This is a genomic window from Spirosoma sp. SC4-14, from assembly GCF_037201965.1.
Classification (GTDB): Bacteria; Bacteroidota; Bacteroidia; order Cytophagales; family Spirosomataceae; genus Spirosoma.
Genome location: NZ_CP147518.1, coordinates 6,189,674 through 6,247,344, shown reverse-complemented (window position 1 = coordinate 6,247,344; position 57,671 = coordinate 6,189,674). Strand labels below are relative to the sequence as shown.

The 57,671-nt window shown below is 47.9% G+C and carries 51 protein-coding genes and 1 tRNA gene (2 of these 52 running past the window's edge); 19 read left to right on the top strand and 33 right to left on the bottom strand.

What is annotated here, in order from left to right; genetic code table 11:
- Window positions 1-1,049 carry the 5' portion of an Mrp/NBP35 family ATP-binding protein gene (locus WBJ53_RS25655; protein WP_338871538.1) on the bottom strand. 55 nt of this gene lie to the left of the window's left edge, so only the first 1,049 of its 1,104 coding nucleotides appear in the window; it begins with the start codon at window positions 1,047-1,049; its stop codon lies beyond the left edge, outside the window.
- Window positions 1,050-1,097: 48 nt separating this feature from the next.
- A complete protein-coding gene (locus tag WBJ53_RS25650) occupies window positions 1,098-2,117 on the bottom strand; it encodes a GSCFA domain-containing protein (RefSeq protein WP_338871535.1) in 1,020 nt (339 codons plus the stop codon).
- Window positions 2,118-2,391: 274 nt separating this feature from the next.
- On the opposite strand from WBJ53_RS25650, the gene WBJ53_RS25645 reads away from it, so the two are divergent.
- A complete protein-coding gene (locus WBJ53_RS25645; protein ID WP_338871532.1) occupies window positions 2,392-2,763 on the top strand; it encodes a hypothetical protein in 372 nt (123 codons plus the stop codon).
- Window positions 2,764-2,818: 55 nt separating this feature from the next.
- Here the strand turns inward: WBJ53_RS25645 and WBJ53_RS25640 are convergent, their stop codons facing one another.
- The 7 genes from WBJ53_RS25640 to WBJ53_RS25610 form a co-directional block, all read right to left on the bottom strand.
- Window positions 2,819-3,109, bottom strand: a complete 291-nt coding sequence (locus WBJ53_RS25640) for a Uma2 family endonuclease (protein ID WP_338877235.1) — start codon at window positions 3,107-3,109, stop codon at window positions 2,819-2,821.
- Complete coding sequence (locus tag WBJ53_RS25635; protein WP_338877234.1) at window positions 3,099-3,311, bottom strand: hypothetical protein; 213 nt, start codon at window positions 3,309-3,311, stop codon at window positions 3,099-3,101. The genes WBJ53_RS25640 and WBJ53_RS25635 overlap by 11 nt, the downstream gene beginning before the upstream one ends.
- Complete coding sequence (locus WBJ53_RS25630) at window positions 3,239-3,451, bottom strand: hypothetical protein (RefSeq protein ID WP_338871530.1); 213 nt, start codon at window positions 3,449-3,451, stop codon at window positions 3,239-3,241. The genes WBJ53_RS25635 and WBJ53_RS25630 overlap by 73 nt, the downstream gene beginning before the upstream one ends.
- A 90-nt stretch (window positions 3,452-3,541) precedes the next feature.
- On the bottom strand, window positions 3,542-3,985 hold the full coding sequence (rplI, locus tag WBJ53_RS25625) for a 50S ribosomal protein L9 (protein ID WP_338871528.1): 444 nt from the start codon (window positions 3,983-3,985) through the stop codon (window positions 3,542-3,544).
- A 77-nt stretch (window positions 3,986-4,062) separates the two neighbouring features.
- The gene (gene rpsR, locus WBJ53_RS25620; RefSeq protein WP_012925715.1) at window positions 4,063-4,314 is read right to left on the bottom strand and encodes a 30S ribosomal protein S18; all 252 of its coding nucleotides are present in this window, start codon (window positions 4,312-4,314) and stop codon (window positions 4,063-4,065) included.
- Window positions 4,315-4,316: 2 nt separating this feature from the next.
- Window positions 4,317-4,691 (bottom strand): 30S ribosomal protein S6, encoded by a 375-nt coding sequence (rpsF, locus tag WBJ53_RS25615; RefSeq protein ID WP_338871520.1) that lies wholly within the window; start codon window positions 4,689-4,691, stop codon window positions 4,317-4,319.
- 116 nt (window positions 4,692-4,807) lie between these two features.
- The gene (locus WBJ53_RS25610) at window positions 4,808-5,749 is read right to left on the bottom strand and encodes a hypothetical protein (protein ID WP_338871518.1); all 942 of its coding nucleotides are present in this window, start codon (window positions 5,747-5,749) and stop codon (window positions 4,808-4,810) included.
- Window positions 5,750-5,927: 178 nt separating this feature from the next.
- On the opposite strand from WBJ53_RS25610, the gene WBJ53_RS25605 reads away from it, so the two are divergent.
- The 6 genes from WBJ53_RS25605 (at window position 5,928) to WBJ53_RS25580 (ending at window position 11,669) form a co-directional block, all read left to right on the top strand.
- On the top strand, window positions 5,928-6,590 hold the full coding sequence (locus WBJ53_RS25605) for a YggS family pyridoxal phosphate-dependent enzyme (RefSeq protein ID WP_338871516.1): 663 nt from the start codon (window positions 5,928-5,930) through the stop codon (window positions 6,588-6,590).
- Between the two features lie 98 nt (window positions 6,591-6,688).
- Window positions 6,689-7,066, top strand: coding sequence for a DUF423 domain-containing protein (locus tag WBJ53_RS25600; protein WP_338871514.1), 378 nt, complete (start codon window positions 6,689-6,691; stop codon window positions 7,064-7,066).
- Between the two features lie 121 nt (window positions 7,067-7,187).
- Window positions 7,188-8,783, top strand: coding sequence for a peptide chain release factor 3 (locus WBJ53_RS25595; RefSeq protein ID WP_338871512.1), 1,596 nt, complete (start codon window positions 7,188-7,190; stop codon window positions 8,781-8,783).
- Window positions 8,784-8,871: 88 nt separating this feature from the next.
- On the top strand, window positions 8,872-9,204 hold the full coding sequence (locus WBJ53_RS25590) for a hypothetical protein (protein ID WP_338871510.1): 333 nt from the start codon (window positions 8,872-8,874) through the stop codon (window positions 9,202-9,204).
- Between the two features lie 90 nt (window positions 9,205-9,294).
- On the top strand, window positions 9,295-9,510 hold the full coding sequence (locus tag WBJ53_RS25585; RefSeq protein WP_338871508.1) for a hypothetical protein: 216 nt from the start codon (window positions 9,295-9,297) through the stop codon (window positions 9,508-9,510).
- Between the two features lie 137 nt (window positions 9,511-9,647).
- Entirely contained in the window at window positions 9,648-11,669 is a 2,022-nt protein-coding gene (locus tag WBJ53_RS25580; protein ID WP_338871506.1) for a PAS domain-containing protein, read from the top strand.
- A gap of 22 nt (window positions 11,670-11,691) precedes the next feature.
- Here the strand turns inward: WBJ53_RS25580 and WBJ53_RS25575 are convergent, their stop codons facing one another.
- The 3 genes from WBJ53_RS25575 to WBJ53_RS25565 are packed head-to-tail and all read right to left on the bottom strand — an operon-like array spanning window position 11,692 to window position 14,950.
- The gene (locus WBJ53_RS25575) at window positions 11,692-12,282 is read right to left on the bottom strand and encodes a biliverdin-producing heme oxygenase (protein WP_338871504.1); all 591 of its coding nucleotides are present in this window, start codon (window positions 12,280-12,282) and stop codon (window positions 11,692-11,694) included.
- Window positions 12,279-12,710: a response regulator gene (locus WBJ53_RS25570; protein ID WP_338871502.1), complete on the bottom strand. Its 432-nt coding sequence runs from the start codon at window positions 12,708-12,710 to the stop codon at window positions 12,279-12,281. The genes WBJ53_RS25575 and WBJ53_RS25570 overlap by 4 nt, the downstream gene beginning before the upstream one ends.
- Before the next feature lie 2 nt (window positions 12,711-12,712).
- Window positions 12,713-14,950, bottom strand: coding sequence for an ATP-binding protein (locus WBJ53_RS25565; protein WP_338871500.1), 2,238 nt, complete (start codon window positions 14,948-14,950; stop codon window positions 12,713-12,715).
- Window positions 14,951-15,239: 289 nt separating this feature from the next.
- Between WBJ53_RS25565 and WBJ53_RS25560 the strand changes: the two genes are divergently transcribed.
- On the top strand, window positions 15,240-16,163 hold the full coding sequence (locus WBJ53_RS25560; protein ID WP_338871498.1) for an SMP-30/gluconolactonase/LRE family protein: 924 nt from the start codon (window positions 15,240-15,242) through the stop codon (window positions 16,161-16,163).
- A gap of 465 nt (window positions 16,164-16,628) precedes the next feature.
- A complete protein-coding gene (locus WBJ53_RS25555; RefSeq protein WP_338871496.1) occupies window positions 16,629-17,186 on the top strand; it encodes a hypothetical protein in 558 nt (185 codons plus the stop codon).
- Between the two features lie 429 nt (window positions 17,187-17,615).
- Here WBJ53_RS25555 and WBJ53_RS25550 read toward each other — a convergent pair whose 3' ends face one another.
- The 12 genes from WBJ53_RS25550 to WBJ53_RS25495 form a co-directional block, all read right to left on the bottom strand.
- Window positions 17,616-18,563: a sugar ABC transporter substrate-binding protein gene (locus tag WBJ53_RS25550; protein ID WP_338871494.1), complete on the bottom strand. Its 948-nt coding sequence runs from the start codon at window positions 18,561-18,563 to the stop codon at window positions 17,616-17,618.
- 22 nt (window positions 18,564-18,585) lie between these two features.
- The gene (locus WBJ53_RS25545) at window positions 18,586-19,572 is read right to left on the bottom strand and encodes an ABC transporter permease (protein WP_338871492.1); all 987 of its coding nucleotides are present in this window, start codon (window positions 19,570-19,572) and stop codon (window positions 18,586-18,588) included.
- Between the two features lie 18 nt (window positions 19,573-19,590).
- Window positions 19,591-21,081: a sugar ABC transporter ATP-binding protein gene (locus WBJ53_RS25540; protein ID WP_338871490.1), complete on the bottom strand. Its 1,491-nt coding sequence runs from the start codon at window positions 21,079-21,081 to the stop codon at window positions 19,591-19,593.
- A 125-nt stretch (window positions 21,082-21,206) separates the two neighbouring features.
- Entirely contained in the window at window positions 21,207-22,364 is a 1,158-nt protein-coding gene (locus tag WBJ53_RS25535; protein WP_338871488.1) for a Gfo/Idh/MocA family oxidoreductase, read from the bottom strand.
- A 43-nt stretch (window positions 22,365-22,407) separates the two neighbouring features.
- The gene (locus tag WBJ53_RS25530) at window positions 22,408-23,442 is read right to left on the bottom strand and encodes a TIM barrel protein (RefSeq protein ID WP_338871486.1); all 1,035 of its coding nucleotides are present in this window, start codon (window positions 23,440-23,442) and stop codon (window positions 22,408-22,410) included.
- A 113-nt stretch (window positions 23,443-23,555) separates the two neighbouring features.
- Window positions 23,556-24,791 carry a hypothetical protein gene (locus WBJ53_RS25525; protein WP_338871484.1) on the bottom strand — a complete coding sequence of 412 codons (1,236 nt, stop codon included), beginning with the start codon at window positions 24,789-24,791 and terminating at the stop codon, window positions 23,556-23,558.
- Window positions 24,792-24,811: 20 nt separating this feature from the next.
- Window positions 24,812-25,873, bottom strand: coding sequence for an aldose 1-epimerase family protein (locus tag WBJ53_RS25520; protein ID WP_338871482.1), 1,062 nt, complete (start codon window positions 25,871-25,873; stop codon window positions 24,812-24,814).
- 108 nt (window positions 25,874-25,981) lie between these two features.
- Window positions 25,982-26,773: a DUF1080 domain-containing protein gene (locus WBJ53_RS25515; RefSeq protein WP_338871480.1), complete on the bottom strand. Its 792-nt coding sequence runs from the start codon at window positions 26,771-26,773 to the stop codon at window positions 25,982-25,984.
- Window positions 26,774-26,850: 77 nt separating this feature from the next.
- Window positions 26,851-29,526, bottom strand: coding sequence for a heme-binding protein (locus tag WBJ53_RS25510; protein WP_338871478.1), 2,676 nt, complete (start codon window positions 29,524-29,526; stop codon window positions 26,851-26,853).
- Between the two features lie 121 nt (window positions 29,527-29,647).
- Window positions 29,648-29,917: a hypothetical protein gene (locus WBJ53_RS25505; protein ID WP_338871477.1), complete on the bottom strand. Its 270-nt coding sequence runs from the start codon at window positions 29,915-29,917 to the stop codon at window positions 29,648-29,650.
- Window positions 29,918-30,034: 117 nt separating this feature from the next.
- Complete coding sequence (locus tag WBJ53_RS25500; protein ID WP_338871475.1) at window positions 30,035-31,552, bottom strand: RagB/SusD family nutrient uptake outer membrane protein; 1,518 nt, start codon at window positions 31,550-31,552, stop codon at window positions 30,035-30,037.
- A 69-nt stretch (window positions 31,553-31,621) separates the two neighbouring features.
- Window positions 31,622-34,852 carry a TonB-dependent receptor gene (locus WBJ53_RS25495; RefSeq protein ID WP_338871473.1) on the bottom strand — a complete coding sequence of 1,077 codons (3,231 nt, stop codon included), beginning with the start codon at window positions 34,850-34,852 and terminating at the stop codon, window positions 31,622-31,624.
- 596 nt (window positions 34,853-35,448) lie between these two features.
- On the opposite strand from WBJ53_RS25495, the gene WBJ53_RS25490 reads away from it, so the two are divergent.
- Window positions 35,449-36,465, top strand: coding sequence for a GntR family transcriptional regulator (locus WBJ53_RS25490; protein ID WP_338871471.1), 1,017 nt, complete (start codon window positions 35,449-35,451; stop codon window positions 36,463-36,465).
- A 6-nt stretch (window positions 36,466-36,471) separates the two neighbouring features.
- Here WBJ53_RS25490 and WBJ53_RS25485 read toward each other — a convergent pair whose 3' ends face one another.
- Together WBJ53_RS25485 and WBJ53_RS25480 are read right to left on the bottom strand one after the other, a co-directional pair.
- The gene (locus tag WBJ53_RS25485; protein WP_338871469.1) at window positions 36,472-37,386 is read right to left on the bottom strand and encodes a pirin family protein; all 915 of its coding nucleotides are present in this window, start codon (window positions 37,384-37,386) and stop codon (window positions 36,472-36,474) included.
- 72 nt (window positions 37,387-37,458) lie between these two features.
- Window positions 37,459-39,849 carry a PAS domain S-box protein gene (locus WBJ53_RS25480; RefSeq protein ID WP_338871468.1) on the bottom strand — a complete coding sequence of 797 codons (2,391 nt, stop codon included), beginning with the start codon at window positions 39,847-39,849 and terminating at the stop codon, window positions 37,459-37,461.
- Window positions 39,850-40,183: 334 nt separating this feature from the next.
- On the opposite strand from WBJ53_RS25480, the gene WBJ53_RS25475 reads away from it, so the two are divergent.
- On the top strand, window positions 40,184-40,588 hold the full coding sequence (locus tag WBJ53_RS25475) for a hypothetical protein (RefSeq protein WP_338871466.1): 405 nt from the start codon (window positions 40,184-40,186) through the stop codon (window positions 40,586-40,588).
- Window positions 40,589-40,732: 144 nt separating this feature from the next.
- On the opposite strand, the gene WBJ53_RS25470 is transcribed toward WBJ53_RS25475, so the two are convergent.
- Both WBJ53_RS25470 and WBJ53_RS25465 read right to left on the bottom strand, forming a co-directional pair.
- Complete coding sequence (locus WBJ53_RS25470) at window positions 40,733-41,938, bottom strand: PQQ-dependent sugar dehydrogenase (protein WP_338871464.1); 1,206 nt, start codon at window positions 41,936-41,938, stop codon at window positions 40,733-40,735.
- A gap of 257 nt (window positions 41,939-42,195) precedes the next feature.
- Window positions 42,196-42,272, bottom strand: a tRNA-Asp gene (locus WBJ53_RS25465).
- A 264-nt stretch (window positions 42,273-42,536) separates the two neighbouring features.
- Here WBJ53_RS25465 and WBJ53_RS25460 point away from each other — a divergent pair.
- Window positions 42,537-43,076: a PAS domain-containing protein gene (locus tag WBJ53_RS25460; protein WP_338871462.1), complete on the top strand. Its 540-nt coding sequence runs from the start codon at window positions 42,537-42,539 to the stop codon at window positions 43,074-43,076.
- A gap of 28 nt (window positions 43,077-43,104) precedes the next feature.
- On the opposite strand, the gene WBJ53_RS25455 is transcribed toward WBJ53_RS25460, so the two are convergent.
- On the bottom strand, window positions 43,105-43,272 hold the full coding sequence (locus tag WBJ53_RS25455; protein ID WP_338871460.1) for a hypothetical protein: 168 nt from the start codon (window positions 43,270-43,272) through the stop codon (window positions 43,105-43,107).
- Window positions 43,273-43,402: 130 nt separating this feature from the next.
- Here WBJ53_RS25455 and WBJ53_RS25450 point away from each other — a divergent pair, with 130 nt between their 5' ends.
- Window positions 43,403-44,386 (top strand): alpha/beta hydrolase, encoded by a 984-nt coding sequence (locus WBJ53_RS25450; RefSeq protein ID WP_338871458.1) that lies wholly within the window; start codon window positions 43,403-43,405, stop codon window positions 44,384-44,386.
- Here WBJ53_RS25450 and WBJ53_RS25445 read toward each other — a convergent pair.
- The 4 genes from WBJ53_RS25445 to tsaD all read right to left on the bottom strand — a co-directional run bounded on the left by WBJ53_RS25445 (window position 44,383) and on the right by tsaD (window position 47,772).
- Window positions 44,383-44,775: a VOC family protein gene (locus WBJ53_RS25445; protein WP_338871456.1), complete on the bottom strand. Its 393-nt coding sequence runs from the start codon at window positions 44,773-44,775 to the stop codon at window positions 44,383-44,385. The genes WBJ53_RS25450 and WBJ53_RS25445 overlap by 4 nt on opposite strands.
- A gap of 83 nt (window positions 44,776-44,858) precedes the next feature.
- Entirely contained in the window at window positions 44,859-45,686 is an 828-nt protein-coding gene (locus WBJ53_RS25440; RefSeq protein ID WP_338871454.1) for a hypothetical protein, read from the bottom strand.
- Between the two features lie 73 nt (window positions 45,687-45,759).
- A complete protein-coding gene (locus WBJ53_RS25435; RefSeq protein ID WP_338871452.1) occupies window positions 45,760-46,650 on the bottom strand; it encodes an MOSC N-terminal beta barrel domain-containing protein in 891 nt (296 codons plus the stop codon).
- Window positions 46,651-46,752: 102 nt separating this feature from the next.
- On the bottom strand, window positions 46,753-47,772 hold the full coding sequence (tsaD, locus tag WBJ53_RS25430; protein ID WP_338871450.1) for a tRNA (adenosine(37)-N6)-threonylcarbamoyltransferase complex transferase subunit TsaD: 1,020 nt from the start codon (window positions 47,770-47,772) through the stop codon (window positions 46,753-46,755).
- A gap of 218 nt (window positions 47,773-47,990) precedes the next feature.
- Between tsaD and WBJ53_RS25425 the strand changes: the two genes are divergently transcribed.
- The 6 genes from WBJ53_RS25425 to WBJ53_RS25400 form a co-directional block, all read left to right on the top strand.
- Window positions 47,991-52,625, top strand: a complete 4,635-nt coding sequence (locus WBJ53_RS25425) for a translocation/assembly module TamB domain-containing protein (protein ID WP_338871448.1) — start codon at window positions 47,991-47,993, stop codon at window positions 52,623-52,625.
- 185 nt (window positions 52,626-52,810) lie between these two features.
- Complete coding sequence (locus WBJ53_RS25420) at window positions 52,811-53,440, top strand: DUF664 domain-containing protein (RefSeq protein ID WP_338871446.1); 630 nt, start codon at window positions 52,811-52,813, stop codon at window positions 53,438-53,440.
- A gap of 278 nt (window positions 53,441-53,718) precedes the next feature.
- Complete coding sequence (locus WBJ53_RS25415; protein WP_338871444.1) at window positions 53,719-54,198, top strand: transcriptional repressor; 480 nt, start codon at window positions 53,719-53,721, stop codon at window positions 54,196-54,198.
- Between the two features lie 365 nt (window positions 54,199-54,563).
- Entirely contained in the window at window positions 54,564-55,670 is a 1,107-nt protein-coding gene (locus tag WBJ53_RS25410; protein WP_338871442.1) for a glycoside hydrolase family 43 protein, read from the top strand.
- A gap of 104 nt (window positions 55,671-55,774) precedes the next feature.
- Window positions 55,775-56,968, top strand: coding sequence for an aldose epimerase family protein (locus WBJ53_RS25405; RefSeq protein ID WP_338871440.1), 1,194 nt, complete (start codon window positions 55,775-55,777; stop codon window positions 56,966-56,968).
- A gap of 148 nt (window positions 56,969-57,116) precedes the next feature.
- Window positions 57,117-57,671: the beginning of a cellulase family glycosylhydrolase gene (locus WBJ53_RS25400; protein WP_338871438.1), read on the top strand. 579 nt of this gene lie beyond the right edge of the window; only the first 555 of its 1,134 coding nucleotides appear in the window; it begins with the start codon at window positions 57,117-57,119; its stop codon lies beyond the right edge, outside the window.

Here is a 57,671-nt window from a genome sequence, read left to right as displayed (position 1 = left end):
TGTTGCGCCAGGGCTTCGGCCGTTGCCCGGAAGGCGTCGCTGGCAACTGGCTCGCCCGAGCTAATGGCTGGCCGACCTTCGTCGCCCGCTTCACGGATGCTTTGCACAAGCGGAATCTGACCTAACAGCGGAACATCAAATTCGTCGGCCAGTTGTTTGCCTCCTCCTTTTCCAAAAATATAATACTGATGGTCAGGTAGCTCGGCTGGTGTGAAATAAGACATATTCTCAATGACTCCCAGCACCGGTACATTAATCTGCGGTTGCCGAAACATGGCCAACCCTTTAGTGGCATCGGCCAGCGCCACTTTTTGAGGAGTTGTTACAATAATTGCTCCCGTAACGGGTACCGTCTGAACCAGTGTTAAGTGAATGTCGCCTGTTCCGGGAGGCAAATCGATCAGTAAATAATCCAGATCGCCCCAGTCGGCATCAGAAAAGAACTGTTGCAAAGCTCGGCCAGCCATTGTGCCGCGCCAGATAATAGCCTGGCCGGGGGCTACCAGAAATCCCATCGATAGCATTTTTATGCCAAATTGCTGGATGGGTTCCATTTTGGTTTGACCGTCGACCTGAAAAATGCGTGGCTGAATGTTTTCGGCACCAAACATGGTAGGCATCGATGGACCGTAAATGTCAGCATCGATAATCCCTACTTTAGCCCCCGATTTGTGGAGTGCAATGGCCAGATTGGCCGTTACGGTCGATTTGCCAACTCCGCCCTTACCCGATGACACCGCAATGATATTTTTTACACCTGGAAGCGTTGGCGCATTGGCACGGGTTGAGGTAACATCGGAGGTCATATTTATTTTCACCTCAATGTCGGCACCAATGTAGGTATGAATAGCATCTTCGCACCGTTTCCGAATAACTTCTTTTAAAGGGCAGGCTGGCGTTGTTAAAACGACCGTAAACTGAACCTGACCAATTCCGAGCACGATATCTTTCACCATATTTAGCGAAACAATATCGCGTTTGAGGTCGGGTTCTTCAACGTTGCTCAGTGCTTGTAGAACAGATTCTTTAGCTAATCGATAATCAGACATACATGAAAGAAGGAAAGGAGCAGAGATGAACTGTCAGACCAAATTAGATTAAACCAATTCGGTTTCGGTGGCGGGTTCCTCTTTTTCTCCTTGTTCTAAACGACTTCGCACCGCTGCCAGTTCCGCCGAAACGTCGACTCGGTTCGATAAAGCTTCCAATTGTGCTACTAGTCTGGTTAAAAAGCGTCGATGAGCAATCGTTCTATGGCCATACAGAGGGCGATGAGCGAGTGATTTACGAATTTGTGTCCAGTCCGTAACAAAGCGCTGTAAGTCGGCTGTAAAGGCGCTTTCGGCAAGTTTGGCAAAAACATAATCATGAGCCTGCGCATTGGGATGAATAAGATCGGCCTCGTAGAACCGATAATCGCGCAGATCATCGACGACCAGTTCATAGGCCGGAAAATACATAACCCAATCGTTCCAGATCGTTAGTTCGTGGGCTATGACGCGCAGAATCGATTTGCTTACCTGATTGAGCGGAAGCGTATCGCGGGTATGCCGAACCGGACTAACTGTTAAGAGGACTTTAAGTGTGGAATTTGCCTTATGTATTGTTTTTAGAAGACGGGTCATATCGTCGCGAAGGTGGTTGATCTGATAGAGGTACTTTTCGAACAATTGACCCGGCATTTTGTGGCAGTTGGCTACAACTTTTCCTGTTTCAATATGTCGGTAAACGACCGAGGTCCCCAGCGTTATAATCAGGAAATCTGCTTTTCGTATAGCATCAGCCGTTTCTGACAGGCACTGAATAAGTTTGGCCCGTAATTCGTCCCGACTATAGGCCCAAAGCGACGAATGGAAGTCGTAGTGAAACCATACACCATCGCGTTCAACATACCGGTTTTCGTCGGGTGTTGCGCCCTGGAGAGCCATGGTTAGTAGTTTGGCAATTGAAACCGGATTGAAGATCGTTCCGAAAGGGTTAGTTAAGACGGCCAGTTTATAATCCAGCAGCCGTTGCCCCATAACATCAGCAAAACAAGACCCAACCGTTATCACACGGCTATTGAGACCGATGCGGTAGGGCAGTGATTCAGGCGAGAATTCGGTATGGTATTGCATACTAAATTAACACAAAAGAGACCTGATTAGCTCCTTTTTTAGAAAGATATTTTGAGCTTTAGAGTGCTGATTTTTAGGGAGTTAATTAATTGTTTGTTTGCAAGGACCAAATGCCCATTAAGACCACAAATTATGTATATAAAGGTTGCGTTAAATAAAAAATAAAGTAATATGGATTTATTTATTACTACATCTATATGCAGTTGAGGAGATATATTCGTTTATTTTTTTACTTTGCACGGAGAAATTATTCTTTTCGACTTACCTAATTGCAATGTCCCTCCAGAAACGCATTAAAACGCTCAGCTTTGAATCACTACATGAACTAATCGACCAGGCCCATGACGAAATTAACCGGCGGCAGAAATACATAGAAGGAATCCCGCCTTTAACACTACAGGAAATTGCTTTCTCAATCCGTGCCCGCGATCTGCTTTATCGCACAATTGCCGAAAAGAAAAAGCTCGTATATTGGCAGGATGCCCAAAAGTTAACGCTAAGTGAAACACTGAAATTGCTGGAACCCACCGATTGGCGGCAAATCAAGTATAAAAACGCAAAAGCTTTTGACGAGATTCATACCATATTTCAGAATTACAAAGCTCCGCTTGAATGGTATTACACCGAAATTGAAGCCAAAGTCTGATAATGCAAAGGTCGGCCAGGAAGCCGACCTTTTGCGTAAATGGTGCTTTTAGCGATTAACACGTGAGCAGCAGTTCTGTCAGCGTCTCGTTGCTGATGGCTTCATCGAATCCGGCGCTTACGGGAGTCAGAAAACCCGCAACAACTTTAGACGCAATATCATGCTGGAGACGGGCTGTAATATCTAGTGCGAAGGCTTGTAGATCAGTATCCAGTATGTACTGTTCAATGAGTTGCTTCGTGGGATCTATAATCCAGTATTCCTGAATGCCATGCGCTGCATAATCCTCAAACTTAATACCCCGGTTAACTTTTTCAGTGCTTTTTGAGAGGACTTCAACAACTATCGCTATCGAAATCCTGAGCGTGAGCAGTCGTCCAGAAACAGATGTCGGGTTCGTAGTCGTTGCGCGTTAGCGAAATCATAGCTTTTTCGGAGGCTACCCGGCCCAAGCGATGTTTGATGAGATAGGCTTTTAGTAAGCTATACAAATTACCAACCGCAGCCCCGTGTTGCTCTTTCTCTTTGGCTGGCGACTGTTTATAAATTCGGCCTTCTGGTCTTCATGTATCCACTCATAATACGCCTGTCGTTGCCGTTCTTCGCTGCGCAGGGCGACTTCTGCCTGCTGCATAAGCAGTTTAAGATTGGGCGCTTCCATCAATTGATCTAAATCGAGCGTAACCATTTGAGCCTGTTTCGTTTACTCAAAGATAACAAAAAAACCGACCAGCCACGTTAGTACGGGCCGGTCGGTTTTAAGAGAAGTTGGGGTAGCTTATTCAGCCGCTACAACCTCAAATTTTACTTTATGTTTCACATCTTTGTGAAGATCCAGCGAGGCTTCGTAACTACCAAGCGTTTTAACATCGTCGACCGTAATTTTCTTCCGATCAATATCGAATCCTTTTTCGCGCAGTGCATCGGCTACCTGCGTATTGGTAACCCGGCCAAAAATTTTACCACTTTCGCCCGCCTTTGCAGGGATGGTCAGCGTGATATCGCCAATGCCATCGGCCAAAGCCTGAGCGTCGTTCTTAATTTTCTCGGCTTTGTGAGCAGCCTGACGAATGTTTTCGGCAACGATTTTGCGATTAGAATCGGTTGCCATGATCGCATACCCCTGAGGAATCAGGTAGTTGCGGCCATAACCTGGCTTAACTATAACGATATCGTTTTTATAGCCCAGGCCGGCAATATCTGTTTTTAAAATGATTTCCATTTTTTGAAAATAGTTTTCACGGGGCCGCCCGTGCGGTTTACAGTTTTCTGTTTTCAGTTAAAAGCGAACTGTAAACTTTATTTCAGAGAATCACCTACATAAGGCAGGATAGCCAGATGACGAGCGCGTTTGACGGCCTGGGCCACTTTACGCTGGTTTTTCAGGCTTGTTCCGGTTAGCCGACGAGGAAGGATTTTGCCCTGTTCGTTCAGCAATTTCAGCAGGAAGTTGCCGTCTTTGTAGTCGATATATTTAATCCCCGCTTTCTTAAAACGGTCGTATTTTTTGCGGTTCTCGGTTTTCGAGACTGATTCGTTTTGCAAACTCATGATTACTTGGCCTCCCCGGCGTTTTCGGTTTGTTTTTTCTTACCCACTAGACCGTTACGCTTCCGTTCGTTATACGCAACTGCATGTTTGTCAAGCGAAACCGTCAGATGACGGATCACGCGCTCATCCCGAAGATATTCGGTGTTAAGCTTTTCAACAATAGTGCCGGGAGCCTTAAACTCAATGAGTTGGTAGTAACCCGTGTTCTTGTGCTGGATCGGATAGGCCAGTTTGCGAAGGCCCATACTTTCTTCATGAACGAGTTCCGCACCGTTGTCGGTTAGCACTTTGCGAAACTTGTCAACGGCGTCCTTTATCTGAATTTCAGATAAAACGGGAGTTAAAATGAACACCGTTTCGTAGTTATTAAGAAACATTGTACGTATATTGGTTTGAATATGAGGCCGCAAAGGTAAAGAAAAGAAGTGAAGAGTGCAAAGTGAAGAATGAAAAATAGGAACTGCATCTTCTTATGTTTCACTCTTCACTTCTTTTACTTCACCGTAAAGCCGCCTTCGCCAATTCGGAAGCCTTCGCAGTATATTTCGATGGTGTATGCTCCTGAACTGAAGCGTTGACCGCCCCGGCCGTAGATAAAATCGACCGTTTGACGGCTGTTGTCGAACATGAACCGTTGCATGGCTGTATAAATCATACCCTGGCCGTTATAGGTAAACTCGCCCGAACCCGTTGCCATGTCTGAAACAACAGCACCGCTTGGGTCCAGAATGCGCATGTAGAGATCTTTTTCTTCCTGCTTGGCCAGACCGTTGGGCGCCAGCCGAACCGACACTTTAATTTTATCAATTTTCCGGGCTTTATAACTGCCGCCATCTTTTTCTTTACCTCGTTTGTTGATGGCATCGACAGTAATGTTTTCGGCCCGGAGTGCTGCTGCTATCGTGACTTTTTCGGCTAGTTCCTGATTTTTCGACGATACAGCTACAACCGAATCACTTAATGTTTGCTTTTCGGCTTTCAGGCTATTGTTTTCCTGCGCCAGCGATTCATTTTGCTGGGTCAATACCCCATTTTCTTCTTTTAGGCGGGCAATTTCCTGATCTTTCTGAGCCAGTATAGCCTGATAGTTTCTGATTTTCTGTTCGTACTTCTTACTATCAAATGTGTTGACATTCCGTAGTTCACGCTTATCAACTTCCAGTTGGGCCTTTACCTTCATCAGGGAATCAACATTGCCCCCTAATTGTTGAATCTCGGCAATTTTAGCATCCAGTTGGGCCGAAATAGAGTCTAGTTTGGTTTTGGCCGACAGGACTTCTTCTGTTTTGGCCGCAATGGTGGCGTCCTTCGTTTTGTTGTCCTGGCGCTCCTGGTAATAAAAATAGAGTAGTAGTAGGTTCAATGCCGCCAGCACCAGCAGGGCAGCCAGCAGATAACTACGACTATTATTTTGTGATTGTGGTCTAGGTTCCATTCGTATTAAGTATTAAGCTGACGGGTTGTGGTTAAATCCTTACCAAAACTACATCATCCATTGGTTTATTGTACCATTTAGACTGTTTAGGGGCAAAAACTACATGATTTCGCGTAGTTCTCAAACCTATCTTTGCACAATATTAATAAACGGTCGGTACTGAACCGAGGTTTGCCTTATGAAGATCGCTGATAATATTCGTCGAATTGAAACAGAACTGGATGGCCGCGCTCAACTAATTGCTGTTACTAAAACGAAGCCCGTCGATATGCTGCGCGAGGCTTATGAAGCAGGTTGCCGCAAGTTTGGAGAAAACAAAGTTCAGGAAATGGTTGAAAAATATCCACTGCTTCCAGGCGACATTGAGTGGCACCTGATTGGTCATCTACAAACAAACAAGGTTAAATACGTAGCCCCATTTGTAGCATTGATCCATTCGGTCGATAGCCTGAAACTGCTACAGGAAATCAACAAACAGGCCGCAAAAAACAACCGGATTATTAATTGCCTGCTTCAAATTTATATTGCCGACGAAGAAACGAAGTTTGGCCTTTTGCCCGACGAAGCCGAAGACCTGCTGAATGAACCAATGCTGGAAAGCTTGCCAAACATCCGCATTGTTGGGTTAATGGGGCTGGCAACCAACACCGAGAATGAGATACAGATTCGGCAGGAATTTCGTGGTTTAAAGCAGTTATATGATAAACTGGCAACGATAAATCGGAAAAATGTTCAGTTTTCAGAACTCTCAATGGGGATGAGTGGCGACTATCTGATTGCCGTTGAAGAAGGGAGTACGCTGGTTCGGGTTGGAAGTGCTATTTTTGGAAATCGTGTCTGAACCAAGATTTTAACAAGATTGTAAAGACTACTAGGATTTACATTGCAGTTTTAGGCTCATTAATCCGTATAATCTCGTTAAAATCTTGGTTCAGATTTATGAAATTTTTTATTCAATCGGGAGCGGCCCTGGGGCTGCTGGGCGTTGCGCTTGGTGCATTTGGGGCACATGCTCTGCGGGGGATGCTGGAAGCCTCCGGGCGCACAGCCACCTTCGAAACAGCCGTTAAATATCAGTTCTACCATGCCCTGGCTCTTGTACTGGTAGGCGTGTTAATGCAGGTGTTTAGCAGCAATCCGTCAATCGTAAAGCTCCTGAACTGGTCGGGCTATTCCTTGCTGGGCGGTACGCTGATTTTCTCCGGTTCGCTCTATATTCTCTGTTTCACGGGGATTACCTGGCTTGGTGCGATCACTCCACTGGGTGGCGTTGCCATGATTGCCGGATGGGCACTTTTATTGTGGGCGTTTGTTTAAAATAAGTGAAGAATGAAGATAGAAAAATGAAGAGTACCTGATTAAGTCTGCAACTATTCTTCATTTTTCACTCTTCATTCTTCACTTATCTTCGTATTTTTGTGTTCTGATTCTGAGAATAATGCAAACGAATATACAGGCTGAAACGGCTCGCCGGCGAACTTTTGCGATCATTAGTCACCCCGATGCCGGTAAAACCACATTGACCGAAAAACTGCTGCTATTTGGTGGTGCTATCCAAACGGCAGGTGCCGTAAAATCCAATAAAATCAAGAAGACGGCTACGTCCGATTTTATGGAAATCGAAAAGCAACGGGGTATTTCCGTGGCTACATCGGTGATGACGTTCGAGTACGATAATCTGAAAATTAATATTCTGGATACCCCTGGTCACAAAGATTTTGCCGAAGATACTTATCGGACACTTACGGCTGTCGATAGTGTAATTCTGGTGATCGACTGTGTGAAAGGCGTTGAGGAGCAAACCGAGCGCCTGATGGAGGTTTGCCGGATGCGCGACACACCGGTTATTATTTTCATTAACAAGCTCGACCGCGAAGGCCGTAACCCGTTCGACCTGCTCGATGAACTTGAAGAGAAGCTCAACATCCGGGTTAGGCCCATGACCTGGCCCGTCAATATGGGTTCCGACTTTAAAGGCGTTTATAGCCTGATCGAGAAAAAATTATATTTCTTTAAAGTTAATAAAACGAAAGTCGAAGACGATGTGCTGCCCATTGAACTGGCCGATTCATTGCTGGACCAGAAAGTAGGGCCGCGCGATGCCGAGCAACTGCGCGAAGACGTCGAACTGATTGAAGGCGTCTATGATGCATTCGACCGGCAGGCCTATCTGGACGGTAAGCTGGCTCCGGTGTTTTTTGGATCGGCGGTCAATAATTTTGGTGTAAAAGAATTGCTCGAAGGGTTCTGTCAGATTTCACCCGAACCCATTGCCCGCCCAACTAACAAGCGGGAGGTTTTGCCCGACGAAAAGAATTTTAGTGGTTTTATTTTTAAAATCCACGCCAACCTCGACCCGCGCCACCGCGATCGGATTGCCTTTCTGCGGATTTGTTCCGGCGTGTTTGAGCGGGGTAAGTTTTATCATCATACCCGTTTGGACAAAAACGTTCGGTTTGCGTCGCCTTTTAGTTTTATGGCCGATAGCAAAAGTGTGGTTGAGGAAGGGTTTCCGGGCGATGTTGTTGGCTTATACGATACCGGAACCTTCAAAATTGGTGATACGCTGACCGAAGGCGAAGAGTTACAATTTCAGGGGATTCCGAGCTTTTCACCCGAAATTTTTAAAGAGTTGGTCAATCTCGACCCCATGAAATCGAAGCAGCTCGACAAGGGTATTCAGCAACTGACCGACGAAGGAGTTGCCCAGTTGTTTACGCTCGATTTGGGCAATCGAAAAATTGTTGGAACCGTTGGGGAGCTCCAGTTCGAAGTTATTCAATATCGTCTGGAAAACGAATACGGAGCCAAATGCCGTTGGGTACCACTCAACTATACCAAAGCGTGCTGGATTACGGCCGAAAACCCTGCCAAACTAGCTGAATTTATCCGCTTGAAAGGGAATCAGATCGCCTACGATAAAGATCGGAATCCGGTGTTTCTGGCCGAATCGGAGTGGATGTTACGCATGAATCAGCAAAATAACCCCGATATTCAGTTCCATCTGACATCAGAATTTAAAGTAGCTGTATAGGCAAGTCCGTTTGCTTGGATTCTGGAGCATTTGTAAACCTGTACTGATGGCGTGAGTTAGGTTATCATCAACTAAACAAACGATACTGATGATTAACCTAACAACAACCGTTGCCTGTTTGCTGCTACTGGCAGGAACGGCTATGGCCCAGCAAAAACAAACCCGGCCTACAACAAAAGCTGCCTCTACTACGGCCGGTACGATCTCGCCTGTTGATGAGGTACGGTCAAACCCATCGGCCGCCAATACTCACGATGGCACAATGGGGGTCTCAACTGGAACGGGTACTACGCTGGAACAAAACCAGGCCGGCAGGGCAGGCGGTAATGGGACAACAAAAACGGATGCACACAGCAGCGTTCGAACGGGAACAACGTCGACAAAGGTCAAGAAAAAGTCGGTCAAATCGGGCAATTCCTGATTGGGTGAACAAGTTTGTTTTAACAGAAGTTTAATAACCTTTTAGTCTATGGTCTGTTGGTAGTATGTTAATCATCTATCAATAAATTCTATGAAAAAGGTAATGATTGCTGCTGTAGCCATCCTGTTGATGGCAGGCGCTGCATTTGCTCAGGATGAGACGAAGAAAGAGGCTAAAATGGCCAAAAAAGAGGCCAGGCAAATGAAGCACGGGGCGAAAAAGATGGGCGATGATGCAAAAGCCGATTCTGCTAAAAGTATGAAACACATGCATAAGAGCATGAAAAAAGCATCGGTTAGCCAATAGTTCTTATTGTTTTCTCTAATACTGAAAGCCTCCTGACTGGTCAGGAGGCTTTTTTGTATGCATTGCAGGTCGCTTAATAAGTAATCTGTTTAATTTCTGGTTAGTTTGTAGTTTAGTGGGAGTATTCGCCATCGGTTATGAATCAACTTAACTATCAACGTTCTCCGCACCCCGAAGAAGCCTTGTTGCTGCGTTCCTATAACCAGTTTCAGACTGCCCTTAGCATTGGTCTTATTGCCACCTGGTTTTGGGATATCGATAGCGATAGAGTATATGGCGACTCCAATCTGTTGCGGATGTTCGACCAGAAAAGCGCTGATGCAACTGAAGGGCTACCTCTGAATGTATTTACAAACAATATTCATAGCGACGATCGGGATCGAATCATTCAGTTGATTCAGAGGTCTATGCAGTCGGGTCAGAATTATGAGGCAGAGTACCGGATTGTGAATCGGGAAGAAGAAAGTAAATGGGTGCTTGCCCGTGGTCAATTGACGTATAATGCCAGTGGCGAACCCGTGACGTTTTCGGGCGTATTGGTTGATGTAACCGATCGTAAACGAGCGGAGATGCAGACCCGCGAAACCGAAGAGCGATTACGGCTGGCCATTCAGTCGGCGCAACTCGGAACCTGGGATATGAATCCATTGACGGGCGAACTGATATGGTCGGAGCGAACAAAAGAATTGTTTGGCTTATCGCCAACCGCTTTTGTCGATTATTCTGTGTTTCTGAAGGCACTGCATCCCGATGATCGGGAGCGTACAGACCGGGTGGTGCAGGCTGCTTTGCAACCCGGAAGCGCTGGCCGTTACGATATCGAATATCGGACAGTAGGTATTGAAGATGGAAGTCTGCGCTGGATACGAGCCAATGGACAGGCTTTTTTTAATGAGCAGGGCATAGCCAGCCGATTTACCGGGACGGTTATCGACATTACCGATAGCAAACGGTCGGAAGAATTGCTGCAACAACGAGTAGCTGAACAAACTCAGGACCTCGAACAGCAAACGCATCAGTTGCGAACGGTATTGGATGCATCGCTGAATAGCATTATTGCTATGACCGCCATCCGCAACGAAGCCGGTCTTATCATCGATTTTATGATGGATACGGCCAACGAAGCGGTTATAAAAAGTAATTTTATGACGCCCGACCAAATTGTTGGGCGAACCTTGCTGACTGTATTTCCGGGCAATCGCGAAAACGGCTTTTTTGACCTGTATATTCGGGTCGTAGAAACGGGAAAATCGGAGCGGAGTACTCAATACTATCGTGATGATTTTGGCCTGGAAGGCTGGTTTGAGGTGTCGGCTGTGAAACAGGGTACCAACGGCGTTGTGGTAACGTACAATAACATTACTGACCGTAAAAAGGCCGAGCTGGCCGCTCAGCAACAGGCTTCCGAGCTAAGAGAAGCAAACGCCGAACTGAAGCGTTCGAACGAAAACTTGCAACAGTTTGCGCAGATAGCCTCCCACGATTTGCAGGAACCGCTTCGCCGGATTCAGGCTTTTAGCGATATGCTGAATAGCCAGTTTGCCGATAATTTGTCGGATGGCGAACGGGATATGATTCGGCGAATTCAGAAATCGGCCCGGCGAATGCAACTGCTCATCAAAGATTTGCTCACCTATTCGCAGTTAACTACACAGCGGGAACCGTTTGCGGAAGTATCGTTAACCGATGTTGTAACCGACGTGCTTAGCGATCTGGAGATACGTATTACCGAAAAAAAAGCCCGAATCGATACCGTACCATTGCCCGCCGTTCGGGGGAGTTCGTCGCGTTTGCGGCAATTGTTTCAGAACCTGATTGCCAATGCACTCAAATTTACGCTGCCGGGCCGACAGCCCGTTATTCAGATACGGTATCAGTCCGCGTTGGCCGATGTGTTACCACCTGAACTACAGGATCAGCCTGCATCGTCGTTCTGGCTGATCACCGTTGTCGATAATGGAATTGGGTTTGATGAACGCTATAAAGACCGGATTTTTACGCCCTTCCAGCGTTTGCACGATACTGCTACCTATGGTGGAACCGGAATAGGACTTGCTATTTGTCAACGTGTTGCCGAAAGTCATGGTGGAGCTATCGATGCGACAAGTCAACCCGGTTCTGGCTCAATATTTAAGGTGTTTTTGCCTGTTCTGTCGTAATGGTATGCGTTGAGCGGCCAGCCTATTCGTTTAGGAGACGAACTGGCTCCGTTTGCTCGAAAATTTGTTGGTAAGTAACAAAAGCCTGTTTGGCAGCTTCAATAACCACATCAGGAGTGGCTGATCCGTTGCGGGTCAGAAAACTCCCAAAATTGCGCCAGTAATTTCCTGTTGCTGATCCATAACCCTGGTAAAAACGGGTCTGAGCAAGTAGGGGCTCAATAGCTTTGTTATTCTGTAAAAGCTTCCAGATTACTGTGCCGCCGAGCATCGAACCTTCGCCTACATACGCTGCGCCCAACAGGGCAATTGGAGACCAGTCTATAAACAGATTGGCCATTGGCGCGGGTTTGGGGCTATTCAGATAATCCAGATCGGCAAGGAGCCAGGGCGTTTTTTTGCGAGTGAGGGGCTCATAATCCCGAAAAAAGTCAGAATGCTGGTCGATAGCAGTTTCCAGATCCTGATGAAACACCAGATGAGTACGCAACAGATGCTCATATTGCGCAACGGTGAGCGTAGCATTCTGGAGCGCTTCCGTATAAAAAAGTTGCTCGGTTTGCTGGTGAAGTAAGCGGGTTTCCTGGCGTAGCCGTTCGGGTAGGGAGGTCATTTGTTATCGATTCGGGTGTTATTTTCCAGCCAGAAATCATAGACTCGGCGCAGCAGGGTTGCTGTGGCCTGGTAGCTTCCCGGTTTTACGACATAGGCATTGATTCCCGCTTCGTAGGCCGATCGAATGTCGGTTGGGTTATCGGATGTGCTAAAAGCAACAATTGGTAAGTAACGAGTGCGTTCAACCGATCGGGCATACTGTATTATGTCGAAACCGCTTAATCCTACCAGATTTAGGTCGAGTAAAAGTAGTTTGGGAAGTGGTGAGGGGTGCTCCCGATAGTTTCCCTGACCCGTTAAGTAATCGACGGCATCGGAGCCACTGTTTATGACTTTATAGCTGATGGGAAGTTTCAGTTTGTGCATAAGGCGACTGAAAATATCCGCATCATTTGCATTATCTTCAATATAGAGAACGTCTGCCATGTTTAGGTTGTGACCTCATAAGGGAAAGAAACCGAAAAAGTTGAGCCTCGATTAGGTTCGCTATGAAACCAGATTTTTCCTTCGTGGCGGTTGATAATTCGTTTTACAATAGCCAGCCCAACTCCCGAGCCTTCAAACGATCGGGCATTTTCCAGACGTTTGAACAGATCAAACATCTTGCTTGACTGTTTCATGTCGAAACCAATTCCGTTGTCTTCTACAGTATAAATAACTTCGCCGTCAGATTGTTTTCCGTTGATCTGGATAAGTGCCTGCGGCACAGGACCTGTGTATTTTGCCGCGTTGCTGATTAGGTTCGTAAACAACTGAAGGGCCATGGTCGGATCGGCCACAATAGGCGGAGCATCGCCAATCTCGATAGTGAGCGATCGGTCTTTAGCCGTTACCAGAATTTCTTCCCGAATACCTTCCAGTAATTTACGCATATCAATCAACTGCTTGGTTAATTCGGTACGGCCCATGCGTGAGTAATACAGAATATGCCGGATCAGCGATCGCATTCGTTCGGTGGAGTCAACAACTTTCTGAAAAAGTGCCCGCGCATCAGGGTTAAAATCCTGGCCGTATTCTTCCAGTAATATTTCTGAATAACACCGGATCGACGATAGGGGGGTGCGCAGATCGTGCGAAACGGTGTAGCTAAAGGCATCGAGTTCTTCGTAGGCGAGTTGGAGCCGCTGATTCAACAGCCGAATTTCATTGGCTTGCTTCGTTACTACCTGAAGTACATCTTCCCGGAGTTTAACAACGGCCGAAACCTCGGCTTCAGACCAGAGATCAGACGTGTTGTGTACGATTTGCGTCCAGGCTTCAAAACTCTTGCGAGGGCTGAGCCGAGCCTGACCATCGTCGCCAACGGTTACGGGTTTATCAGGATTGCCTGCCCAGGTTACTTCCTGAATCCGCTCGGGCTTAAACCAAAATACGTATTCATTAAGCTCTTTAGAGAGTACAATGGCTAATAAACCGGCGCTCACCTGTCGAAACGCTTCGGCGGGTGGATACAGATTGGGCAACTGATTGGTTTCCAGAAAGGTTTCGGTGTCGCTGGCTTTGATCCAGTTGGCTAATGCCAGTATGTCGGCCTCGCTGGGAGTATTGCCTAATTTATAAATTTTATTGTTGAACAGCAGAGCCGCTCCCGAGGCTTTTGTTATATCCAGAATAGTAAACGACCGCTTCGTAAGCGCCTGAACCACATTTTCGTCCAGTAGCAACTGCTCATGAATATATTGCCCTCGCTGACGAAAATGGAGCAGGTTGGATTGGTCTTCTTCGTCTTTTCGGAATTCGAGTGCTGCCGATAATAACTGACTGACAAATTTAGCCGACTGCCGCGCCGGATAATCCACAAATCGGGGTGAATAATTATGGCAGGAGATTAAGCCCCAGAGTTCACCCTGGTAGAGCAGCGAAATGCTCATCGAGGCTCGCACACCCATGTTGCCAAGGTATTCGATATGAACTGGCGACACCGCTCGCAAAACCGAATGCGTCAGGTCGAGTGGGCGGTTAGCAGGCCAGTCGGGTTCCGACAGGATGCGGGATGGTTTACTGGCTGCATCGGCAATTTGACGAACCAGGTTTACCTTATAAAGTTCGCGCGCTTGGCGGGGAATGTCAGATGCTGGATAATGCAGACCCAGATACGGCTCCAGATGAGGTTCTTTTTCTTCGGCCACAACATGGCCGTGCCAATCGGCCTCAAAGCGATATACCATCACCCGGTCGTAACCAATAATTTTTTTCACTCGTCGTGCCGTATTTTGCAGCAGTTCGGCTAGCGTTCGGCTAGCCTGGACTTCGGTCAGGGCCTGAGAAATCAGTTGCTGATTCGTAAACGAGTTGTGGTCGCCGACGGGCTCCCATTCGAGCAGCACAAGACCTTCGTGCTGATGAACGATGAGATTCCAGGTTTTTTCGTTTAGAACAAGCTGGTAGGGATTCAGACCATCCCACGATCCGTTTCGGCGGCCAACATTGAGAAACTCAACCAATGAGCCAATTGGCAGCACTGTATCGGCTAAAGCGGACTCAATTGTTTTTCCCAGCAACTGCTCGGCTGGCAGGCCCAGCAACTCGGCAATATTATCGCTGGCATGAACAATTGAATATGTTTCGGGAAGAATGGCCAGTAAATAGCCATACGATTGAATAGCGCCGAGAATGTGAATTGGCTCCCGTTCGCAGTTAGTTAGGTCAACGTTCGATAAAGTCATTAAGCAACAGTACTTCCCTGGTATAGAAAGCGGACGATCTCAAATAGAAAAAAACGGTAAAGGAACGATTTGCAATATACGTAAAGAAGAGGCAAGTTAAATGGAAATGTATAGTTGTTCTATAGAAACTTATTAGTGGTAGTATTGTTTCTGCAATCCGGGTTAACTGCCATTCGACTTATGGCGCTAGTTTTGTAAGACGAGTTACGGGCGTTTTCTCCGATAGTAACCCCATAAACAGTAGAATTAAAGCATTGTTCGTCTTCGGTAGGTATTTACGTTTCGACTCATGACCTTTTTCTATAAAGCTGGGCTAGTGTTGGCATTGCTTGTTGCCCTACCCACAATTACAGTTGGCCAACAGCAGAATGCGCAACTGGCCGATTCGGTTCGTGTAGTGGCTCCGGGCGCTACTGTGAAGCAGATTTCAAGTCAGTTTACTTTTACGGAAGGCCCGGCAGTTAATCGTAAAGGCGAAATCTATTTTACGGATCAACCTAACGACAAAATCTGGAAATATGGTACGGATGGCCAGCTAAGTTTATTTATGGATAAGGCAGGACGTTCTAATGGATTGTACTTCGACAAAAAAGGGAATCTGGTTTCCTGCGCCGATGCGAAGGACGAACTTTGGTCTATTACACCCGATAAGAAAGTAACGGTGTTAATGACCGATTTTAAGGGCCAGCGGCTAAACGGTCCTAACGATTTATGGATTGATTCGAAAGGGGGTATTTATTTTACCGACCCTTATTATCAGCGCGATTATTGGGAGCGTAAAAAGCCGGATATCGACGGCCAGAAAGTGTATTATTTGCCAAAAGGCCAAAAAGAAGCACAGGTTGTCGATGCCGATCTGATGCAGCCAAACGGTATTGTTGGTACTCCCGACGGGAAATACCTGTATGTTGCCGACATACGGGCCAACAAAACATACCGGTACCAGATCAATGCCGATGGTCGTTTAACCAATCGCCAGTTGTATGTCTCCCAGGGCTCCGATGGCATGACGCTCGACAATCAGGGTAATCTTTATCTGTCGGGGCGGGGGGTTACGGTGTATGATCCGACCGGTAAAAAGATCGGTACTATTCCTATTCCGTCGCGCTGGGTCGGGAATGTATGTTTTGGTGGAAAAGACCGTAAAACATTATTCATAACTGCCACCGAATCGGTTTATACGGTACAAATGCGAACAAAAGGAGTTGAATAAGTTCGTGTTCAGCTAACTCCCAAAGCCCAGAATTTGCTCTGTAGGGCTACACAAGAAAATCAGGCTACCCCATAAGAGTGGCCTGATCCGATACGCTGTAAGCTTCTTTTCAGGTTATATACGGCTATGGGTTTGTCTTAGATTCAGGCTACACCTGCAAAGTACAGGGTTCTGCATGTCGGGCTCCAGAAATGGCTCGAATAGACGAATCTTTAGCCTAATCTGAATAGTTGTGTATAAGTCTAATTATCAGTGGATTAGTGAATCTGTCTTGCTACTCCGTAAGTCCATTTCCGGTAAATGTGTATCTATAAAGGTGTCTTTTCTTGATTTTGTGTATATAATTTATGCTTTTTGTGCATTTGGCTAATTATTATTGCTTTATAGATACATATTTATGGTGTAGAATACAAAAAATTGTATTTTCTTGCCAATCGCCTATAACCATCTGATATTTATAGATTCATGCTTAATTCTATCGAAACAGAACAGGCATCAGTCATAATGAACGCACTAGCAACACTCACGGCAAAGGAGTTGACCCGCTATCTTGGGCGAAAGGTGCAGATATGGTTTCCCGACTACACAAAACATGGCGAAATTGGTATTCTTCAATATGTTCGGGATAAAATAGAGGGCAACCCTATGACGCCCACCGTTGGTGTTTTGCTCGAAGGCGATTCGTTTCCGCGGGCCATGAATCCCCAGCATGTCCGACCAATTCTACGACGGCTGGTTGGCCTTACGGAAGCAGAGGCCAAGCAATGCTTTCGGCTAGGCTATCCATATTGGGACCAACGCGAATCGGTTCGTCTGCTTCGGGGAAAAACACACGTAGAACTGGTTTCGGGGCCTATCAGGCTCCTGATTACGACGCAGGGCGTTGTTACGTCCGAACGGCATATGGATGGGGTGGCAACACCAGCGCGGGTCAACGCCTTAGGCTTGTTAAATTACCTCGACAGGTTGTTTATCGATACCCGGGGCTATATAGAATCTGAGCTGGCTATGGCAGCCGAATAAAGACATCTCCAGCTTAACAAAAAACGCCAGCCCTAACAGGATTGGCGTTTGCCGTTTTCTTAACCTATGAGATATTTCTTACAGGCCACAAAGGTAAGGCTACTCTAGTGAAATCGTATGTTAAAATACCTTAACATAAAAACGCCGGACTCATAAAGTCCGGCATTTATAACCATCCTCTTTTCCAAAAACCTTCTTAACAAAGTTAAGAAGTTAGAAAAGGCAAGAGGTTAAAAGAAGCTTAAGACTATAGACGTAAAAAAACAGCCCGGACAATTGTCCGGGCGTTTTTCCTTCATCTTGTTCATATTACCTATTCATTCTCTGATACGCAAATGATGCGCTGCCCGTTGCTGAGAAGGTAAAAATTAACCTTTTTAAGCCGTATTGGGTAGAGTTAATACAGGAAAATGAAGTAGAAGCATACAATCATTTAATGTATTGCCCAACGTTTTCTTTAGTAACCAGCTCAAATGGAACGAGCGTTTCTTTATCGTATGGCTGTCCTTTAATAATTTTAATTGCCGTTTCTATCGCTTTGGCTCCCTGTTGTTCGGCATTTTGGAAAATAGTTGCATCCAGCGTGCCGTTTTTTACGGCCTGTAGGGCATCAGGAATGGCATCAATACTAACCACAATTACCTTGTTTTTTAATCCTGCACTGGTTAGCGCTTTTACGGCTCCCATACCCATTTCATCATTCTGCGCGAAAACCGCATTGATGTCGGAACCGTACGACTGAATCCAGTTTTCCATCAATGCCATCGATTTGGCCCGATCCCATTCGCCAGTTTGGTGAGCAATCAGCTTCAATCCCGGAAATTGTTTCAATACTTCGCGGGCACCCTGTTCGCGCTGGATCTGCGCTGCCTGACCCATATAGCCGTGCATCATAACAACATTGCCTTTGCCATTGAGCCGTTTCGCAATATAGTTCATGGCAATACGACCCGATTCGACATCGTCGGAGCCGACAAACGCGGTTGGTTTGGCGCTGGTGGCCGAATTAACATTGATGATTGGAATATGAGCCGCCAGGGCCTTCGTTACAGCCGGAGAACTGGCTTCGACTTCGCAGGGGTTCATGATGATGGCATCGACTTTCTGGGCAATAAAGCTTTCGACCTGCTCAATTTGCTTCAGCGCCGACCGTTCGGCATCGACAGAAATAAATTCAACACCACTTTCTTCAGCCTTTTTGGCCATCTCGTCGTTGACGTTGACAATGAATTCATTCTGCATACTGAGCATCGTAGCGCCAATAACAAGCGGCTTGTCTTGTCCGTTTTGATCGCTTTTGCCAGATTGGCCGCATCCGGCGAGTAATAAGGTAAGTCCTAGAACATTACATACTATAGTTGATGGTATGCGTATCATTTATAGAAAATGAGTGGGTTAGTTATCGTTTGTTTGTTTGGCTCAGGCTGTCAAGCACCACGGCACCAATAATGATCACGCCCATAACAACCTGCTGGTAGTAGGACGTTACGTTGAGCAGATCGAGGCCATTACTAATTACACCAATCAACAGAGCGCCGATGAGTGTGCCGGTAATAGTGCCCGTGCCACCGGATGTGCTGGTGCCGCCGATGATGGCTGCAGCAATGGCGTCGAGTTCGAAACCAATACCTGCATTGGGTTGCCCCGTTGTGATGCGGGAGGTCAGTAGAATACCGGCCAGAGCAGCTAACCCTCCGCAAAGCGTATAAACCATCATTTTTACTTTGTTCAGTTGAATGCCCGAGGCTTCGGCAGCCTGTTCGTTGCCACCAACAGCATACATATATCGTCCCATAACGGTCTTTTTCAACAGAACGGAGCAGCCTATAAAAGCAATAATGAGAATAATGATTGGAGAAGGAATACCCAGAACCTGGCCGCCACCAATAAAATTGAATGAGTCGGACAGGTTCGAAATAGGACGGCCTTTGCTGAGGATTAGCGCCAGACCCCGACCGATGGTCATGGTTCCGAGGGTGACAATGAAGGGAGGTACTTTAGTTCGCGTAATCACAAATCCATTGAGAGCACCCAGCGCCAGCCCTGCCAGTAAACCCGCCAGCACCGGTACAATAACCGGATAGCTATCGGGATGAGCAAACAAGGCCGCAACAACACCCGTAACGGCAACCATTGAGCCAATGGATAGATCAATACCGCCCGTGATAATGACAAACGTAACGCCAAACGCCAGCAGGGCATTGATAGATACCTGCGTTACGATGTTGGTCAGATTCGAAACGGTCAGAAATTTTGGTGTTACAATAGCTAATAGAACGCACAGGACAATGAATGCAATAAAAATTCCATATTGGCCAATGCCCCGCTTCGGAACCCGGACGGTACCTTTGCTCTGATTGAAATAGCTGGTAAGTACGTTTTTCATGCAGGCTGTTAAGACAAGTTATTGCGGCATGGCATAGGTCATAATGGTTTCCTGACTGGCTTCTTCTTTCGATAGCAAAGCCGTTTGTTTGCCTTCCGACAGAACAAGCACCCGATCGCTCATTCCTACTAATTCCGGGAGTTCCGACGAAATCAGGACAATAGCTATTCCGTTGTCTGTTAGTTGGCGAATGAGTTTATAGATTTCAAATTTGGCCCCAATGTCGATGCCGCGGGTAGGCTCGTCGAGAATGACAATATCCGGTGATGAAAGCAGTACCTTGCCAATCACTACTTTCTGCTGATTACCACCGCTAAGGTTAGCTATTTTCTGGTCGACACCGGCTGTTTTGATTTGCAGGGTTTCAACCATCTGAACGGCTGCGGTGGTTTCGTGACCATCCTGAATAAAAGGGCCTTTCGCATAGCTGGTCAAACTCGCCAGGGTAATGTTTTCTTTAACCGATAGCTGCGGAATAAATCCCAGTCCTTTACGATCTTCGCTGACGTAGCCAATTCCATGCCCGATGGCATCCTGTGGTGATTTAATCCGTATGGGCCTGCCTTTTACGTAAATTTCACCATTGTCGATAGGGTCCAGACCAAAAATAGCGCGGGCTACTTCGGTACGGCCAGCGCCCATCAGCCCCCCAAGCCCCAGCACTTCGCCGGCCCGAACCGTAAAGTTGATATCAGTAAATGCCCCGCTACGGCTAAGATGGCGAACTGCCAAAAGTTCGTCGCCTTTCTGGGCATCGGTGTCTGGGAAGAGGTTGTCGATTTGTCGGCCTACCATCAGGGCGATCAACTGATTGGTGTTGATGCTCGATGCCGGATTGGTAGCAATGTATTTTCCGTCCCGCAAAACCGTTATGGTATCGGCAATGGAGAAAATCTCATCCATTTTATGCGAGATATAAATAATGGCAACGCCTTTGCGAGTCAGGTCTTTAATGATCGAAAATAGGGTCGTTACTTCTTTATCAGAGATGGCCGATGTAGGCTCGTCCATAATAATTACCCGAGCGTCGTTCGAAATGGCTTTGGCAATTTCAACCATCTGCATTTCGGCCACACTCAGGTATTTCATCGGCGTTCGAACATCGATGTGAACACCGATCAGGGCCAGAATTTCTTCAGCTTTCTGGCAAATTGTCCGGTCATTCAGCCAACCCGGAAACCGATGGGTTAGCTCGCGGCCCAGAAAAATGTTTTGTGCAACAGTTAGTTCCGGAACCATCAGAATTTCCTGATGAATCATCGAAATGCCTTTGCGGAGGGCTTCACTAACCCCTTTGACGTGCAGTGGCTGGCCTTCGAACAGAATCTCTCCCGAATCAGGTTTGAGTAAACCGATCAGAATCTTCATGAACGTCGATTTGCCTGCCCCGTTCTCACCCATTAATGCATGGACTTCGCCTTTCCGAACCGATAGCTGCACATTGTTCAGTGCCGTTACGCCCGCAAAGGTTTTGGTCAAACCACGTACCTGAAGAATGTAATCCTGCATTGTATTAACGAGTAAATGAATGAAAGAGCGAAAGAATGAAAGAGTGAAAGAATGAAAGAGTGAAATCGGACTGCATCTGCGTCTAATTCACTCTTTCGCTCTTTCACTCTTTCGCTCTTTAACAATTAGCTCCACTGCACGCCAGTGTCTTTCCAGGCTTTGGCGGCTGCCGATTCAAGAACGGCTTCACAAACTTTCTGGGTTTCCAGGGCGTCTTTGAAAGTAGGGCCACAGGGTTCGCCGGTTTCCAGACTTTTAAGGAAATCGGCAACCTGATGAACGAAACTGTGCTCATAGCCGATACCCAGACCCGGAACCCACCATTTGTCCATATAAGGCTGATCGCCATCGGTGACGTGAATCGACCGCCAGCCCCGAACAATGCCTTCGTCGCGGTGATCGAAATATTCGAGCCGGTTCAGGTCATGCAAATCCCAGCGAATGGATGCGTGTTCGCCATTAATTTCGAAGGTGTATAATGCTTTGTGCCCACGGGCATAGCGGGTCGATTCAAACAATCCCAGCGAACCATTGTCGAAATGGCAATGGAAGATACAGGCATCGTCGATGCCAACGGGTTCAACTTTACCTTTTAGTTGGTGAAAGCGTTCTTTCACGAAGGTTTCAGTAACGGCCGACACGTCGGTTATGCCGCCATTGATCCACATAGCGGTATCGATGCAGTGCGCCAGCAAATCGCCCGTTACGCCCGAACCAGCCGCTTCGACATCCATACGCCAGGTGCCAGCCCCGCCCTGCGGCACATCGGCACTAATGGTCCAGTCTTGCAGGAAGTTGGCCCGGTAGTGAAAAATCTTGCCTAGTTTACCTGAATCGACGATTTGTTTGGCCAACGTAACGGCCGGAAGCCGACGATAGTTGTACCAGACTGTTGTATTCACACCGGCTTCCGTAACTGCATCGAGCATTTGCTGGCCTTCGGCAACTGTGCGTGCAAGCGGTTTTTCGCAAAGAATCATTTTCCCGGCTTTAGCGGCTGCAATCGCTATTTCGGCATGCGAATCGTTTGGGGTGCAAATATCGACAGCATCGATATCGTCGCGGGCAATTATGGCTTTCCAGTCTGTTTCGGTCGATTCGTAACCCCACTGTTCAGCGAAGGCCTTTACTTTATCGGGGTTTCGTGAGCAAACGGCCTTTAAAACGGGGGTATAGGCTAAGTCAGGAAAAAAGTTGGGTACACGGTTATACCCGTTCGAATGTGTCCGGCCCATAAAACCGGTACCAATTAAGCCAATTCGTATTTCTTTTTTGTTTGCCATTTCTTTAAAAGATTGGCCCCCTTTGGGGGCTAGGGGGCTTTTTTTATTCTGCTTCGTACCAGCCGTGCAGTTGGCGGACTTTGATCATTGTGGCCAGAATGTCGTTCCAGGTTTGGGGGCGAGTCATCACTTCGTTAGGGAACATACAGCCATCCCAGCAGATATGTCGGAAGGCTTTGGTGAGCTGACCGTTTTCGTCGCGCAGCCAGTAGCCTGCATCATGAGCAACGTCGAGCTTTCCATTAGGGTCTAGTGCCTGACAGTGGCGACCGGTTTTGTCGTGTGAGCCTGATCCAAATACGGTTCCATCGTTTTGCGCAACATGGAAGTCGATAGTCCAGGGGCGAAGCGCTTTGGTAACGGCTTTCAGGGCTTCGTTCAGCGTTTTGCGATCGCTCCAGTCAAAATCGGGGGGGAGAATCCGGTCTTCCGGGCTATTGTAGCCCAACAGATAGAGCAGCGTATGTGCCATATCGGCCTGGAAACCCATATTGGGCCGGTCTACGGCAACCAGCGTATCGACCATTGTTTTCCAGCTATGCATACCTCCCCAGCAGATTTCGCCTTCAGCGGCCAGCTTTTCCCCATAGTCGGCAGCAACGTCGCAGGCCTCCTGAAAAGTCTGAACAATTAGTTTGGAGTTGCCCACCGGATCAACGGCCCAATCGTGTGGAGAGGAGGCTGAGTCGATTCGAACAACACCACTTGGCCGAATCCCGATTTCTTTTAGTTTCTGACCGATGGAGCAGGATTTGCGCACCATTTCAACAAACTGCGTACGCTGCTCACGGGTGCCCATTGCGGGGCCACCCCAGATTGGCGCAACCAGTGAGCCGATTTTGAGGTCGTAGCTGCTTACTTTATCGGCCAGCCTTTTGATATCGTCGTCCGACATATTGATGTCGAGGTGTTCGAATAGGGCCAGATCGACACCATCAAATTTGACACCGTCTACTTCGGCAGCAGCCGTTAGTTCGAGCATGGTGTCGAAACCAATTACAGGCTCAGAATCGGGGCCTTTTCCGACAACGCCAGGCCACATTGCGTTGTGGAGCTTAGGATAATTATTTTCGTTCATGGACAGGTTATGGTTTAAAGGTTGAGTGTTTACGGTATTCGGTTTATGGTTGCGCTGCTTATTGGGCTATGTCCTTCTAAAGCAGGGCAACCGTAAACCGAATACCGTAAACTTTACAAACTAGTCAGATCCAGATCAGGGTTGTTTGGACCGAAGTGTTTGAGCATGACAATAGGGTCGGTGGTCGAGTGGTTAACAATCGTGACGCCTTCCATAGCCGCTTTTTCACTTACGAAAAACTCATCGTTCGTTAATTGACCGTAGCGGATCATGGTTGGTGTTTCGATGTCCCAAACGCCCATTTTGCCGTGTCCCTGCATCATGATCAGTCCATAGGCAGCATTGTCTTTGATGGTAACCGTCTGGCCGGGGAATACCGTTAACTCTTTGGCGCTAAAAGCCTCCGATTTGTAGCAAACCCATACTTCGCTGTAGCCTTCGGCTTTCATTTCTGCTTCGTCCCGAACGGGTTTGGGACGCATGAACCGGTTGGCCATCATTTGCGGATCGACGTTCAGGTCCCAGTCGATGGCTTCCATCAACTGATCATAATCGCCGATGCGATCTTTGGGCGTACCATTCCAGAGCAATTCTTCTGGAATAATGGCTTCGTTCACCAGCGATTGATACATGGCAAACACGTCCGATGCTTTCTGCGGTTCGTAGGTACACATGCTACCCGGCGCGTGCAGAAGTCCGGGCGGAACGTCCCAGCCGGTGCCCGGCTCAAGCCGGTAGGCCGACGAGTAATTTGTGATTTTGTTATCGCCTTTCGTGAAGTTTTTGAGGCATTCTTTAATTTGCTCTTTGCTGGTGCCGGGAGCAATACCGAAGAACGTATAGGGGAAATCGCCACCATGGTTATTGACCTGTGGCGGGAAATAATAGGCTTCGGGTTTGCCCAACTGACCAATCAACGCAGCCTGTTCGTCGTTGTGGTGCAGGTGGTGGGGTAGGGGCCCCATATTGTCGAAAAACTTGGAATACATCGGCCAGGCACCATATTCGTTCCATAACCGGTCGCCAATCAGTTCGCCTTTTAGTTCATCGACTGCATCTTTTAGCAGAAACTGAACTTCCTGACCATCTTCATCCTGAAAAACAATATGGCTTAACCCTTCATTTTCGCCCGTTAGCGGCCCGTTTTTTGCCGGAGTTGTCGATGAAAACCAACGCTCGTCGATTCCGCCACGTTCGCCACCCAGTACGTAGTAATCATCGGGGTGAAGTTTGATCCGGCGGCCGGGTACACAAAATGACCGGGGAACCCAGGTTGGCGTAAGCCGTAAAATTCCTTGCCCCTGCTCTAATGCTTTTGCTGCTACGCTTACTTTTTCGGTTGTTTCCATAAGGGGTATTGTTACTCGACTTATATGTACTTGCTTACAAATTCATGAATGAGGGTGCTGTCGGTCAGGACTTCAAGTTCGAGATCATAGGTCCGGCTTTGTCCTGGTTCGATACGCAACAGGCTTCCCTGTTCGCGAGCCTGGGCTTGTCCGATAGGTGGATGCGTTCCGGGTTCGATACCGGTAACATACTCGCCTTTGCCCCAATGCTGCCAGTTGGTTAGCCAGGGTAATTGATTTTTGGGAAAGCGTAATGCCAATGCCAATTTCAGATTGTCATTGTATAAGCCAGTGCTACATAAGCCCGATTCGTCGGGCCGGATGTCGATAAAGGCAACGGCTTCGCCCGTTCCGTTGTGGCTTTCCTGCGGGGCTGGGCATTTGCGGAAGTGGTTACCCTCCCGAAACGTCTCCCCATTCAGTCCGCCTTCGCGGGTTTGCCAACTGCCCTGCCAGAGTATATCGGTGCCTTCGTCGACTAGTGGCCAGCCGAAGTTGAAATGATAGAGCAGCATATGCGGGGCAGGCGTATTAGCCCGGTTAATCACTTCGTCGTGGATTCGGATCGTTGCCTGGCCGAGTGTTCCGGAAATGGTACGCCTTAACTCCAGACTTGGCCCAAATACACGTGTTTCTTTCATGCGCCCCGTAATACTCATGTCCAGCAAACCCCTGGCTGGGTCAGGCTGAACAATGGACTCAATTTCGGCGGGGGTGTGGCTGATGTGCCCATGCAGGCCACGGCTTCCATAGGCATCCTGCTCGGGACCGCCTACATGAGTGAGTCCGCAGGTGGTGAGTAAACCACCCGTAAAGGTTCGTAACCAATCGATTCCCTGATCTGAAAAGGGCTCGGGAGGAGTGATGCCAACATGACTCAGCCAGGCCAGGCTGTGCTGATTATAAAAAGCGTCGGCAATATCCATAGCCCGATCAAGAACAACTTTATAGCGGAGTCCGGTGCCTGTGTTGATCCAGGCAATGCGGGTTCCCCGACCGGAACCATTGTCCAGAACAGAGGTTTCGATGCCACCGATCTGAGCGGTATTCGATACTTTATTATGCCAGGGAGGTAATGTCAAGGGGGAATTCGGTTTGTGGTTTACGGTTTCGGTTTACGGTATCGCTGCTTTAGTAGGATGTATGCTGATAGGCGGAGCCACCATAAACTGAATACCGTAAACCGAAGATTACATTTGCTTTAACATCAAATTCCGATATTGCACTTTCATGGGCGGGCCAACGTGTACCTGTACGCCAAGCAGACCCTTTGCTTTTCCGTTTACGGTATCGTCGTCCGTCACATCGCTCATCAGTACATCATTGATATAGTGCTGTAAATGATTGCCTTTGATAACGAGGTGGAACGTATTCCAGTCGCCGGGCTTGATGAGGGTTTTCAACGAATCGGAACTACCCAGCGAACCTACTACTTTCATACCCGTCCAGGCATTCCGGCTTACTTTGGCCCGTATGGCTTCTGGTGTATTTTCCCCGGTATAGGGTTCGATAACCGTTTTCTGACCACGGTAGGCCAGGGTTGTCCGTTTCCGTTCTTCGTAGTTCTGGCCTGTGTAGTTATTTTTTCCGTCGATGTCGGCCTGATACCCTCTCAGCGCATGGGGTATATCGGTCAGTTGGTCGCTCCGATAATTGATGCCTGAGTTACCCGTTTCTGTAATTTTAAACTCGCCTTTCAGCTCGAAATCGCCCGGTTCACCGCCTTGCCAGATAATGAAATTATTGGTTTTGAGTAGTGTTGATGGTGTTATTTCACCCGTCAGGCAGCCGTCTTCAACTTTCCAGTATGTTGGATCGCCATCCCAGCCTTTGAGGGTTTTGCCATCGAAGATTTGTACGTACCCTTTTTCTTTTTTACTTTTCTTACTCTGTCCCAGACTAGCCGTTCCAATGCCTGCGGTTAGTACAATCGCCAGCATAAGCCCTACCGGAAGGAATTTACTCTGCATATTTCTTAGCATCTTAGTTCTGTTTGGACGTAAGACCTAAAAGGTTTTTAAAACCTTTTAGGTCTGTTTATACTGAAGCCAATGACTAATTATTTACCACCCGCTTTATATACGTCGTTATTCTGATTGCCACCCGATTTCAGGTAGGCCATAAGGTCGCGCAATTCGTTCGGATTCAGGCTATTGATTAGGCCAGGGTACATGATCGAATCGGGTGAATACCGTTTTGCCGTCACATCTTTCTTCGGAATCTTACGGACTTGATCAGGAGCAAACGGGTTCTGCGAAATCACGTAGTTGAGTTTGTCTTCGTTGACTTGACGACCTACAACGGACTGACCATTTTTCAGAATATAGACCGTTGATGCATACTGGTCTGAAACGGTTTTGCTGGGCTCAATAATCGCTTCCAGAATGTCTTTATTGGAGAAGCGCGTGCCAAGCTGCGTCAGGTCGGGGCCAATGTCGCCACCGGAGCCTTGCATCGAGTGGCAGCGGCTACACAGAATGGCTGCGTAGATTTTTTTGCCCGTGTCGAAGTTGCGGTTTGTCAGCCCACTATCAACAACGGCCAGCGCATTATCGATCGTCCAGCGACGGCCTGGTCCTTTGGGCGAATAATCGCTGGTTACGATGTCGTTACCTGAACTGGTCAGAATATCGGCACCCGACATTTTGTTGAATTTCTCGAACTGATCTTTCGGAACATGGGCCAGTGCCAGTTTGCGAGCCCGGTCGATGAACCCGACGTAGCTGCGGCCACCTTCAAATTTGAAGGCATTGCCAAACCAAGTGAAGTATTTGGTGCGGAGTTCTGGAGTCCAGCCCGATTCGGCGCGGCTCAGCGCAACGGCATAATAGGTTTGCTGGAGAGGTGGTACTTTGGCCAGCATTTTGGCAATATCCATCCCATACTGGGGGTTCCGCAGAATCAGATCCGACGAGGCTGTGCTGGTTTCCAGACCCAGGTTTTTGCTGCCGGGCTCATCTTTCATATCCATTAGCGTCAGCGTTTTGTTAACCACACCCGGAGCTTCCAGATAAATCAACACTTTGCTGAGTCCACGGTTCAACAGGGCAGTTTTTGCCGGATAATGGGGGTTCAGATAGGCAACCACTTTGGCTTTATCGGCCGCATCGGGAGCGCCCATACGCAGGAAAATCAGTTCGAAAGCCCGAGTCATATCAAACTGTTGCGACTCGGGCAACTGATCGTAGTTAATTTTCATCAGGGTTGCGAGTGCCTTGCTTTTGAGGTCGGCACTACCCTGGCGAGCCAGTGCAATGATGGCCTGGGTAGCACGTTGCGGATCGGTTTCGGCCAGTGCTTTTTCCTGCCATTGTGCTACGGGCTGATGTTCCACTGCAATACGAGCGGCATAGCGAACAAAGCGGTCGGGGTGGTTCAGGTGCGGCCAGGCGGCTGCAATAGCGGCCGGGTTTGCACCTTCGTGGTATTTTTCGAGATCGGTGCGCAGCTTGTGCTCAGCCGTAATAACCGGTGTGATCGGCGCTGTTGACTCAGAACCGTTATAATAGACTCGGTATAGATCCGACTCAAGCCGACGACCACCCGTCAGGAAGTACAGCGCACCATCGGGACCAATTGCCCCATCGGTGAGAGCCAGTGGCGTTCCCGAAATAAACTCTTCCCGTGTGCCTTCGTAGCTGGCGCCTTTGGGTTTCATGTGGATGGCATAAATGATCCCAAAGCTCCAGTCGAAAGCATAAAGCGACTGCCGGTATTTGAGAGGGAATTTCGCGTTCTGGCCGTAGAGCACATTGGTTGGCGACCCTTGCCCGATGTTCAGCACCGGAGGAAGGTTATCCGGATTGGCGGGCAACCACTTGCTGTCGCCTGTACGCCAGCCAAATTCGGCCCCGCTCGGAACATGACAAATGCGGGTTGGACGGTACCAGGGCAGACCAAAATCCCATTCCATGTCCGAATCGTAGGTGAAAATATCTCCGGCTTCGTTGAAGGCAATGTCGAATTCATTTCGGAAACCAGCTCCCATCAACTCCCAGCGCTTTCCTTCCGGATCTACCTTGGCAATCCAACCACCGGGTGCCATTCGGTCGTTAGCATGGCCACGAGGATCTTTGATCAGCGGAAACAGGTTGTCTTCCTGCCAGTTTGACGGAAGCCGGTAGGCATCCATTTTTGGAACGTCGGTATGGTTACCGGCGCATACGTAAAGCGATTTCTTGTCAGGGGAGAGTACAATGCTATGCGGGCCGTGTTCGCCTTCTCCTTTCAGTTCGCGCAGCATGGTCACTTTATCGAAATGATCGTCGCCGTCGGTATCCTGTAAGCGGTACAGACCGCTAGGCTTGGGAAACTGTTTATTGGGGCGGTTGTTCACCATCACATACAGGCTATTGAAAGCATACAGCAACCCATGAGCGTAGCCCATACCGACGCTGGTGTCTTTGGCAATAACGAGTTTTTCGATGGTAGGATTGGTAGAACCGGAGCCAATGGCCGGAATTTTTAGCCGGTATAGCGATCCGTACTGATCCGACACAATCATACGGCCTTTATCGTCGAAGGTCATGGCCACCCACGAACCCTGCTTGTTTTCGGAAGGGCTGTAGAGGTGTTCGGCTTTAAACCCAGGTTGAAGTTTAAGCTTTTCTACTTTAGGGTTTTCGGCGCCCTGTTTGTCGTTTTCCGGGTAGCGTAAGGTTACCCAGGATGCTCCGACCAGCACGAGGGCAGAAACTGCTAACCCAAGTTTAGCGACGTTGAATCGAGATGACATGGTTATTAATGAGCTAAAGTTTAAGGAATGAGTTCGACAGTTACCTGTTTCTGCTCAACCTGTATCATGTTTATGGTTGTATTCGGTTACTAAGAGACGAACACCTGGCATATTCTACTGATTAAGCGGTTATGTACATGAAATTCGTGCGCTTCGATACCCGTCTGGCAACAGATGATGGCGCTGGCTTATATTGGACCGTTATTAGTTTAATAAAGGGAAGAAAGAAATAGTTGGATAGACTAAATGCCTGATGTTGACGAGTGTTCGGCAGGTGTACAATCTGTAAAATGGTAGCCCATTTGTTCGGCACCAATAGCGGTGTCGATGCTAATGGGAAGGCAACTCCGATAAAGCCAGCAGTGCAGAACGGGATCGTGTGGTTTTCCATTGACGAACAGGCTTTAACAAGTAATGTGAACAGCGGATAAATAGGAAATAAAAAAAGTGCCGGGCCAAACCGGGTTAATGGCCCAGACCCGGCACTAGGATTGAGAGGGTTTTTGGATTAGAAGTTGGGTGTTAATGCCGATTCTACGGCTGGCAAACCATAGTAGTCGTCCAGAACCGTAAATGCGTTTGGTGGCGGAACAGCGCCAGCCGGGAAATAGTAGGCGGCAGGATTAGCCTTCACACGGGCCCCATAGGCACCGATAATTTCCTTCACCCGGCCCGTTCGGGTCAGGTCGAACCAGCGTTTGTTCTCGAAAGCCAGTTCAACCCGACGTTCTTTGAAGATGGCTTCGCGCATATCGGCCTGCGATGTGGCCGTTGTGGCTGCCAACCCAGCGCGCGCCCGCACCTGATTGATATACGTAGCGGCTTCGCCCGTTTTGCCCTGTTCGTTCAGCGCTTCGGCCAGAAACAGCAGTACTTCGGCGTAACGATAAACCGGCCAGTTCTGTCCTGTGTTGTTATGTAGCGTGTGTGTGCGGGCGTATTTTTTAATATACGGATACACCTTGTTTTCCCGTAAGCTGGTGCTCAACGTAACGTAGCCAATGGAAATGTCTTTCCGCTTGTCGCCGGGTTCATAGGCCGCAATAATATCCGGTGTTGGGATGTTGTTGCTTTCCTGTGAGGTGGGCTGTGGGTTAGTGGTTCCCGTAATTGGCGCAATCTCGGCCGCCGTAATAGGCGAGGGCAGGAACCGGTAAATCTGGTTACCGTTGTAACCGGCCGACCCTTCCATATACTGAATCTCAAATACCGACTCTGCATTGTTCTTATTGGTCGATGTATAGGAGAACGCGTCGTTATAATCGGGCATCAGTTTGTAGGTGTCATTTGTGACCACATCTTTCATGAGTGCTTCGGCCTGCGCCCATTTTTTCTGGGTGATATATAAATTGGCCAGCAGTGTTTTGGCCGCTCCCGATGTTGCCCGGCCCGCTTCCTGAGTGGCTTTATTGAGCAGGTTAGTGCTGGCAGCGGTAGCATCCTTTTCAATCTGCGCATAGATTTCCTCGGTAGAAGAGAGTGGCAATGCGGCATCTTCGCGACTTGTGGTAGGCGTTAAATGCAGCGGAACTTTACCAAACAACCGAACCAGATCGAAATAGGAAAGCGCTCTAAGAAACTGGGCCTGCCCTTTCAGGTTATTTTTCACCGCATCGCTAGTGAACGTTATGCCGGGCGCGTCGATTGAGGCTAATATCTGATTAGCCCGTGCGATCGTTACGTAATTATAGCGGTAGGCATTCAGCACGTTATCATTTGCCGTAACGCCATTGGCGGTTGGAACGGCGAAATCAGCTACGTTTTCCGTGGCATCAACCGCACCATACAGGGTATTCCGGGCATAATAAGTATTGTCGGAGTGCATTTCCTCCAATACCCATTCCCGTTCGTTATAAAGTGCCCGGAGCTGCACATAGGCTCCATTGACAGCCTGCTGGAAATCGGCCTGCGTTTTGAAGAATGTAGCCGAACTTAATGCAGTTTCGGGCACTACAGTCAGGAAATCTTTTGTACAGCCAGTTAGTACAATGGCCAATAAGCCGGCTGCTATATGTTTTGTTTTCATCAGAAACAAGGTTTTAGGATTGGTGATCAGCGATTATTTCTAATTGCCGATGACGAATGACCAATGTCGTTAGAAGTTCAGGTTAACACCAACGGTGTAGGTGCGTGGAACAGGATAGCTCGAAAAATCAACGCCCTGGCTCAGGTTACCGCCGTCGCCGTTACCATTACTCTGGGCGCTGGTTTCCGGGTTTGGTCCACCCCAGTATTTGGTGAAAATGTATACCTGCTGCGCCGAAAGATAGACCCGAGCCGATTTGAAGAGTTTATTGACAGCTCCGATGTTATAGCCCAGCGTTATGTTTTTGATTGTAAAGAAGGAGGCATCGGCCAGAAACTGAGTACTGTTCCAGTCGCGTTCGATACCGGTATAGTTACCACCATTGTTGGTCGCGCCAAACATGCCAGCTCCCGGCGTAATCACATTCGTTGCTACGCTGGATGTAACCCCATTGTTAACAACAAGCGCATTCTGAACCCGGAACCGATCTTTTACGCCCGCAACCATGTTGAACACGCCGTCGAGGTTGGCGGTGCTATAGAGGTGGCGAACCCACAATTGGTTGCCGTATGAACCCGAACCCGTGATCGAGAAATCGAAGTTGCCGTATTTCAGGTCGTTGGTGATCCCGTAGGTGAATTTTGGGAAGGGGCTGCCAATAATGGTCCGGTCGTCAGAATCGCCCCCGTAGGTAATCACACCATCGCCATTCACATCTTTCATTTTAATAGTTCCGATGGCCGAACGACCTGGAATGATGGGCGATGATCTAAGGTCTTCAGCACTCGTATAGTACCCCTGCTTTACTAAGCCATAGAACTGACCAAATGGATGCCCTACCTGCGTAATGTGGAACGAACCATACACGCGGTCGATGCCCGGTGCCAGCGACATTACCATGTTGCGGTTGAACGAGATGTTGGCATTGGTGGTCCACTTCAGTTTACCAACGGTGTTTTTGGTGGTTAGCGAGAACTCGTGTCCCCAGAATTTAATCTCACCAATGTTGTCGTTGAAGTTCGTAAAGCCTGACTCCTGTGGCACCTGCACCGCATACAACAGGTTAGTAGTACGCTTGGTATAGAAATCATAAATGAACTGAATCCGATCATTGAACAAACCCAGATCAAGACCAATATCGAACTGCTTGGTGGTTTCCCAGCCCAGATTTGGGTTGGCCAGCGACGTTACAACAGCACCCGTTGCAACATTGCTCCCAAACACAGCATTGGTCGTATTATTCACCAGCGCATACTGCGTATAGTTACCAATGTTGTTGTTCCCGATTACCCCGTAGCTGGTACGTAGTTTGGCAAACGAAACCTGCGGCAGCGTTTTCATGAAATTTTCGTCTGACACCACCCAGCCTAACGAAGCCGATGGGAACGTACCCCAGCGATTGTTGGAGCCGAAACGCGACGATCCATCCGCACGAACAGCCGCCGTGAACAGGTATTTTCCTTTATAATTATAGGTCAACCGGGATAGGTAAGACGTTAAGGCCCACTGATTTATATCATTCGATGTGTTAGTGCCGCTCCGATCTATATTCAATGCTCCCTGAATGGTTGGAAGCCGGTCGTCGGCGTAGGTATTGGCCTGAATCCGCGTAGACTCCTGACGGAATTGCTGGTTGGTAAAACCGGCTAACAACTCAAAGTTATGATCGTTAAAACTCCGGGCATATGTAGCCAGGTTTTCGTTCAGCCACGATATGTTTTCAATGCTTTGCCGGATCGATACCGCCGTTGTTGGAATCGGAACATTGATGGCACTGGTGGCCGTTGATGGGTTGAAGAAGAAGAACTTCGAGTTCATATACTCGATGTTCATCGTCGACTTCAGTGTCAGTCCCTGAATAGGCCGGAACATAACGTAAGCATTACCCAGCAGGTTGGTGTTTTTGGTTTCGTTGGTTAGTTCGCTGGCTGCCCGTACCCAGTTCGGATAGGCAAAAATGTTGCCTGTGCTGGCGGGGAGCTGATTGTATTTGGTCAGGTCGCCATTGGCATCGTAAATTGGCATGATTGGCCAGGTATGCAGGGCATTGAACAAAATACCTGTACCCCGGTCACCATCCGTACGAGGGGTGTTGTCGAATACATACGATGGCGCAATATTGAACCCTACCGTTACTTGTTTCGACAGGTTATAGTTCGAGTTCATCCGCAGTGAATAGCGTTTGTACTTGTTGTTGATAACAACCCCTTCCTGATTGAAGATACCCGCTACCAGCGATGTGTTCGACTTTTCGGTGTTGTTCGAAACCGTCAGGTTATAACTCTGGAGCGGGGCTACGCGGAGCAGGGCATCGTACCAGTCATTATTTTTTCCTTCATACTGCGAGGGGTTCTGAAAGATGTCCGGTACGGGCTGAAGCATGTCTTCATAGTATTCTTTCTTGAACTGCGCGAACTGAACGGCATCCAGCATTTTCACCCGTCCTCTCATAGGAACTTTCTGGAGCCCCGTGTAAGCCGTGAAGCTAACATTGGTCTGACCTGGTTTTCCTTTTTTGGTCGTAATCAGCACAACCCCGTTGGCAGCCCGAGAACCATACAGAGAGGTCGATGCGGCATCTTTCAGAATCGAAATATCATCGATTTCGTCGGGGTTAAGCTGGGCAATATTCCCAGTAATGGGGAACCCATCGATTACATAAAGCGGGTCGCTACCGGCCGATACCGAAACCTGGCCACGGATACGAATCGATATTCCCTGACCCGGTTTACCGGTAGTTTGGTTGATTTGAACACCTGCCAGACGACCCTGTAGTTTCTGACCGATCTGCGAAACAGGCAGGTCTTTAATCTCTTGTGAGCTAACCGTCTGTACAGCGCCCGTAACTTCTTTTTTGAGCTGGCTACCATACCCTACTACAACTACTTCGTTCAGTGTCTGATCATCGGCTGTCAGGGTTACATTTACGGTCGTTTGGCCACCAACAGGAACTTCTTTGCGTTGATAGCCTACAAAACTAAATACCAGAACGGCTTTCGAATCGGGTACGGCTAACTGGAAATTCCCATTTTCATTGGTTGTGGTTCCTTTTGTGGTTCCTTTGACAACGACACTTACCCCTGGCAGACCTTCTCCTTTGTCGTCGGTAACTTTACCAGACACGGTTATGTCTGCCGTAGCAGAGAATTCTGGCTTAGGATGCACAGCGGTATTCATGGCAAAAAGTTGCTTGCCGAAGCGCTCGGTCCTGTTTGGACTCGTTACCTTTTGTTCCTGTGCATAGCTCGCGTAACTACTCGTTGCTATACCTAGCACGACCAACTGATAGAGTATTTTCATAATAATAATGTAAGAATAGGATTCTCAGGATTAGGACAACTTTCCTTTGCTCAATACAATGGCCAAATATTACAATCGTGCTTGCTCAGACTTTCCTATACTTTCCTACTTTTATAATTATTTGAATTTCTTATTTGAAATTTTTTACTTAGAACGCTTAGAAGGTTACTATAAAATAGCTCTTTCCGACCCAAAATGAGGAAAAGCTATACGTATCACGATTAAGCCTTTGACTCGTTTTTTACTGTTTCCCGGAAGAATATAGTTGAGGTGTAATTAAAGAGATAGTATGTTTTATTTATTTTCCAGTATACATAGATAACCCCTTGCCCTTATTGTCGAATAATTGCTGCGGGGCAGAACAACGTAGCATAAACAGAGAAATTGGTGAGTTAGCAACGGCCGAAAAGACATTAGCCGCTTAATCGAATAACGAATGAGCAAAATGTTAGTAGGATTCGCTGGCTGCTACTTTATATAGAAGAAAGAGTATAGCGCGAACTGACTTAAAACTACTCCTTGTCTTAGCTGTAAAGCAAAAATTGATTCAGCTTGGTTTATGCTTTCGATAAGCATTTGTGTCTAAACGAACTTGTATGTTACGGCATATTAAAATCAATGATTATTCGAATACCCCCAAATACCAACAGATTTACAATTCAATTATTGAGGGGATTGAAAACCGGGATATATTGCCAGGGGATAAGCTACCGTCGATTCATGAGCTATGCGCTGAATTCGATATTGCCAAAGGCACCATTGAGCGGGCCTACGAACTCCTGAAAGAAAAGGAGATTATAGAAGCAGTTCGGGGAAAAGGATACTACATCAACTACACGAAGACTGGTCATAATCTTAAAATATTTTTATTGTTCAATAAGCTTAGTGCTCACAAAAAAATCATCTATGATTCGTTTGTCGAACTGCTGGGGCCGAGTGTAGCGATTGACTTTTTTATCTACAACAACGATTTCAGACTATTTCGTGATTTAATCCAGCGGCAGGCTCGCAATCATACGCATTATGTGATTATTGGGCATTTTTATGAAGGGGGTGAAAAAGCCAATGAGTTAATCAACAGCCTGCCTAAACATAAACTGGTCATTCTGGATAAGCTTCTGGAAGGTGTATCGGGGAAGTATGCAGCGGTGTTTCAGAACTTCGAAAAAGACATGTATCAGGCGTTGACCGAAGCGCTGCCACTCCTGAGAAAATACAAAACCCTCAGCATTCTTTTTCCGTCTTATACCTATCATCCCAAGGCCATCCTGAACGGGTATTATAAGTTCTGCTACGAGCATGATTTTAATACACGGGTTATCAACAACATTCAGCAGGAAGTTATTTATCCCGAACAGGCCTATATCAATCTGATGGAGGAAGACCTGGTAGAGTTGATCAAGAAAATTAAGGAAACTCCCTACGTGCTGGGGCAGGAAGTTGGTATTTTGTCGTATAACGATACGCCTTTGAAGGAGTTTTTGCTGGAAGGCATTACGGTTATGTCGACCGATTTTGCCCAGATGGGTCGGACGGCAGCCCAACTGATTCTGAATACCAGCGTTGAACACATCGAAAATCCGTTTCAGCTTATTGTGCGAAAGTCGCTCTGAGTAAGGTTACGACAGCAAGGGTGGGGGTGGTGTTCCGGCGGGTTTCGATTTATCCTGTGGGAGCGGCACAAATTCAGTGTTGTCGTTGGGGGGGAGGGCAATGCGGCCCGCGAGCCAGTCGGCTTTCGCCTGGTCGATACGATCGCGTCGGGAAGAAACAAAATTCCACCAGATAAATCGCTCGCCCAGTGGTTCGCCACCCAGCAGCATGAGGGTGCAGGTTTCCGACGCAACCAGTACCGGATCGATACCGGGTGTAAATACCAGCAATTGCCCGGCGCCATAGGTGTGTCCATGTACGGCTACACTCCCTTTGGCCACATAAGCCCCCCGTTCGGGATAGCCAGTGGGTAGCCCAAAATGAGTCCCTGGCTGTAAAACAACATGGGCATAGAACAGCGGTGAATGCGTTTTTACATTGTTATGTAGCCCAAACGCGTCTCCTGCAATTAACCGCATCCAAACACCTTTATCTGTGAAAATGGGCAGTTCATGAGCCTGATAGTTCTCGAAAGTTGGTGCGTTTTCTTCAATAGCTTCGGGCAAGGCCACCCAGGTTTGTATCATTTCGAGTTTGCCACCTGCCAGCATAGCCGGATCTTCAAAGCGTTCGGAGTGTGCAATACCGCTGCCTGCGGTCATCCAGTTTACTTCGCCGGGGCGGATCACCTGCTCAACGCCCAGGCTGTCGCGGTGAGTAACAAGGCCATCGAAGAGGTAACTTACTGTCGACAGACCAATATGCGGGTGTGGCAATACATCCATACTCGGTATCTGCGACGGTTCGAGCGTAACCGGCCCACCATGATCCATAAATATGAACGGGCCAAGCATACGGCGGAGCCGATAAGGCAAAATCCGCCGAACAGAAAACCCATTTCCCAGCGAAGCAGGGCGTGCATCGATAACCAGATCCAACATAACGGTATGTAGTGAGTAAGATAGTGTATAAAACTACTAGATAAACAGATTGGATGCCAGAATATAGCGGTATCAGATTGGCAGGAAAACACTGAACGTTGCCCCTTTGTTGGGGTGGCTGGTTGCTGTGATGGCTCCCCCATGATTATCGACAACTTTTTCGCAAATGGCCAACCCTATGCCGGTTCCTGCATATTGGTTTTTGCCGTGTAGTCGCTGAAAAACCTGGAAAATACGGTCAAGGTATTTTTCGTCGAATCCGATGCCATTGTCGATAACATCGATCCGGTAGTAGGAGGCAGCCATTCGGGTTGGAGTTACCGATGGAGGTAAATCAGCAGCCGCAACTTGTTGAGCCCTAATTCGAATGACGGGTTCAACGTCGGGCCGACGAAATTTCAGGGCATTGCTCAGCAGATTCTGAAACAACTGCCCCAACTGCGATCGGTCGCCCTGCACAGTCGGTAAAGAATCGACACGAATGGTGGCATTGGTTTCCTGAATCCGCAGATCCAGATCGAGCAACACCGTACTGACAATGTCTGTCAGCGATACCAGCGTAATGGTTTCTTTTCGGGTTGAAATCCGGGAAAACGCCAGCAGGTCTTTTATCAATGTCGACATCCGGTAGGCGGCCTGCTGCATACGCAGGATATAATCGGCTCCTTCGCCCAATTGGGCCATATAATGCGCCTGGAGTAAATCGCCAAATTGCTGAACCTTACGCAATGGTTCCTGCAAATCGTGGCTGGCGATGTAGGCAAACTGTTCGAGATTCTGGTTCGAGCGGGTAAGTAGTTTATTAAATTCGGCCAACTCCTGATTAGAGGCTTCGAGGGCTTCGGTTCGTTCCTGAACCTGCTGCTCCAGCGCTAACTGCAAACTTTTCTGAACGGTGATATCCTGTGCCGTACCAATCATTTTATAGGCTTTTCCCAACTTGTCGAAGTAGGTTTTAGCCTGTGCATGAATGATTCGGCATTGGCCTGTTCGCGCATTTTCAATAGTATGTACTTCATTGTAGAGCCCATCGGTTTCGGGGCGCATCGCTTTTTCGAGCGCTAACCGGATACGTTCCCGATCATTTTCTGGAATATGGTCAGTAATTTGCTGTAAAGGCTGTTCATTGTCTGACAGGCCAATCCATTCCTTCATCCGATCGCTATACGTAACCCGATTGCTGGTCAGATCAATTTCCCAGGGAGCCAGTTCTGCCAGCTCAACGGCTCTCCGCAGCGACTCTTCGGCTTCTTCTACCTTTTGCCGGGCCAGCACCTGTTCCGTTATTTCAGTAGCCGTAACCATCATGCCATAAATTTCGCCCGATGTGTTGCGCAAAGCATTGTATACATAGTTGTAGTAGCCCGTATACAGTTGGCCATATTTGATCAGCTCAATTTTTTCTTCGGACTGGACATACATTTCGCCCGTGGCCAATACGTGTTTCATCCGTTCCAAAAGCGGAGTCTGTGTTAGTTCGGGTAAGGCTTCAACAAACCGCATACCGGCTATCGACGTATCTCGCCCCAGCATTTTAAGCATATTCTGATTAACTCGTTCGATCACCATATCGTCGCCAACGAAGACAATTTTGGCAACGGGTGAATTATCGATGATGCTACGGGAAAACAATTCGCTTTCTTCCAGTTTCTGGCGGGCAATAACCTGTTCCGTAACATCGACGGCCATATCCATAATGGCATAAACATCACCGGCGGCATTGAGCAGCGGTTTATAGGTGAAATCGAAATAATAGGTTCCGGGTTTGCCGTCGACAACGAGATTGGCTTTAGACGCCGAAGCATGGTAAGTCTGTCCGGTCGTGAAAACGTTATCCAGAATATCCAGAAAAGGTTGCCCAACCAGCTCCGGAATGGCTTCGGTCAGGGGCCTGTTCAGTACGCTGTCGCCTTTCCCCCAAAATTTCATCATGGCTTCATTGGCTACTTCAATAACCATATTGCGGCCAACAAATAAACAGGTGGCTACAGGAGCTTCTTCAATCAGACTTCTAAAGCGTTGCTCACTGGCTTCCAGTTTCTGATTCTGTATATCTTTGGTAACATCCTGAGCCACACCCGCAAAACGGTAAACGTCTCCCTGGTCGTTGAAGTAGCTGCGGCCAATAAATCGAACCCAGCGGAATAGCCCATCGTGAGCCCCAATGGTGCGATGGGTAACATCATAAGTGCCAGTAGAGCCGCGGTTCATTGCCCAGCCGATGGCGTCATCGACCCGAGCAACATCGTCTGGATGAATATAACGCAGTACCTGCTCATAGGATAGCAGATCGCCGGTTGTGAGTCCAAAGAGTTCCCGGCACCGGTCGTCGAAGGTAAACTGGCGTGTAATCGGATCAAGTTCCCATACGCCCAGGCGGGCCGCTTTCAGCGCAAAATTTACATCTAAACGCTCGCTGAGCGCTTTACTTTCATCAGTAGAGGATGCTGTTTTGCCAGTCATTGGCTAGTCATTGATTGATAGCCTAAATATACTCTTCAAGCTAGTGTAGTGAAAATAGATTGGACAAAGTATCCTTTTACATAGTGCAACCAGTTTCTTATAAACGTTCCTGAAGGAGTAACAGTTTTATGAGTTTTTTTTAGGGGCATTTGATTAATCATAGATAATGCACTGTGTAAGAAAGGTAACATCACAAGTTGCTATCTTTGCCAGGCATCAGTAGTCGATTCATGATTGAAGCGATAAGCACTGTTTGGTTTAACTCCGATTAGGCCGACCGCCGTTAGCGGAGTTGATCTGGTTTTGTTTGCAATACAATCCTACCTCTGTCCGAATGCGTCTGACGTATATACTACTTTTGCTTGGTATTGCTTTGGTGTTTTATTTGAGCTGGGTACCCGACCCGCGACTGAATTTAGTATGGTTTGTGCCACACTGGGTTGCCCGCTGGACCGACAGTCATGCCAATGATGATTTGCGAACAGCGGTGCCGTTTTTGTTTTTAGGAGCTTTTGCCGGGTCCATTATAGCAAGTCGCCAACAGTCGCCCTATTGGTGGATTATCTGGTGGCTGATTCTGATTGGCGTTGTATTTATTGCGGAAATTGGTCAGCTTTTGCTGCCGAAACGCCATTTTACGTGGGCCGATATTGGCTGGGGCGCACTGGGAGCTTTTGTTGGCTTAGGGGCAGCGTTGATGCTACAGCTAATGAAGAGCCACAGGGCCGATAATGGTTAAGAGTAAGCTACCTGCAAAACAAACTACTGGAGACAAGCCTAAAGGGTTCTGTAGGCTATAATACCCTGAAAAAATAAGCCAGAGTTTAGCACCTATTCCATAAAAATGCCAGAGCCTGCTCGTTAGCAGGCTCTGGCTGAAGTATTATTTCTTATCGATTCGATAAAGTCTACCCTGATCGGTAATGGCATACAAGGCACCGTCGTTGCCCTGAGTTATATCCCGAAAGCGTTGGTATTCGTTGCCTAACAGGCGCTCTTCGCCCACCACTTTGTTGTCTTTGATCACAAGCCGAGCAATGTGCATTCCACTCAGCGTGCCAACAAAGAGATTGTTCTTCCATTCAGGAATTCGATTGCTGCTATAGAAGGTCATACCGCTGGGCGAAACCGATGGGTCCCAATAATAAACCGGTTGTTCAAGACCGGCTTTTTGCTGAATGCCTTCCCCCACTTTTTCGCCACTGTATTCAATGCCATACGTAATGGTTGGCCAGCCATAATTTTTACCGGGTTCGATGTGGTTGATCTCGTCGCCACCTCTGGGCCCAAACTCACCTTCCCACAAATCGCCCGATACCGGATCGAAGGCCAGGCTCTGCACATTCCGATGTCCGTATGAATACAACTCGGGGCGAGTGCCTGCCTGGCTGGCAAACGGATTGCCCGGAGCAGGTTGCCCATCTTTAGTGATCCGAATCACCTTTCCAAGTCCAGAATTGAGCGATTGCGCTTGCGGGCGGGTCACTTTGTCTGACCGTTCGCCGGTGCTGATGATCAGATTTCCACCTTTATCAATCAGAATACGGCCGCCATAATGCAGATTGCCATTATAGGCTGGTGTTGCCCGGTAAATGACCGTAGCGCCTTCAATCTTTTTTTCGTCGGCCGATAACTTCCCTTTCGCAACAGCGGTAACATTACCCGTCGAACCTGGCTCCGAAAACACCCAGTATACCATCCGGTTTGTTTCGAACGCCGGATCGACGCGAATACCTAACAGCCCTCCCTGCCCCGACGGATTTACTTTAGGAATTCCGGTAATGGGATCGCTAACCTTTCCGGCTGGGGTTGCAATACGCATGGTTCCTTCTTTTTCGGTAATAAGTAACCGACCGTCGGGCAGGCTCGTAATACCCCACGGACTTTTCAGCGTTTCTGTCAGAACCTTGCCTTCGTAGTTGGTCGATGTTTTGACAGCGGCTACTCTGGTTTGTCCTGCAAAGGCTGGTTTGTAGTTCGAATTAGGGTCTTTTGTTTCCACGGAGGCCGAGTTACTGGATGTACTCTGACCACAGGCGGTGAGCGTTAGTGAAACGCCCGTAAGAAAGATGAGAATTGGACTGTTCATTTTTTATAGATGAATTGTTTGTGCAATGTCGGTCGGACTATGCAATAATAATAGGCTTTTCGCTACGCTGGCATGGCTCATCGGTAAAACGGTTAAGCCGATATAATAATGTTGCCTATACTGGACCCTGTTGTGGAGATAGATACTACCATTAATAGGATTGGGGAACGCGTAAAATTTGTCCTTGATCCCCCTTACAATGGTGTACCTAATAACAAAAAAAAGCACTTACCATTACTGATAAGTGCTTTTTTTGTTGGCGGTCCGGACGGGGCTCGAACCCGCGACCCCCTGCGTGACAGGCAGGTATTCTAACCAACTGAACTACCGAACCATTTCTGATCTTGGAGACTGTTGCCAGTCGTTTTCCTAAATCGTGGCACAAAAGTAGGCGCTTTCTGTGTTACACGCAAGAGGAGATGTAAAAAAAATAATGTCTTTTGACTGGTTAGAGGGTAGAGCCATTGGCTATCAGCCTATTCCTATTGAAATTTTTTTTTCGATGGACTTTACCTCTGCCCTATTGACGCTACTTTAATTAGGTTTTGCTAGTGCTACCTGCTATCTTTCCTATGAAAACCCTTTCCTCTCCGATGTTATGCTTACATCCGAATCCTATGCAGAACTCGTGAACAAGGTCTATAGTCGGTCTCGGCAGGAAGGAAATCGATCATATCCTGTTGCCTGTTTTGAGATCTTTATGTTGGCTCAGGCGCAGCAACGAGCCAGCCGTAAAGAGGCAGACCTGTTTCGACAACTAGGCGAGATTTTTGACTGGAATATGTCCCGGCGGCAGCGTAATGCCTATGTGAAGAAATTGCTGGCTGGCTCAACGCTGATACTGACCGATCTGTCGAAAACTATTTTATGGACCAGTCGGAATTTTCTGACTATGACGGGCTATTCGCATAAAGAAGCCATCGGACAAACGCCACGGATGCTACAGGGACCAGATACCGATCCCGCAACATTATTACGCGTTCGGGAGTCGCTTCGGCGGGCTAATCCGGTAAAAGCCGATCTATTAAATTACCGCAAGGGCGGAGAATCTTATCTGTGTCGGCTACAAATCGACCCCCTCTACGATAATAATGGTGAGTTAACCCATTTTCTGGCGGTAGAAAATGAAGTGAAATAAATGTCCCGCAGGCGCATGACACGGCTCCCTATTTTTGGGCCGTATTCGTTTCTTCTGTTGTCTTTTTTGGCGCGCCTTTCTCACCAAGAGCAATACGGGTTTCCTGAAGTGTTGCCGAATCGCCAGGGGTATCCGAAGCAGGTTGATCCAGATCAATTTCGCTAAGTTGAGCAGGAACGTCGGCTTTCTCTTTCATAACGTTTTGCTGTTTTTTCTGCCAAACAAGGCAGTTCAATCTTAATAATGTTTGCCGTTTAGAAAGCTTTCGGGCGCTTCGTAAACCTTTGGCCGCCGATTTGCAGTTATACAATCACACGACACTGCATATGAAACGGTTTTTGCTTGTTCTTCGCTGGAGTTTGCTTACAATTCTGGTTTTGGCTTCTGGTACATTAGTTGTTGCCTGGTTTATTGATTTTAGACAGACGGATGAGGAATTGATCGCAGAGTTTCGCGGCCAACGAATACAGCCTAAAGTACACTATTACCAGGTAAAGCTGGGGCATGAGTCCATGCGTACAATCCGCTTTATGGAAACACCGGCTCTGCCCGGCGATTCGGCATTGCCTGTTGTGTTGTTTGTGCACGGAGCACCTAGTTCACTTTCGTTTTTTAATGAATTCTTTAAAGATACCAGCCTGCTGAACCGGGCCCAATTGGTGGCTGTAGACCGACCGGGCTATGGTTATTCCGATTTTGGGCGGGTTGAAACATCTATTGTAAAACAAGCTAAGCTCTTGCAACCTTTGATCGACCGCTATAAAGATGCCCCCTATCTGATGGTTGTTGGCTCCTCATATGGCGGCTCTGTATCGGCTCGGTTGGCTATGAACAATCCAGATGCCGTCAATCATGTCGTGTTTGTGTCGTCGGCATTAGGGCCTGGTCTGGAACGAACATATCCCATTAGTCACTGGGTCGATACGCCCCTGTTGCGGTGGGGAATACCGCCACTGCTTCGCCTGGCAAACGACGAAAAACTGGCACACCGTAAAGCTTTGGAAGCTATTTTGCCTGATTGGCCCAAAATCAAGGCTAACATTACTATGTTGCACGGTCAGCGCGACGAACTGGTCTATCCAACCAATGTGTCATTTGCTCAGCACCATTTGATCAATGCTCGTGTAAAACAATTTCTTTTGCCCGAAAACCGCCATGACATTGTATTCAATAAACGCGAATACATGACCGATATTCTGCTGGAAATTCTGATGCATCGGGTGAAAACCAGAGAAGGGAAGCCCGACGAAATGGTTCTGAAAGACAAAAAAATAGCTAAAGGATTCTATTCGTCGGTTCTGATTCCCTAGCTGGTTATTTCGATTCTGTTTAGCTCTGGGTCGAGCACTACACTTTCGTAATAGCCATCACCCGTTCTCCGTGGTTCGCCCACGATGGTATAGCCATCGGCACGCAGTTGTTGGGTCAGATGATCGACTGTGGTTTCGCTGCCAACCGAAATGGCAAAATGGATTAGCCCCGAAAACTGAGCAAAGGGATCGTTTTGGGAGTCTGGGATACCGGTCATCTGCATTAGTTCGAGCCGGGAACCTCCGTCTGGAAACGTTAGAAAATAGGACGAAAAGCCCGTTTTGTCATTGATGTATTTAGCATTGGCAACGGCATTGAAATAGGTTTCGTAAAACTGCCGTAGCTGTTCCAGGTCGCGAACCCAAAGGGCTATATGATCGATTTTCATAAGACAAATATCGGGCAGAATTCGGAGGAGTTGCTTCAGCCAGATTGACTCGAATCAATACTGCATAACCCTACTATAGCTGCTTAGAGCACCAGCGCTGGAAACCAGAATACGGCATCGCCCAGCCAACGGTAGCGTTCATGGTTAAGAAAATAAGCCGGATAGCGCTGGATGCCGTATAAGGTTAAGCTCATAATGGCCAGCATGATGGCCGATCGTTGTGCAAAACGATCGACAGTAAAAAAGCAAAGCCCTAACCCTGTCGCAATAATCAGAAAGGTCAGCCAGCGCAATAGTGTATCGCTTCGATCGGCTCCCCAGACGGTCGCCAGCGAAAAGTCGGGCTGATTCGGAAATTCCTGATCTTCCATAACGGCAAATAGCAGTAGGTTCTGAAATGCAATACCCAAAAACATCAGGAACTCGACAAATTCAACCCCACTAAGCTTTGGCCGCTGAACCCACACACTGCCCCACACACCAACCGAATAAAGAACAGCTACCAACGGTTCTTTCAGGAGCAATGCCGGGTGCCGGGCCGGAAGCCGAAATACGGCACCTATATAGGCCGCACAAAAACCTCCCAGAACGATGCCAAATCTGATAACGCTACCCGGCAGAAAGAACGTCAGGACGAGGGCTAAAAGGGAAGCGCCCACTACTGCACGCCAGAGCAGGGGAGCATACCGATGGTGAAAGTTGTGCCGGGCTGTTGCCGAAAAGCCCGATTTACGAATGTCGAGCAGTCGATCGACCGTATAAATAATAAATACAACCAACGCCAGTACAATAGGTGTGGCCCAATGGACTGGCGATACGTCGGATAAGCGGGCGGCCATACGATTCGACAACACGGCTCCGAATACGACTGGTAGGCTCAGGTAATAAGCGTTGCGTAAAGGTGTAAGCAAAGGACTCTATTTACAGGTAACTAATAGCCATAAACTCCGAAAGTCTTTGTAGGTTTCAGGAGTCAATACGATTTCAGAAAACGGATACGGGCGGTGCCAGCCACGGCTCCTGACGGTGCAGTATCTCAACCGTTTGCCCAATCCGTAGAGCTCCCAGCGTGCCCGCCGTCATTGCTTCGGCCAGTACATTCTGGCCAAATAAAATTTTATTGTTCCAGTGCCGATAGGTGGCCAGTGTTCGGAGGGGCTCTTTGCCTTTGTGGCCCGTTGCCGGATCAATTGTTGTTAATACACAACGAGCACAGGGTTTAACACCATAAAAATCAATATCGTTGATGCGAAAATGCGCCCAGGTATCTTCATCATACGGATCGCTGCCCTTAACGACGATATTGGGGCGAAACCGAATCATACTGAGCGGTTGAGCCGGATGCTCGTGACTGGACGGCAACCGGCGATTCAGTTCGTCGAGCGACGATTCGCCAATCAGCAGATAGGGATAGCCATCGGCAAAGCTAACCGCATCGTGCTGGCGGGCATACCTGGGATCGACAGTGCGGTGCGTGCTTTCGGGCATGAACACCAACCGGCACAATTGGCCAAGCGCATTGGAAAACCATTGGTCGGCATGTTCGCCAACGGTAACGGCCGGAACGTTATGACTATCCCAGATGCTAACCTGCATTGTTTCCTGATCGTGGGGTCGATCGGCTGGGAGTAACGGCAGTTCCAGTACATTATCGGGCTGGTTGCGGTGCCATACCCGTAGTTGAGTACCCTCAATGGCCACATCAATCAGCGCCATCTGTTGATTTGCCCGCTGGGTAATAAACTGACCATCGGGCGAAACAAGCATAAAACGGCGGTCGAAACGCAATCCTTTGGCTTCAACAACCGCTTCTGTTACCGAAATACCACCGAGCGATTTGATGGGATAAATATGGAGTTCCGATATGGTTATCATGGCTGGTGGGGAATAGTATTCGGTTTACGGTTGCTTCGCATAAGAGCAAACATCCTTCTCGCGCAACGCAACCGTAAACCGAATACCGTAAATCATAAATGGTTAAAAACTCATTCTGGGCAATGGGCTAACAGTTTGATCAGTAAAATCACCCTGTATGTATTTAAAATGAGCAGCCATCGCAATCATGGCTGCGTTGTCGGTACAGTACTCAAAACGAGGAATATAGATAGTCCAGTTTTGCTCGGTGCCCAGTTGGGTCAATGCTGATCGAAGCCCACTGTTTGCCGATACGCCACCCGCAATAGCAATATCGCGAATACCAGTTTCGCGAGCAGCCCGCTTTAGTTTTGTGAGCAGCATTTGCACCAGCGTATGCTGGATGCTGGCGCAAATATCGGGTAGATTTTGCGTAATAAAGTCGGGATTCGCTCGAACATTGTCGCGGAGAAAATATAAAATGGCTGTTTTAATACCACTAAATGAAAAATCCAGACCCGGCATTTCGCCCATAGGGAATTTATAGGCCAGCGGATTGCCCGTTCTGGCATAGTTGTCGATCAGTGGTCCGCCCGGATATGGCAGATTGAGCAACTTTGCCGATTTATCGAACGCTTCGCCAACCGCGTCGTCCTGAGTTTGGCCGATAACCTCCATGTCGAGTGGACTGTTGATCTGAACCAGTTGCGTATGCCCTCCGCTCACGGTCAGACACAGAAACGGAAAGCTGGGTTTGGGTTTCGGAGATGCACCCTCCTGGTCATCGATGAAGTGAGCCAGAATGTGAGCCTGCATATGATTGACCTCAATTAGCGGGATGTTCAGGCCCAGCGCCAGTGCTTTAGCAAACGAAGCGCCAACCAGCAATGAACCCAGTAAACCCGGACCACGCGTAAAAGCAATGGCCGACAGGTCGGTTTTGGCTATATTTGCGTCGGCTAACGCTCGGGCCACAACCGGTAAAATATGCTGTTGATGGGCGCGGGAGGCCAGCTCAGGCACTACTCCGCCATACTGTTCATGAACCAACTGCGTAGCAATGATATTGGATTTGAGCTGACCGTCAGCTAAAACGGCAGCCGATGTCTCGTCGCAGGAAGATTCAATGGCTAAAATATTCACCGTACAAAACTAATAGATAATGATTGTTGTAGAATATATAATGGAAGTTGATACTAAACCGTTCCCTCTGGTAGTTGTCTGATGAACATAGTATGAATGTCATTGGTGCATAAGTCATTCGTCATTACTGGAAATAATAAATGACGAATCTTTAATAACAAGTCTAAACGGTAACGGTTTTTCTGTTAATCATTGTATATTAGGCATTTCTGGCCCGAATGCGTCAATTCTTCGCCATATTCCTTAAAACACTGCTCTACCTGCTACTAACGGTAACGGGCTTGCTGCTAGGCATTGTGCTGGGGCTGCAAATACCGGCTGTACAGACTCGGGTGGTGAGCGAATTGGCCACGCGCTTATCCGATAAACTCCAGTTTCCGGTTGATATTCAGGGTGTTTCAATTAAATGGTTCGATTCGGTTACGTTGACCGGAATTCGTATTCGCGATCGCGAAGGGCGTCCAATGATTCAGGTTGGACGGCTCGATGCCGATTACGATCTGCAAAATCTTATCGATTCATCAGCACATACTATTCATCTGGACGAAATAGTGCTATATCGCCCAGATGTACGGATGATCAAAAATCCGAAAACGGGCGATACGAATCTCGATGAATTTATTGCCCGTATCGAAGAACTGACATCCGATCCAACAAAGCCCAGTATTCCTGATCAGAACGTTCCGTTTACGGTTAGCCACATCCACCTGGTTGAAGGAGCTTACACGCTCGAAGACCCGCGTGAGCCCTTCATGCACGATCGTAACCGCTTCGATTACAACCATTTTACCCTGAAAAACCTGACCGCCGAAGTTAGCAATTTTCTGGTGCTTGGCGATACCATTGCCCTTGACCTTAAGGGCTTATCGGGCTTTGATCGGGACTCGAAAATTAAAATACGAAAGCTCGATACACAGTTTTTGTACTGTAATACAAAAATGGAGCTGGCGAAGCTCGATGCGCATATCGGCAACTCGATTATTAGGAACAATATCACATTTCTATACGACAAACCATCGGCATTTGGTGATTTCAACAGCCGTGTGCTGATGCATGCAAACTTCCGCGATAGTGAAGTGAAGTCGAACGATTTAGGCTACTTTTCCGAATACCTGCGCGAACTGAACGAAACCTGGTTTCTGACGGGTGTATTTACGGGTACAGTCAATGACTTTCGATTGAGTCGTACGGATCTTCGATTTGGGGCTGGAGCCCGTAGCCGGTTGGCGGGAACAATAGCCTGGAAAGGATTGCCCGATATTGACCGTACAACTGTTGATTTCGACTTTACACCGTCGGAGGTGAATATGGCCGATATTCGGCAGTATTATCCCGATACCGCATTTAATCATACGATTCAAAAATTGGGTACGGTGGCCTTCAAAACCACATTTGTAGGCGCATTCGATAATTTTAAGGCAAAGGGCGAATTTCGGACCAGCATCGGCACCGTAATAGGTGATTTGGCCTTGAAGCTGGCCGATAACTCCGACCAGACAACCTATACGGCTAACCTGCGGAGTGAAAATCTGGAGATCGGGCAACTAATTGACCAGCCAGCCCAATTTGGTAAGCTGGATGGCGAAGGAAAAATAGTTGGTCATGGCACTGATATCGAACGAGCCAGTATTGACATCGATAGCCGGTTGAGCCGTTTTGGCTGGCAGGGCTACGATTATCGGAACGTAGCGGCCCGTGGAAATTTACAGAAGGCATTTTTTCAGGGGCAGTTGGATCTGAGCGACCCTAACCTGAATTTTTCGCTGTCGGGTGAGTTTAATTTGCGGAAGCCACGAAACCGATACGACATACAAGGAGTTGTTCGACACGCCGATTTGCGGGCCATGGGCTATTTGTCTGATTCGCTGGTTGTTAAAACCGATCTGGATCTGAAGCTGGAGGGTAATACGCTCGATGATATTGTGGGTAATGCCAGTTTTTATAATAGTGAGGTTAGCCTGAATAAACGTAACCTGAACATCGGTACGCTGACCCTGCTGTCGTCTATTGAACGGCGCGACTCAATTGGCACGCAACGTTATTTTGACCTTAATTCGGATTTTCTGACGACACGCCTTCAGGGTAACTTTCAGCCTCAGCAAACGATTGATGACCTGACCCGGCTGGTGCGCGAATACCAGATGCATTTTGCGGGTGATGCGGCTGGTATGAAAGCCTATTATGAGCAGAGAAAACAACAGCTCAGTAAGCGAAAAAATGTTCTTTTTGAGCGATATACTATCGATTATCAGTTTATTGCCAAAGATATTGATCCATTAATCGCTTTCCTGAATCCCAGGATTTATATAGCTCCGGCTTCGCGGCTGGAAGGCCGATTTACGGAAGATAATACTGCCTTCCTGACTGCCACCGTTAAAACCGACTCCTTGCGATTCGGGAAGCTGGGTTTTGGCCCCAGCGATCTGGACCTGACAACATCGAAATTTACCTACGACGGCGACGTTTTGGCGTCGGCCATTCTGACCTCACAGCGGCAGACGTTAAGTTCGTTATTGCCAACCCGTAATTGGCAGGCCGAAGCATCGTGGGATGTCGATCACATCAACTTTACCAGCAGTATTGAACAGGTAGGCAGCACAAATCGGGCCGAGTTGAACGGTACGATGCGGTTCAAGGGCGATGCCGTCGATCTGACGTTTAACCGATCGAAGGTGCGGGTGCTGGATGGTGACTGGACGCTTAACCCGGCCAGCCTGATTCGGAAAGTGGGTGATGAGTATACTGTTCAGAATCTGTCGGTCGAAAACCTGGATCAATTGATTCGGGTGTCGGGTAAATTATCGGCCGATTCAGTTCAGCGGATGAATCTGCAAGCGCAGAATTTTCTGCTCCGGTCGTTGAATCCTTTGTTACGCACAAAGTTGGGCGGAACGCTCAATGGGACCGCAACCATACGCGACGTATATGCAACCCCCATTATCGAAAGCGAATTTACGGTTGATACACTCTCCTACGAAAAAGCGCTGGTAGGAAATCTGCACGGCCGGGCAGCCTGGGATCAGGCAACGCAACGACTCAATGTGAATGCTAATCTGAACCGGAATGGAACCGATGTGCTGACGCTTACGGGTACTTACAAACCCGAATTGAAAACCGACCCCCTGGCGTTGAAGGCAAATGTCAATAATGCCGATCTGCATATACTGGAAGCCTTCACAACGGATTTGTTCTCGAATTTGGGTGGAACGGCAGCCGGTGTTGTGGCTATTTCGGGTACACCCGGTGCGCCCATACTAAATGGCGACGTAACCATAACGGGTGGCCGTGGCCGATTTGATTACCTCAAGGTCGACTTTACATTTGATGACAAAATTTATTTTGGCGAAAACGAAATCATTGCCCGAAAACTAACCCTGCGTGACCCCGACGGTAATACGGCTCAGGTTCGGGGGGGTGTTTATCACGACGGATTTCGCTACTTTACATTGGGGTTCGATGCCGATCTGAAAAATTTTAAAATTCTAAATACAACCGTTAAAGACAACGACCTGTTCTACGGGCAGGCGGTTGTTACGGGAAAGGCCGAACTTTATGGCCCACTCGATAATCTCACTATTCGGGCTAACGTTGCCAGTAATAAAGGCACTCGGATCTATATTCCGCTGGATGGGGCCGCAACGGTTTCGTCCGACGACCAGATACGGTTTGTGAACCGGGGCGCTATGCCGACCAGCCAGACGGCCACAGCCGTTGCCAAGTCGGACGCTGCACCAGCCATCGATCTGTCGCGGATTCAGATGGACTTTAACTTCGACATTACCCCCGATGCTTATTGCGAAATTCAGTTCGACCGTCAGACTGGCGATATTATCAAAGCCTATGGACAGGGGCGTCTGGCCATGAAAGTCGATACCAAAGGCGATTTTACCATGACGGGCAACTATGAAATCCAGCAGGGTGAATACACCTTCACGTTTCAGAATATTATTAACAAACGTTTCCAGATTCGACCCAATAGCCGCATTACCTGGACAGGTGATCCCTACGGTGCGTTGCTGGATGTAACGGCTGCCTATACGCAATACACGTCACTTTCGCCCTTGCTGGCTACATCGAGTACCAGCACTGATCAGACTCGCCGATATCCAGTCGATCTGGTAATTAAGCTAAACGGCGATCTGGGTTCGCCAACAATCAGCTATGATCTGGACATCAAAGAATATCCGGCGTCTTCCGACTTCCGACAGGCCGTTACGGCCTTCAAATCACGGATTCAGAGCAACGATCAGGAACTGACCCGGCAAGTGAGCAGTGTATTACTTTTTAATCAGCTCCTGCCCGAAGGAACCAACCTTTTCGACCAGGGGCAGGTTAACTCCGGGGTAGCTAATAGCGTTAGTGAATTAATCTCGAATCAGATTAGCCGACTGGCATCGAACCTGAATGAAAACCTCGATATTGGCGTGTCGATTGGTGGATTTACGAGCAATACCCAAAACGAAAACCTGCTAAACAACCTGCAACTGCGGTTTTCGTATCGGCTGCTTAATGACCGGTTGCGGATTAGTCGCGATGGCGGATTTACGTACGGTCAGAGCCAGTACAATGCGGCTAGTTTACTCGGCGAATGGACACTGGAGTATTTCATTACACCCGATGGTAAGTTTCGGGCGAAGGTATATAACCGGAATCAGACGAGTATTCTTGGGCAGTATGGCGTCAATAGCACCATCACAACGGGGGGCGGGCTGAGTTTCCTTTATACACGCTCCTTTAACCGGCTCTTTGGCGGCAAACGCACAACGCCCGGCCTGGTTCCCGACAAACCCGTTAGCGAACCTGAACCTGTTTTGCCAACGCTATCGGTAGGTAGTGGCCGATCAGCTTTTTAATCAGTTATTGATGTTGATTTTGGTCTACGTAGCTTACCCGCTGCTTCACCATTAATGACTTGGCTATTCAGGTCAACGTCTAAACGCCATTACATTCGTAAATAGCCTAAGGAGTTCGTATATGTCAGGCCCGTGTAGGCGAGAAAAAACTGGAAGCTGGTTTAAAGCAGGGGAAACAGAAAATCATGGATGCTAAAAAAGTTAACCGTCGGGAATTTGCCTGTAGTTTAGGTATAGGAATTATGGGCATGGGCGCTATGACAATGCCCCATGCTGGAATAGCTAACCCTGTAACCTCTGAGGAAAATATCAATCATATTGGTCCTCTGACGGGATTTACACCGCAGATTGGAACCCTTATCTCCATGCTAGATTGGGTTAGCGATACGGTAATTCGATATAACAAAAAACTGACAGTTGAACAACTGGATTACCTGCATGATCCTGACTCAAATACGATTGGCTCTTTGATGCTGCATGTGGCCGCAACCGAAGTTATTTATCAGGACATGACATTTCATGGTTTAGAGGATTTTTCGCCAGCTAACAAAAGCCGCTGGAACGTAGCAATGGAACTGGGGGAAGAGGCCAGAAAAGAAATCAAGGGCAATCCGCTAAGCTATTACAAAGATGCCATTGATGAAGTGAGAGCCGTTACAAAGCAGGAAATGAAGAAACGCGATGATGCGTGGCTGCTTTCAGGCGAAACTAAGGATTGGAACTGGAATAATTACTGTAAATGGTTTCATGTGACGGAGCATTATGCTAACCATCGTGGACAAATGACCTGGTATGCTAAGCGCTTACCCAAGTAAGTATTGAAGGGTTTTATTTACCGCGGATCGACTCCGCGCTCTCTGCGTTGAAAACAAAACGATAGTTCTTTAAGCCTTTTTCGTAGATTTTTAAACTTCCAGATCCGAAACTTGGATCGTATTTAATCCGTATTTAAATTTGTTTAAACTTAGTCTAAATTAATGATTAGGCTAAAATGAGTCAGGTAAGAATCGCTGAAAGAAAGACAACTCATAGTTTAGGTTAAGAGAAAAGGAATTGATCGATGATCAATTCCTTTCTGAAAAAATGATGACTGATGCAGGAACATGTTTCACAGTTAGCCACGGCTCGAGCCAAACTCGAAGAGTCGCTTCTGGCCAAAGGTTTACGCCGGTCGGGCGAGCGATTCGCAATTCTGGATGAAGTTTATTCGCGAAATGACCATTTCGATGCCGATCATCTCTATCAGGCCATGTACCAGAAGGGGTATCCGGTAAGTCGGGCTACAGTCTATAATACACTGGAAGTACTGGTCGATTGTGGGCTAGTGATCAAACACCATTTTGGCGAAGATGATAACAGCAAAAGCCGTTATGAAAAAGCCCTTGGTCGACAACAACATGCCCACCTGGTCTGTCTGAACTGCCATAGCGTAAAAGAATTTTGTGATCCGCGCTTACAGTTGATTAAAACCAATGTGGGTAATTCGCTCCAGTTTCATGTAGAATCGCACTCGCTGGTTTTTTATGGCGAGTGCCTTGATGAAAATTGTGAAAAGAGAGGGGTAATTATATAATTGGTTGTAAAGAATACGGCTCACATACATCTCAGATGCGGGCTGTGCCCGGCGAAATAGCTACAATTTATTGAACGCCATTCCGGTGAAAATGCGCCGGGAGCGTAGCTGCTACACGACAGCGTTGACAGCCATAAGAGATCTATTAGCATAGTCGGCAACTATTGATTTGAAACTTCTGAGCAGCACCGGGTCATAAAAATCATCCATCAAGGTTGGGTCGATGATTCAGTATGGGGTCTGTAATTGCAGTTCTGAGCAGTTATAGACCCCGTTAATTTAGTGTCGCTCGCTACAATCGTGCGTTAATAGGGGTAAAATTGTCAAATTTAGTCTTTAACTACTAAATACCTTTACCCCGATTTATGAATCCAGCTCAAGCGCGTAACGGGCTTTATGCTTCTACACACTGTTTTTATTTGATATACTTCTGGAAAGCCAGTTGCTTTTTTGCACTTCTGTTGCTGGGCACCAGTTTTGCGACTCAGGCGCAGCGCACATTTACGAATCCTATAAAGTCGTCTGGACCCGATCCGTGGGTAGTGCAGAAAGATGGCTGGTATTATTATATGAATACAACCGGCCGCAATCTCACGCTCTGGCGAACCCGAAACATGGCCGACCTGGCTACGGCCGAGAGTAAAATCGTTTATACACCGCCTGTTGGTCAGCCATATTCGAAAGAACTATGGGCTCCCGAAATTCACTCGTTTAACAATCGCTGGTATATTTATTTCTCTGCCGATTCACTCAATAACCTTTCGCATCGGGTTTGGGTAGTTGAAAATACCTCACCCGATCCTATGCAGGGCGAGTGGGTGATGAAAGGAAAAATTGGCGACAAAGGCGACCATTGGGCCATCGATATGTCGGTTATTGAGTACAAGGGGACATTATATGCTGCCTGGTCGGGGTGGGAAGGGCCAAAAAACGGGCGGCAGGACATTTACCTTGCCCGACTGAAAAACCCCTGGACCCTTGACGGCGATCGGGTTAAAATTTCGCAGCCCGATCAGGCCTGGGAAATGCATGGCGATGTGCCGCAGGAGTGGCAGAAAAATGGTGAAGTGCCAAAAATATACGTCAACGAAGGCCCTGAATTCTTACGTCATAACGACAGGCTGTTTATTGTGTATTCGGCTAACGCCTGCTGGCTCGACTACTGCCTGGGTTTATTAACCTACAACGGTAAAGGCGATATACTGAATCCTAAAAACTGGACGAAAAGCAAAAAACCTGTGTTTGTTCAGGCTCCCGAAAATGGTGTGTGGGCACCCGGACACGGTGGTTTTTTTCGTTCAGCCGATGGTTCGCAGGACTGGATGATTTATCACGCAAATCCGTCGGCTACCGATGGTTGTGGTAACAGGCGGGCTCCGCATATTCAACCTTTTACCTGGAATGCCGATGGTTCGCCTGATTTTGGCAAGCCTGTTGCAAACGTACCGATGCCAGTTCCGGCAGAGAAATAAGTTTATGGTATTCAGTTTTCGGTTATGCTGCACTGGAAGGATCTAGCCACATAGGTGGAGCAACCGAAAATCGAACTAATCTAATCACCCCAAATTTTAAATCAATGCAAAAACTATTTTTCCCCGCTATGCTTGCCGCTATGCTTGTACTGAATGGCTGCTCGACCGCGAATAAAAACGAACAAAACGCAACCGATTCTCTTGCCGTAGCAACCGGCGATACAACCGCTATGATTGACGCAAAACTACCCGATCCTGCCACATTTGCAGGTGATGCGGATGGCAAAAAAGCCAGCTTGTATATTTTGAAAAATAACTACATGCAAGTCGGGATTTCCGATTATGGTGCCCGGATTGTTGGTATTCTGGTACCCGATAAAAACGGTAAAATGACCGATGTCGCTCCGGGTTTCCTGACCATAGCCGATTATCAAAAGCCAGGTTCCGCCTTCTTCGGTCCGGTTGCCGGTCGTTTCGGAAACCGCATTGCCAAAGGCAAATTTACCCTCGATGGGAAAGAATATACGCTTGCTCTGAACAACAATGGAAACTCGCTGCACAGTGGCCCAACCGGTTTCCATACCCACGTTTGGGACGCGAAACAGATTGATGACAAAACCGTTGAAATGACTTATGTGTCGAAAGATGGCGAAGGCGGCTTTCCGGGTACCGTTACCACGCATCTGACCTTTTCGCTGACCGACGATAATGCGCTGAAACTGGTTTATTCCGCTACAACCGACAAAGCAACGCCTTATAACCCAACCAGCCACGGTTTCTTTAACCTAAACGGCGAAGGAAGTGGTACGGTCAATAATCATGTGGTGATGATCAATGCCGATAAGTTCTCGGCTGTCGATAAAGGGCTTATTCCGCAGGGCGAACCGGTACCGGTAGATGGTACGCCGTTCGATTTCCGTAAGCCTACAACGATAGGCGCACGGGTCAATGAAAAAAATGAGCAGCTTGGCTTTGCTGGTGGCTACGACCACAACTGGGTGTTGAATAAGCCTAAAGCTGGCGAACTGACCGAAGCGGCCGAAGTGGTTGGCGACAAATCGGGTATTAAAATGGAAGTGCTGACTACCGAACCGGCTCTACAGTTCTACGGTGGTAACTTCTTTACGGGTTCCGATATCGGTAAGTATGGTAAGGCCATCAACCATCAGGATGCGTTTGCCATGGAAGCACAACACTATCCTGATTCACCAAACCACCCGACCTATCCGAACACAATTCTACGGCCGGGCCAGACCTATAGCCAGACAACCGAATATCGGTTCTCGACGGTGAAATAAGCCGCATCGAATCGCAGATCAGCAGGCACGTTGGTGCTTGCTGATTTTTTATGGTATGGTGCCAAACGAAAAAAAATACCCGACAGTGACCCAAATTTGGGTTTGCGATTCTTTTATGACTGTGATCTAACTCTTACTGTTTTCGATTATGAAGCGATTTTTGTTTTTACTGGGTTCGTTGCTCTGCACCCTAACATTTGGCCAGACTGTTGTTCCGCACTGGTCGGCCGAAAAAGCCAATAACTGGTACGCCAGGGAGCCTTTTCTGGTTGGTTCGAACTATGCACCTGCCAATGCAATCAACGAACTGGAAATGTTTCAGGCCGATAGTTTCGATCCGGCAACGATCGATAAGGAACTGGCAATGGCCGAAGGAATTGGGATGAACACCATGCGTGTATTTCTGCATGACCTCCTCTGGCAAGACCCGGTGGGTTTCACAAAACGGCTCGATCAGTTTCTGTCGATATGTGCCAAACACAAAATTCGGCCCATGCTGGTGTTGTTCGATTCGTGCTGGGACCCGTTTCCGAAATTAGGCAAACAGCATGAGCCGGTGCCGGGTATTCATAATTCGGGTTGGCTACAAAGCCCCGGTGCAGCTGCGCTAACCGACGTGTCGCAGTATCCACGGCTGGAAGCCTACGTAAAAGGTGTGGTAGGTGCTTTTAGAGACGATAACCGAATTCTGGCCTGGGATGTC

Bases quoted from the DNA above. Each gene is read 5' to 3' on its own strand.
- WBJ53_RS25650 (WP_338871535.1), bottom strand. From the start codon at position 2,117: ATGCAATACCATACCGAATTCTCGCCTGAATCACTGCCCTACCGCATC.
- WBJ53_RS25645 (WP_338871532.1), top strand. From the start codon at position 2,392: ATGTCCCTCCAGAAACGCATTAAAACGCTCAGCTTTGAATCACTACAT.
- WBJ53_RS25630 (WP_338871530.1), bottom strand. From the start codon at position 3,451: ATGGTTACGCTCGATTTAGATCAATTGATGGAAGCGCCCAATCTTAAA.
- rplI (WP_338871528.1), bottom strand. From the start codon at position 3,985: ATGGAAATCATTTTAAAAACAGATATTGCCGGCCTGGGCTATAAAAAC.
- rpsR (WP_012925715.1), bottom strand. From the start codon at position 4,314: ATGAGTTTGCAAAACGAATCAGTCTCGAAAACCGAGAACCGCAAAAAA.
- rpsF (WP_338871520.1), bottom strand. From the start codon at position 4,691: ATGTTTCTTAATAACTACGAAACGGTGTTCATTTTAACTCCCGTTTTA.
- WBJ53_RS25610 (WP_338871518.1), bottom strand. From the start codon at position 5,749: ATGGAACCTAGACCACAATCACAAAATAATAGTCGTAGTTATCTGCTG.
- WBJ53_RS25605 (WP_338871516.1), top strand. From the start codon at position 5,928: ATGAAGATCGCTGATAATATTCGTCGAATTGAAACAGAACTGGATGGC.
- WBJ53_RS25600 (WP_338871514.1), top strand. From the start codon at position 6,689: ATGAAATTTTTTATTCAATCGGGAGCGGCCCTGGGGCTGCTGGGCGTT.
- WBJ53_RS25595 (WP_338871512.1), top strand. From the start codon at position 7,188: ATGCAAACGAATATACAGGCTGAAACGGCTCGCCGGCGAACTTTTGCG.
- WBJ53_RS25590 (WP_338871510.1), top strand. From the start codon at position 8,872: ATGATTAACCTAACAACAACCGTTGCCTGTTTGCTGCTACTGGCAGGA.
- WBJ53_RS25585 (WP_338871508.1), top strand. From the start codon at position 9,295: ATGAAAAAGGTAATGATTGCTGCTGTAGCCATCCTGTTGATGGCAGGC.
- WBJ53_RS25580 (WP_338871506.1), top strand. From the start codon at position 9,648: ATGAATCAACTTAACTATCAACGTTCTCCGCACCCCGAAGAAGCCTTG.
- WBJ53_RS25575 (WP_338871504.1), bottom strand. From the start codon at position 12,282: ATGACCTCCCTACCCGAACGGCTACGCCAGGAAACCCGCTTACTTCAC.
- WBJ53_RS25570 (WP_338871502.1), bottom strand. From the start codon at position 12,710: ATGGCAGACGTTCTCTATATTGAAGATAATGCAAATGATGCGGATATT.
- WBJ53_RS25565 (WP_338871500.1), bottom strand. From the start codon at position 14,950: ATGACTTTATCGAACGTTGACCTAACTAACTGCGAACGGGAGCCAATT.
- WBJ53_RS25560 (WP_338871498.1), top strand. From the start codon at position 15,240: ATGACCTTTTTCTATAAAGCTGGGCTAGTGTTGGCATTGCTTGTTGCC.
- WBJ53_RS25555 (WP_338871496.1), top strand. From the start codon at position 16,629: ATGCTTAATTCTATCGAAACAGAACAGGCATCAGTCATAATGAACGCA.
- WBJ53_RS25550 (WP_338871494.1), bottom strand. From the start codon at position 18,563: ATGATACGCATACCATCAACTATAGTATGTAATGTTCTAGGACTTACC.
- WBJ53_RS25545 (WP_338871492.1), bottom strand. From the start codon at position 19,572: ATGAAAAACGTACTTACCAGCTATTTCAATCAGAGCAAAGGTACCGTC.
- WBJ53_RS25540 (WP_338871490.1), bottom strand. From the start codon at position 21,081: ATGCAGGATTACATTCTTCAGGTACGTGGTTTGACCAAAACCTTTGCG.
- WBJ53_RS25535 (WP_338871488.1), bottom strand. From the start codon at position 22,364: ATGGCAAACAAAAAAGAAATACGAATTGGCTTAATTGGTACCGGTTTT.
- WBJ53_RS25530 (WP_338871486.1), bottom strand. From the start codon at position 23,442: ATGAACGAAAATAATTATCCTAAGCTCCACAACGCAATGTGGCCTGGC.
- WBJ53_RS25525 (WP_338871484.1), bottom strand. From the start codon at position 24,791: ATGGAAACAACCGAAAAAGTAAGCGTAGCAGCAAAAGCATTAGAGCAG.
- WBJ53_RS25515 (WP_338871480.1), bottom strand. From the start codon at position 26,773: ATGCTAAGAAATATGCAGAGTAAATTCCTTCCGGTAGGGCTTATGCTG.
- WBJ53_RS25510 (WP_338871478.1), bottom strand. From the start codon at position 29,526: ATGTCATCTCGATTCAACGTCGCTAAACTTGGGTTAGCAGTTTCTGCC.
- WBJ53_RS25505 (WP_338871477.1), bottom strand. From the start codon at position 29,917: ATGGAAAACCACACGATCCCGTTCTGCACTGCTGGCTTTATCGGAGTT.
- WBJ53_RS25500 (WP_338871475.1), bottom strand. From the start codon at position 31,552: ATGAAAACAAAACATATAGCAGCCGGCTTATTGGCCATTGTACTAACT.
- WBJ53_RS25495 (WP_338871473.1), bottom strand. From the start codon at position 34,852: ATGAAAATACTCTATCAGTTGGTCGTGCTAGGTATAGCAACGAGTAGT.
- WBJ53_RS25490 (WP_338871471.1), top strand. From the start codon at position 35,449: ATGTTACGGCATATTAAAATCAATGATTATTCGAATACCCCCAAATAC.
- WBJ53_RS25485 (WP_338871469.1), bottom strand. From the start codon at position 37,386: ATGTTGGATCTGGTTATCGATGCACGCCCTGCTTCGCTGGGAAATGGG.
- WBJ53_RS25480 (WP_338871468.1), bottom strand. From the start codon at position 39,849: ATGACTGGCAAAACAGCATCCTCTACTGATGAAAGTAAAGCGCTCAGC.
- WBJ53_RS25475 (WP_338871466.1), top strand. From the start codon at position 40,184: ATGCGTCTGACGTATATACTACTTTTGCTTGGTATTGCTTTGGTGTTT.
- WBJ53_RS25470 (WP_338871464.1), bottom strand. From the start codon at position 41,938: ATGAACAGTCCAATTCTCATCTTTCTTACGGGCGTTTCACTAACGCTC.
- WBJ53_RS25460 (WP_338871462.1), top strand. From the start codon at position 42,537: ATGCTTACATCCGAATCCTATGCAGAACTCGTGAACAAGGTCTATAGT.
- WBJ53_RS25455 (WP_338871460.1), bottom strand. From the start codon at position 43,272: ATGAAAGAGAAAGCCGACGTTCCTGCTCAACTTAGCGAAATTGATCTG.
- WBJ53_RS25450 (WP_338871458.1), top strand. From the start codon at position 43,403: ATGAAACGGTTTTTGCTTGTTCTTCGCTGGAGTTTGCTTACAATTCTG.
- WBJ53_RS25445 (WP_338871456.1), bottom strand. From the start codon at position 44,775: ATGAAAATCGATCATATAGCCCTTTGGGTTCGCGACCTGGAACAGCTA.
- WBJ53_RS25435 (WP_338871452.1), bottom strand. From the start codon at position 46,650: ATGATAACCATATCGGAACTCCATATTTATCCCATCAAATCGCTCGGT.
- WBJ53_RS25425 (WP_338871448.1), top strand. From the start codon at position 47,991: ATGCGTCAATTCTTCGCCATATTCCTTAAAACACTGCTCTACCTGCTA.
- WBJ53_RS25420 (WP_338871446.1), top strand. From the start codon at position 52,811: ATGGATGCTAAAAAAGTTAACCGTCGGGAATTTGCCTGTAGTTTAGGT.
- WBJ53_RS25415 (WP_338871444.1), top strand. From the start codon at position 53,719: ATGCAGGAACATGTTTCACAGTTAGCCACGGCTCGAGCCAAACTCGAA.
- WBJ53_RS25410 (WP_338871442.1), top strand. From the start codon at position 54,564: ATGAATCCAGCTCAAGCGCGTAACGGGCTTTATGCTTCTACACACTGT.
- WBJ53_RS25405 (WP_338871440.1), top strand. From the start codon at position 55,775: ATGCAAAAACTATTTTTCCCCGCTATGCTTGCCGCTATGCTTGTACTG.